At 66.2% G+C, this 56,355-nt stretch carries 53 protein-coding genes and 2 tRNA genes (1 of these 55 only partly in view); 36 read left to right on the top strand and 19 right to left on the bottom strand.

Features of this window, described 5'->3' with window-relative positions; genetic code table 11:
• Nucleotides 1-359, top strand: the 3' portion of a protein-coding gene (locus HDG33_RS13690) for an SAM-dependent methyltransferase (RefSeq protein WP_184027982.1). The gene continues 361 nt to the left of window position 1, outside the view; the window shows 359 of its 720 coding nt (coding positions 362-720); its start codon lies beyond the left edge, outside the window; it ends in the stop codon at nt 357-359.
• Nucleotides 360-470: 111 nt separating this feature from the next.
• Here the strand turns inward: HDG33_RS13690 and HDG33_RS13685 are convergent, their stop codons facing one another.
• The 4 genes from HDG33_RS13685 to HDG33_RS13670 are packed head-to-tail and all read right to left on the bottom strand — an operon-like array spanning nt 471 to nt 3,615.
• On the bottom strand, nt 471-1,472 hold the full coding sequence (locus HDG33_RS13685; RefSeq protein ID WP_184028749.1) for a S49 family peptidase: 1,002 nt from the start codon (nt 1,470-1,472) through the stop codon (nt 471-473).
• 28 nt (nt 1,473-1,500) lie between these two features.
• Entirely contained in the window at nt 1,501-1,917 is a 417-nt protein-coding gene (locus tag HDG33_RS13680) for a Rieske 2Fe-2S domain-containing protein (protein WP_184027979.1), read from the bottom strand.
• A complete protein-coding gene (locus HDG33_RS13675; protein WP_184027976.1) occupies nt 1,914-2,573 on the bottom strand; it encodes an HAD-IA family hydrolase in 660 nt (219 codons plus the stop codon). The genes HDG33_RS13680 and HDG33_RS13675 overlap by 4 nt, the downstream gene beginning before the upstream one ends.
• Complete coding sequence (locus HDG33_RS13670; RefSeq protein WP_184027972.1) at nt 2,566-3,615, bottom strand: RluA family pseudouridine synthase; 1,050 nt, start codon at nt 3,613-3,615, stop codon at nt 2,566-2,568. Before HDG33_RS13670 ends, HDG33_RS13675 begins: the two co-directional genes overlap by 8 nt.
• Before the next feature lie 725 nt (nt 3,616-4,340).
• Here HDG33_RS13670 and HDG33_RS13665 point away from each other — a divergent pair.
• From HDG33_RS13665 to HDG33_RS13640, 6 genes are all read left to right on the top strand, one after another.
• Entirely contained in the window at nt 4,341-7,586 is a 3,246-nt protein-coding gene (locus HDG33_RS13665) for an Rne/Rng family ribonuclease (RefSeq protein ID WP_184027959.1), read from the top strand.
• A gap of 191 nt (nt 7,587-7,777) precedes the next feature.
• Nucleotides 7,778-8,887, top strand: coding sequence for a GTP 3',8-cyclase MoaA (gene moaA, locus HDG33_RS13660; RefSeq protein WP_184027933.1), 1,110 nt, complete (start codon nt 7,778-7,780; stop codon nt 8,885-8,887).
• 11 nt (nt 8,888-8,898) lie between these two features.
• Nucleotides 8,899-9,525: a molybdenum cofactor guanylyltransferase MobA gene (gene mobA, locus HDG33_RS13655; protein ID WP_184027924.1), complete on the top strand. Its 627-nt coding sequence runs from the start codon at nt 8,899-8,901 to the stop codon at nt 9,523-9,525.
• 61 nt (nt 9,526-9,586) lie between these two features.
• The gene (gene glp / locus HDG33_RS13650; RefSeq protein ID WP_184027921.1) at nt 9,587-10,903 is read left to right on the top strand and encodes a gephyrin-like molybdotransferase Glp; all 1,317 of its coding nucleotides are present in this window, start codon (nt 9,587-9,589) and stop codon (nt 10,901-10,903) included.
• A gap of 100 nt (nt 10,904-11,003) precedes the next feature.
• Nucleotides 11,004-11,279, top strand: a complete 276-nt coding sequence (locus tag HDG33_RS13645; RefSeq protein WP_008923126.1) for a hypothetical protein — start codon at nt 11,004-11,006, stop codon at nt 11,277-11,279.
• A complete protein-coding gene (locus tag HDG33_RS13640; RefSeq protein WP_184027917.1) occupies nt 11,279-11,761 on the top strand; it encodes a GNAT family N-acetyltransferase in 483 nt (160 codons plus the stop codon). Before HDG33_RS13645 ends, HDG33_RS13640 begins: the two co-directional genes overlap by 1 nt.
• 18 nt (nt 11,762-11,779) lie before the next feature.
• Here the strand turns inward: HDG33_RS13640 and HDG33_RS13635 are convergent, their stop codons facing one another.
• The 5 genes from HDG33_RS13635 to pncB all read right to left on the bottom strand — a co-directional run bounded on the left by HDG33_RS13635 (nt 11,780) and on the right by pncB (nt 17,836).
• The gene (locus tag HDG33_RS13635; protein WP_184027914.1) at nt 11,780-13,228 is read right to left on the bottom strand and encodes a DNA recombination protein RmuC; all 1,449 of its coding nucleotides are present in this window, start codon (nt 13,226-13,228) and stop codon (nt 11,780-11,782) included.
• Complete coding sequence (locus HDG33_RS13630) at nt 13,225-14,214, bottom strand: D-glycerate dehydrogenase (protein WP_184027911.1); 990 nt, start codon at nt 14,212-14,214, stop codon at nt 13,225-13,227. The genes HDG33_RS13635 and HDG33_RS13630 overlap by 4 nt, the downstream gene beginning before the upstream one ends.
• A gap of 48 nt (nt 14,215-14,262) precedes the next feature.
• The gene (locus HDG33_RS13625; RefSeq protein WP_260330425.1) at nt 14,263-15,651 is read right to left on the bottom strand and encodes a sodium:proton antiporter; all 1,389 of its coding nucleotides are present in this window, start codon (nt 15,649-15,651) and stop codon (nt 14,263-14,265) included.
• Nucleotides 15,652-15,790: 139 nt separating this feature from the next.
• The gene (locus tag HDG33_RS13620; protein WP_018421304.1) at nt 15,791-16,453 is read right to left on the bottom strand and encodes a lactate utilization protein C; all 663 of its coding nucleotides are present in this window, start codon (nt 16,451-16,453) and stop codon (nt 15,791-15,793) included.
• A 186-nt stretch (nt 16,454-16,639) separates the two neighbouring features.
• Complete coding sequence (pncB, locus tag HDG33_RS13615) at nt 16,640-17,836, bottom strand: nicotinate phosphoribosyltransferase (RefSeq protein WP_184027904.1); 1,197 nt, start codon at nt 17,834-17,836, stop codon at nt 16,640-16,642.
• A 291-nt stretch (nt 17,837-18,127) separates the two neighbouring features.
• Between pncB and fdxA the strand changes: the two genes are divergently transcribed.
• The 8 genes from fdxA (at nt 18,128) to HDG33_RS13575 (ending at nt 22,746) form a co-directional block, all read left to right on the top strand.
• Complete coding sequence (fdxA, locus tag HDG33_RS13610) at nt 18,128-18,451, top strand: ferredoxin FdxA (protein ID WP_184027901.1); 324 nt, start codon at nt 18,128-18,130, stop codon at nt 18,449-18,451.
• 120 nt (nt 18,452-18,571) lie between these two features.
• Nucleotides 18,572-18,647 (top strand) — tRNA-Asn (locus HDG33_RS13605).
• 61 nt (nt 18,648-18,708) lie between these two features.
• Nucleotides 18,709-18,784, top strand: a tRNA-Asn gene (locus HDG33_RS13600).
• A gap of 159 nt (nt 18,785-18,943) precedes the next feature.
• Complete coding sequence (locus HDG33_RS13595; RefSeq protein WP_184027898.1) at nt 18,944-19,420, top strand: CreA family protein; 477 nt, start codon at nt 18,944-18,946, stop codon at nt 19,418-19,420.
• A gap of 121 nt (nt 19,421-19,541) precedes the next feature.
• Nucleotides 19,542-20,384: an AraC family transcriptional regulator gene (locus HDG33_RS13590; protein ID WP_184027895.1), complete on the top strand. Its 843-nt coding sequence runs from the start codon at nt 19,542-19,544 to the stop codon at nt 20,382-20,384.
• A gap of 178 nt (nt 20,385-20,562) precedes the next feature.
• A complete protein-coding gene (locus HDG33_RS13585) occupies nt 20,563-21,324 on the top strand; it encodes an AzlC family ABC transporter permease (RefSeq protein ID WP_184027890.1) in 762 nt (253 codons plus the stop codon).
• Nucleotides 21,321-21,644: an AzlD domain-containing protein gene (locus tag HDG33_RS13580; RefSeq protein WP_184027886.1), complete on the top strand. Its 324-nt coding sequence runs from the start codon at nt 21,321-21,323 to the stop codon at nt 21,642-21,644. Before HDG33_RS13585 ends, HDG33_RS13580 begins: the two co-directional genes overlap by 4 nt.
• Nucleotides 21,645-21,978: 334 nt before the next feature.
• Nucleotides 21,979-22,746 (top strand): DUF4088 family protein, encoded by a 768-nt coding sequence (locus HDG33_RS13575; RefSeq protein ID WP_184027882.1) that lies wholly within the window; start codon nt 21,979-21,981, stop codon nt 22,744-22,746.
• A gap of 89 nt (nt 22,747-22,835) precedes the next feature.
• On the opposite strand, the gene HDG33_RS13570 is transcribed toward HDG33_RS13575, so the two are convergent.
• From HDG33_RS13570 to HDG33_RS13560, 3 genes are all read right to left on the bottom strand, one after another.
• Nucleotides 22,836-25,031, bottom strand: a complete 2,196-nt coding sequence (locus tag HDG33_RS13570) for an ATP-dependent helicase (protein ID WP_184027879.1) — start codon at nt 25,029-25,031, stop codon at nt 22,836-22,838.
• A gap of 61 nt (nt 25,032-25,092) precedes the next feature.
• Nucleotides 25,093-25,326 (bottom strand): hypothetical protein, encoded by a 234-nt coding sequence (locus HDG33_RS13565; protein WP_409259011.1) that lies wholly within the window; start codon nt 25,324-25,326, stop codon nt 25,093-25,095.
• 10 nt (nt 25,327-25,336) lie between these two features.
• The gene (locus tag HDG33_RS13560) at nt 25,337-25,855 is read right to left on the bottom strand and encodes a hypothetical protein (RefSeq protein ID WP_184027875.1); all 519 of its coding nucleotides are present in this window, start codon (nt 25,853-25,855) and stop codon (nt 25,337-25,339) included.
• Between the two features lie 335 nt (nt 25,856-26,190).
• Between HDG33_RS13560 and HDG33_RS13555 the strand changes: the two genes are divergently transcribed.
• The 5 genes from HDG33_RS13555 (at nt 26,191) to fumC (ending at nt 32,695) form a co-directional block, all read left to right on the top strand.
• Nucleotides 26,191-26,409 carry an RNA-binding S4 domain-containing protein gene (locus tag HDG33_RS13555; RefSeq protein WP_013090085.1) on the top strand — a complete coding sequence of 73 codons (219 nt, stop codon included), beginning with the start codon at nt 26,191-26,193 and terminating at the stop codon, nt 26,407-26,409.
• Between the two features lie 306 nt (nt 26,410-26,715).
• Nucleotides 26,716-28,140 (top strand): MATE family efflux transporter, encoded by a 1,425-nt coding sequence (locus HDG33_RS13550; RefSeq protein ID WP_184027872.1) that lies wholly within the window; start codon nt 26,716-26,718, stop codon nt 28,138-28,140.
• Between the two features lie 327 nt (nt 28,141-28,467).
• Nucleotides 28,468-29,427: a bile acid:sodium symporter family protein gene (locus HDG33_RS13545; protein WP_184027869.1), complete on the top strand. Its 960-nt coding sequence runs from the start codon at nt 28,468-28,470 to the stop codon at nt 29,425-29,427.
• A 250-nt stretch (nt 29,428-29,677) separates the two neighbouring features.
• Nucleotides 29,678-31,279, top strand: a complete 1,602-nt coding sequence (locus tag HDG33_RS13540; RefSeq protein WP_184028746.1) for a phospholipase D family protein — start codon at nt 29,678-29,680, stop codon at nt 31,277-31,279.
• A 15-nt stretch (nt 31,280-31,294) separates the two neighbouring features.
• Nucleotides 31,295-32,695: a class II fumarate hydratase gene (gene fumC / locus HDG33_RS13535; RefSeq protein ID WP_184027864.1), complete on the top strand. Its 1,401-nt coding sequence runs from the start codon at nt 31,295-31,297 to the stop codon at nt 32,693-32,695.
• A gap of 7 nt (nt 32,696-32,702) precedes the next feature.
• Here fumC and HDG33_RS13530 read toward each other — a convergent pair whose 3' ends face one another.
• Both HDG33_RS13530 and HDG33_RS13525 read right to left on the bottom strand, forming a co-directional pair.
• The gene (locus tag HDG33_RS13530; protein WP_184027861.1) at nt 32,703-33,209 is read right to left on the bottom strand and encodes an acyl-CoA thioesterase; all 507 of its coding nucleotides are present in this window, start codon (nt 33,207-33,209) and stop codon (nt 32,703-32,705) included.
• 118 nt (nt 33,210-33,327) lie between these two features.
• A complete protein-coding gene (locus tag HDG33_RS13525) occupies nt 33,328-33,468 on the bottom strand; it encodes a hypothetical protein (RefSeq protein WP_167368602.1) in 141 nt (46 codons plus the stop codon).
• Nucleotides 33,469-33,678: 210 nt separating this feature from the next.
• Between HDG33_RS13525 and HDG33_RS13520 the strand changes: the two genes are divergently transcribed.
• Nucleotides 33,679-34,392, top strand: coding sequence for a helix-turn-helix transcriptional regulator (locus HDG33_RS13520; protein WP_184027858.1), 714 nt, complete (start codon nt 33,679-33,681; stop codon nt 34,390-34,392).
• A gap of 149 nt (nt 34,393-34,541) precedes the next feature.
• Complete coding sequence (locus tag HDG33_RS13515; RefSeq protein WP_184027855.1) at nt 34,542-37,085, top strand: DUF6600 domain-containing protein; 2,544 nt, start codon at nt 34,542-34,544, stop codon at nt 37,083-37,085.
• 112 nt (nt 37,086-37,197) lie between these two features.
• Here the strand turns inward: HDG33_RS13515 and HDG33_RS13510 are convergent, their stop codons facing one another.
• Together HDG33_RS13510 and HDG33_RS13505 are read right to left on the bottom strand one after the other, a co-directional pair.
• Nucleotides 37,198-38,169, bottom strand: coding sequence for a thymidylate synthase (locus tag HDG33_RS13510; RefSeq protein WP_090801238.1), 972 nt, complete (start codon nt 38,167-38,169; stop codon nt 37,198-37,200).
• 334 nt (nt 38,170-38,503) lie between these two features.
• Entirely contained in the window at nt 38,504-39,898 is a 1,395-nt protein-coding gene (locus tag HDG33_RS13505; protein WP_184027852.1) for a sigma-54 dependent transcriptional regulator, read from the bottom strand.
• A 538-nt stretch (nt 39,899-40,436) separates the two neighbouring features.
• Here HDG33_RS13505 and HDG33_RS13500 point away from each other — a divergent pair.
• The 9 genes from HDG33_RS13500 to HDG33_RS13460 all read left to right on the top strand — a co-directional run bounded on the left by HDG33_RS13500 (nt 40,437) and on the right by HDG33_RS13460 (nt 49,004).
• Complete coding sequence (locus HDG33_RS13500; RefSeq protein ID WP_184028743.1) at nt 40,437-40,913, top strand: hypothetical protein; 477 nt, start codon at nt 40,437-40,439, stop codon at nt 40,911-40,913.
• 119 nt (nt 40,914-41,032) lie between these two features.
• Nucleotides 41,033-41,584 (top strand): hypothetical protein, encoded by a 552-nt coding sequence (locus HDG33_RS13495; protein ID WP_184027849.1) that lies wholly within the window; start codon nt 41,033-41,035, stop codon nt 41,582-41,584.
• A complete protein-coding gene (locus HDG33_RS13490; RefSeq protein ID WP_184027845.1) occupies nt 41,581-42,249 on the top strand; it encodes a hypothetical protein in 669 nt (222 codons plus the stop codon). The genes HDG33_RS13495 and HDG33_RS13490 overlap by 4 nt, the downstream gene beginning before the upstream one ends.
• A gap of 25 nt (nt 42,250-42,274) precedes the next feature.
• Nucleotides 42,275-43,666: a hypothetical protein gene (locus HDG33_RS13485; RefSeq protein WP_184027842.1), complete on the top strand. Its 1,392-nt coding sequence runs from the start codon at nt 42,275-42,277 to the stop codon at nt 43,664-43,666.
• A gap of 105 nt (nt 43,667-43,771) precedes the next feature.
• Nucleotides 43,772-44,485, top strand: coding sequence for a C39 family peptidase (locus HDG33_RS13480; protein WP_184027839.1), 714 nt, complete (start codon nt 43,772-43,774; stop codon nt 44,483-44,485).
• A 7-nt stretch (nt 44,486-44,492) separates the two neighbouring features.
• Entirely contained in the window at nt 44,493-45,302 is an 810-nt protein-coding gene (locus tag HDG33_RS13475) for a peptidase C39 (protein ID WP_184027836.1), read from the top strand.
• A gap of 94 nt (nt 45,303-45,396) precedes the next feature.
• On the top strand, nt 45,397-46,848 hold the full coding sequence (locus tag HDG33_RS13470) for a hypothetical protein (RefSeq protein WP_184027832.1): 1,452 nt from the start codon (nt 45,397-45,399) through the stop codon (nt 46,846-46,848).
• 24 nt (nt 46,849-46,872) lie between these two features.
• Complete coding sequence (locus tag HDG33_RS13465) at nt 46,873-48,432, top strand: sigma-54 dependent transcriptional regulator (RefSeq protein WP_184027829.1); 1,560 nt, start codon at nt 46,873-46,875, stop codon at nt 48,430-48,432.
• Between the two features lie 71 nt (nt 48,433-48,503).
• Nucleotides 48,504-49,004, top strand: a complete 501-nt coding sequence (locus HDG33_RS13460; protein ID WP_176105414.1) for a dihydrofolate reductase — start codon at nt 48,504-48,506, stop codon at nt 49,002-49,004.
• 97 nt (nt 49,005-49,101) lie between these two features.
• Here HDG33_RS13460 and pmbA read toward each other — a convergent pair whose 3' ends face one another.
• Nucleotides 49,102-50,472: a metalloprotease PmbA gene (pmbA, locus tag HDG33_RS13455; RefSeq protein ID WP_184027826.1), complete on the bottom strand. Its 1,371-nt coding sequence runs from the start codon at nt 50,470-50,472 to the stop codon at nt 49,102-49,104.
• A gap of 149 nt (nt 50,473-50,621) precedes the next feature.
• Here pmbA and yjgA point away from each other — a divergent pair, with 149 nt between their 5' ends.
• Entirely contained in the window at nt 50,622-51,239 is a 618-nt protein-coding gene (yjgA, locus tag HDG33_RS13450) for a ribosome biogenesis factor YjgA (RefSeq protein WP_184027823.1), read from the top strand.
• A complete protein-coding gene (gene mog, locus HDG33_RS13445; RefSeq protein ID WP_184027820.1) occupies nt 51,220-51,861 on the top strand; it encodes a molybdopterin adenylyltransferase in 642 nt (213 codons plus the stop codon). Before yjgA ends, mog begins: the two co-directional genes overlap by 20 nt.
• 38 nt (nt 51,862-51,899) lie before the next feature.
• Here the strand turns inward: mog and orn are convergent, their stop codons facing one another.
• Nucleotides 51,900-52,511, bottom strand: coding sequence for an oligoribonuclease (orn, locus tag HDG33_RS13440; protein WP_090801266.1), 612 nt, complete (start codon nt 52,509-52,511; stop codon nt 51,900-51,902).
• A gap of 227 nt (nt 52,512-52,738) precedes the next feature.
• Here orn and HDG33_RS13435 point away from each other — a divergent pair, with 227 nt between their 5' ends.
• The 3 genes from HDG33_RS13435 to HDG33_RS13425 are packed head-to-tail and all read left to right on the top strand — an operon-like array spanning nt 52,739 to nt 55,315.
• The gene (locus tag HDG33_RS13435) at nt 52,739-53,998 is read left to right on the top strand and encodes a M48 family metallopeptidase (RefSeq protein ID WP_184027818.1); all 1,260 of its coding nucleotides are present in this window, start codon (nt 52,739-52,741) and stop codon (nt 53,996-53,998) included.
• Complete coding sequence (gene rsgA, locus HDG33_RS13430; protein ID WP_184027815.1) at nt 53,995-54,993, top strand: ribosome small subunit-dependent GTPase A; 999 nt, start codon at nt 53,995-53,997, stop codon at nt 54,991-54,993. Before HDG33_RS13435 ends, rsgA begins: the two co-directional genes overlap by 4 nt.
• Nucleotide 54,994: 1 nt before the next feature.
• Nucleotides 54,995-55,315 carry a DUF2007 domain-containing protein gene (locus tag HDG33_RS13425; protein WP_184027812.1) on the top strand — a complete coding sequence of 107 codons (321 nt, stop codon included), beginning with the start codon at nt 54,995-54,997 and terminating at the stop codon, nt 55,313-55,315.
• 72 nt (nt 55,316-55,387) lie between these two features.
• Here HDG33_RS13425 and HDG33_RS13420 read toward each other — a convergent pair whose 3' ends face one another.
• A complete protein-coding gene (locus HDG33_RS13420; RefSeq protein WP_090801273.1) occupies nt 55,388-56,326 on the bottom strand; it encodes a CobD/CbiB family protein in 939 nt (312 codons plus the stop codon).
• Between the last annotated feature and the right edge of the window lie 29 nt (nt 56,327-56,355).

Raw genomic sequence — 56,355 nt, 5'->3', positions numbered from 1 at the left:
TGGTCGGGCCGAGTTCGATTCTGCTCGCGCTGATGGCATCGGGGCTGAACGGCCAAAGCTTCGCGTTTCACGGCTACCTGCCCGTCGACGTCACCGAGCGCGCCAAACGTCTGCGCGATCTCGAGCAGCAGTCGCGCAAGAGCAAGCAAACGCAGATCTTCATCGAAACGCCGTACCGGAATCGCGCGCTGCTCGATACCTTGCTCGCGACCTGCGCGCCGTCGACGCTGGTCTGCGTGGCGGTCGATCTGACGCTGCCGAGCGAAGTGATCGCAAGCCGGAGCGTCGCCGACTGGAAAAAGAAGGCGGAGATCGACCTGCATAAGCGGCCGGCGATTTTTCTGATTCTGGCGGCCTGAACGTAGGCGCCGGCCAGGCAGTTGAGGGCGACCTGGGCCCGAAACTCACAACGCAAAGTCCGCGCGATCGGCCGAAACCGACCGCGCGGGCGTCTTTTTAAAACTGTGGATTCAACGCAGATTCATTTTCGCGCCGAGCGCCATCGCCCGAACCGCGCCGGCGCCGACGGCCGCACCGAATTTGCGGGCAACGCGATCCGTAATGCTCTCTTTCACCGTGTAATCGATGATATCCGGCGCCTTGAAGATCTCACGCGCGACGTAATCTGCATCGCCAAAACCGTCCGCGAGTCCAAGTTCGACGCTCTTCTGCCCCGTCCAGAATAGACCCGAGAACATGTCCGATGTCTCGTGCAGACGCTTGCCGCGCCCTTGACGCACCGCTTCGATGAACTGCGCGTGGATCTGATCGAGCATAACCTGCGCATGTTCGTCCATCTTCGGCGTTTCGGGCGAAAACGGATCAAAAAAGCCTTTGTTCTCACCCGATGTGTGCAGTCGGCGCTGAATCCCCAACTTGTCCATCAGGCCGGTGAAACCAAAGCTGTCCATCAGCACGCCGATCGAACCGACGATACTCGCCTTGTCGACATAGATCTTCTCCGCCGCCGCGGCCGCGTAGTAGCCGCCGGACGCGCACATGTCGCCGACCACGACATACAGCGGAATAGACGGATATTTGCCGCGCAATCGCCGAACTTCGCTGTTGATAATGCCCGCTTGCACTGGACTGCCGCCCGGGCTGTTGCAATAAAGAATCACGCCGGCTGTATCGGAATCCTCAAACGCGGAATCGAGTGCAGTGTTGATATCTTCGGCGTTCGCACTCGCATCCGTTGCGATCTCGCCATCAAGCGAAACCATTGCCGTATGACGGCCAGTCGTGGCGACCCGCTCGCCCGAGACGTTCAGCGCACCCCATACCGCCAGTGCGAGCACTGCGAGGAACAGGAAGCGGAAGAAAATCCGCCAACGTCGCGAGGCGCGTTGCTCGTTGATCGCGGCCAGCGCGATGCGCTCGAGCGCGGCCCTTTCCCAGCCGGGCTGGTCGGCGGGTGCACGGGAGCCGCCTCCCGAGGCAGGGTCCTTTTCGGGGGTCAAATTGTCGGACATGCGGGCAGTGGAAAAAAGGAAGAGGAAATCAGCGCGTGACCGGCAGCAAATCGCTGTCAGGCAGCCAGAATACCGCACGGCCCTCGAGCGTATCGCGTTCCTCGACCTGCACGGGACGCAATCTGCCCCCGCGACACGGACCACCGACGCATTTGCCAGTATCCGGCGCGTAAATCGCGCCATGTGTCGCGCACATCAAGTATAAGCCGGACGATTCGAAGAACTGTCCTTCCTGCCAGTCGAGCTCCATCGGCACATGAGCGCAACGGTTCAAATAGCCGTAGGCGCAGCCATCATAGCGGACGAAAAATACCACGGCATCCTGCCCGCCGAGCCGCGCGTCGTGCCGGATGCCGTCGCCACCGTCGACCAGCTCGTCGGCCGCGCAAATGCGCACTGCCTGCGCAGCCGCGGCAGTAGCGGTATCCACGCCGTCGGCGCTCATGCGTTCTCCCGCAGCCAACCGGACAGATCGCTGATGCTCGACGCCACGAACTTCGGCGACATCGCATTCAGCGAATTCGCCGGATGCGCGCCATAAGTCACGCCAATGCCCGCCACGCCAGCGTTGAGCGCCATTTGCAGATCGTGTGTCGTATCGCCGATCATGACCGTGCGCGCCGTATCCTGCCCCAATTCGCGGGTGAGCTCGTGCAGCATGGCCGGATGCGGTTTCGAGAAGGTTTCGTCAGCGCAGCGCGTGCCGTCGAACAGGCTCGTCAGGCGCGCCTGGTCAAGCGCGCGATTGAGCCCGACGCGGCTCTTGCCGGTCGCGACCGCGAGCAGATAGCCGACGTCGCGCAACTCCTGGAGCATCTCGCGCACGCCGGGGAACAGCTCGGTAGTCTGGTCTTTTACAAGAAAATGAAAGCGGTAACGCTCAGAAAGCCGCGGGTAGTCGGCCGGATCGAGCGTCGGCGCGGCAATCTGCAGCGCGTCGCGCAGGCCGAGCCCGATGACGTAGCTCGCGGCTTCGTCCGCGGGAACCGGCAGGCGGAGATCGCGGCACGCCGCCTGGATGCTGCGCGTGATATGCGCGGTGGAATCCATCAGCGTGCCATCCCAGTCAAACACGATCAGATCGAATTGCTCTCTAGCCATGCAAGGTCGTCTCCGGGTTGAACCCAGTGCGTAGTTCGTTGAGTTGTTCTATAAAGCCGCGGCAGTCGGCAGGCAGCGGTGCCTCCAGCTGCAGCGGCGCGCCCGTCGCAGGATGCGTGAGCTTGAGCCGGTAAGCGTGCAGAAACATCCGCTTGATGCCGGGCTTCGCGTTGGCGCGCGCAAGCGCCTTGTTCAGCGCGAAATCGCCATATTTGGCGTCACCGACGATCGGTAGTGCCAGATGCTGCAGATGCACGCGAATCTGGTGCGTACGCCCCGTCTTCAGTTCCGCCTCAAGCAGCGCATATTCCGGCCAGCGCTCGACCAGATTGAAGATCGTGTGCGAAGCGAGGCCATCGGCCTGCACGCGCACGCGGCGCTCGCCGTCGGCGGTCAGGTACTTGTGAAGTGGCTCCTTTACCGCGCGGCGGCGACCCCAGTCGCTCGCCCATTCGCCGTGCACGCACGCGTAGTAGCGCTTGTCCATCCGGTTATCGCGAATCTGCTCGTGCAGATTGACGAGCGCCGCGCGCTTCTTCGCGAGCATCAGGATGCCCGAGGTCTCTCGATCCAGTCGATGCACGAGTTCCAGGAATTTCGCCTGCGGCCGCGCCTCGCGCATCTGCTCGATCACACCGAACGCGACACCGCTGCCTCCGTGGACCGCAACGCCGGCCGGCTTGTCGATCACGAGCAGATGCTCGTCTTCGAACAGGATGTGAAAGCCCGGCGCGGGCACGGGCACGCGGGCTGCGGCCTGATTCGGCTGCGCGACGCGGATCGGCGGCACACGCACCAGATCGCCCAGTTCGAGCCGGTACTGCGCGTCGATCCGGCCCTTGTTCACGCGCACTTCGCCGCTGCGCAGGATGCGATAAATATGGCTTTTCGGCACGCCCTTGCAGACGCGCAGCAGGAAATTGTCGATGCGCTGGCCAGCCGAGCGGTCGTCGATTTCGATCAGCGAAACCTGGTCGCTTGAAACCGAGTCTTCGACCGCGCCTGCAACCGATCTCTGGGATGTTTTGCCTAACTCTTTCATTCTGAATATAATTTGCCCAGCAGTCCGCGACGGCCGGCGCAGTGTCCGGAATGCGGCGGATTGCGCGAGCGCAAGCGATAAACCGTTATTTTACTTGCGCCGGGGTCTGGTTGCTCACCCTGAAAATGAGATGCAACAAGTTGCACGCACGAAGTCAGCACCCGGCAGGGACGGCGCCCGCAGGCGCGTTCGGTCAAGGTCGGCTTCGACGGTAACGGAATTTTGGTAAAAAAGAATTTAGCTTTCAGCTTCGTGATCCGGGTGGTATGACGCCCAGCTGGACGAAGCTGCAAGTCGCGAAAATACGGCGTGCGCCCAAGGCGTCTTGTAGAAAGTACAAGACATGGCGACGTCAAAAGAAGGCGAGACACCCCCAGCAGGAAAAGACGCGCCGCCTGCGCGAACTTCCCGTTGCGGCATGACCGCGGACTTCGGCCCTTTGCTCGCGCGCCCATTTGGCGCGCCGGCTTCAGAGGGCGAAGACTTATGAAGGTCTGCTGGCTAAACGCGGCGTGTCAGGCCATGATTTGAAGCCGTGTTCGCATGTGCCCTGCGGCACCGTGCCCTTTTTTTATCGGGCTGGGCCCTCTCAGGCAATTCTCCCGCCATCTTTCCCGCTCCAGCGTGTTTGTGAAAACACAATAAGACGCGGCACGCCTACTCTCCCCGCTCTCGCGACTGACAACCGCGCAGCTGGGCCGGCGAGGCCGCTCTGGAGCCGTTCAATGAAACGAATGTTGTTCAACGCGACGCAGCAGGAAGAGCTGCGCGTCGCCATCGTCGATGGGCAAAAACTCATCGACATCGATATCGAAACCGCCGGTCGCGAACAGCGCAAAGGCAATATTTACAAGGGCATCATCACGCGCATCGAGCCGTCGCTCGAGGCCTGCTTCGTCAACTACGGCGAAGACCGTCACGGCTTCCTGCCGTTCAAGGAAGTCGCCCGCCAGTACTTCCGCGACGGCGTCGACATGCGTTCCGCACGCATCCAGGACGCACTGAAGGAAGGTCAGGAACTGATCGTCCAGGTCGAAAAGGAAGAACGCGGCAACAAGGGCGCAGCCCTGACCACGTTCATCTCGCTCGCCGGCCGCTATCTGGTGCTGATGCCGAACAACCCACGCGGCGGCGGCGTGTCGCGCCGGATCGAAGGCGACGACCGTCAGGAACTGCGCGAAACCATGGCGCAGCTGCAACTGCCGGAAGGCATGAGCATCATCGCGCGCACAGCCGGCATCGGCCGCAGCGCAGAAGAGCTGCAGTGGGACCTGAACTACCTGATGCAGCTGTGGCGCGCAATCGAAGCCGCGTCGCAAAGTGGCACGGCCGGCCAGCCGATGCTGATCTATCTCGAATCGAGCCTCGTGATCCGCGCGATTCGCGACTACTTCCAGCCCGATATCGGCGAAATCCTGATCGACACGACCGAAATCCATGACCAGGCCCGCGCCTTCATGGACATCGTGATGCCGGACAACGTCGGCAAGGTAAAGCGCTACCACGACGACGTGCCGCTCTTCTCGCGCTTCCAGATCGAGCACCAGATCGAAACCGCGTACTCGCGCACCGTGCCGCTGCCGTCGGGCGGCGCGATCGTCATCGACCACACCGAAGCGCTCGTCGCGATCGACGTGAACTCGGCGCGCGCCACCAAAGGCGCGGACATCGAGGAAACGGCCGCGCGCACGAACCTCGAAGCCGCCGACGAAGTCGCTCGCCAGCTGCGTCTGCGCGACCTGGGCGGCCTGATCGTGATCGACTTCATCGACATGGAATCGGCCAAGAGCCAGCGCGAAGTCGAACAGCGCCTGAAAGACGCGCTGAAGCACGACCGCGCCCGCGTCCAGATGGGCAAGATCTCGCGCTTCGGCCTCATGGAGCTGTCGCGTCAGCGTCTGCGTCCGGCGCTGTCGGAAGGCAGCCACGTCACGTGTCCGCGCTGTAACGGCACGGGCCACATCCGCGATACCGAATCGTCCGCGCTGCAAGTGCTGCGGATCATTCAGGAAGAAGCGATGAAGGAAAACACCGCGGCGATCCACTGCCAGGTGCCGGTCGAAGTGACCGCCTTCCTGTTGAACGAGAAGCGCGCCGAAATCAACAAGATCGAGTCGCGTTTCAAGGTCAACGTCGTGCTGATCCCGAACAAGCACCTCGACACGCCGCACTACAAGCTCGAGCGTCTGCGTCACGACGACGCGCGCCTCGACGAGCCGCGCGCATCGTGGAAGATGGCCGAAGAAGCGGCCCGCGAACTCGAATCGGAAACCGGCTACAGCAAGCGCGCTGAGGAAGTGAAGCCGAAGCAGGAAGCGGCGGTCAAGGGCATCACGCCCGAGAAGCCGGCTCCGAGCGCGCCGGCCCGCCCGGCGGCCATCCCCGCTCCGGTCGCGGTGACGCCGGCCAGTGGCGGCTTCATCGGCTGGCTGAAGAATCTGTTCGGCATGCAGCCGGCTGCTCCGGCGCCCGCCGCGCCGGCCACCACCGACAAGCAGGCTCGTCCGCAACGCGGCGAGCGCACCGAGCGCGGTGAGCGCACGGGCGAGCGCGGCGGGGATCGCAACCGCAATCGCCGTGGCGGCGCAGGCGGTCGCGACGCGGCAGCGCGTGGCGAAGGCGTGACCGGCGGCCGTCAGGCGCAAGGTCAGCAGCCGTCGCCGCGTCGCGAGGAACGCGAAGGCCGCGAGGCACGCGAGGGCCGCGAACCGCGCGCGCCGCGTGAGCAACGCGAACCGCGTGAGGCCCGTGAAGGCCGTGAACTGCGTGAGGCTCGCGAGCCGCGTGAAGCGCGCGAGCAGCGTGAACCGCGCGAGGCTCGCGAACGCGACACCCGCGGCGCCGAGCGCGCGGAAGCCGTCGAAGGCACGGCACGCGGTGAGCGTCGCGAGCGTGGCGAGCGCGCTGAACGCGTCGAGCGTGGCGAGCGTCGCAAGCCGCAGGCGGAAGCCGCCTCGGCGCTGACGCAAACCGACACGCAAGCTGCCGACGAACTGGCGCGCAACCGCGCCGCAGCGGGTGAAAACGGCGTGCCGGTCGATCAGGAAACAGTCGCACGTGACGGCGAAGAGCGTCGTCGTCGCCGCCGCGGCCGTCGTGGTGGTCGTCGCGAGCGTGAAGAGGACGTGGATGGCAATCTCGCGGCGGATGTCGCGGAAGCCGAAGGCGACAACGTTGCCGCCAGCGACGAAGCGCCGGTGCGCACCCAGCAGCCGGTCGAGCACACGCCTGCAGCCAGCGAAGCGAAGGAAGTGACCCCGGTCGAAGTGGTGGTCGCCGCTGTCGCAACGGAAAGCGCCGTCGTGGCCGAACTGCATGCGGCAGCCGAAACGCCGGCTCTCGCCGCGGAAAATGCCGCGAAGACCGAAAAGGTCGTGCCGGTCGAAGAGGCCCCGGCGGCGTCGATCGAACCCGTGGCGGCGGAGCCGGCTATCGAAGCGCCAGCGCAGGCAGAGCAAGCCGCGTCGGCCGCGAGCGAACCGGTTACGCCGGCCGCTTCGGTCGAACCCGCCGCGCATGCCGAGTCCCCGGCAGTCGAGCCGGCCCTGGAAGTGCAGCCGACCGTCCCGACCGAACCGCGAGCCGTCCCGGCTGCGCTCGACACCGCGGCTCCGGCCACGATCGTCGAGGCACCGGCAGCCGTGCCGGCACCGCAGGCCGAAATCGTCGAGCCGCAACCGGTCGTCGCAACGGAACCGGCCGTGGTCGAACCGGCGCCCGTCGCTGCGGCCCCGCAGCCGGCCCCCGTCCGCAGCGCAGCCCCCGCCGCCGCATCGGCCGACGCCTTGCAGCCGATCCTCGAGCAGGCTGGCCTGATCTGGGTGAACACCGACGCCGACAAGCTGCGTGCCGCGCAGGAAGCGGCGGCGCAGACGGTCAAGCCGCCGCGCGCGATCCGTGAGCGCAAGGCGCTGCCGCCAGACGACCACACGCCGATGCAACAGGTCGAAACGATCAAGCATCCGCAGTAAGCCGCGTCGTTGTTCGTGAAAAAGCCCGCCCTTTCCGGCGGGCTTTTTCTTTAGGCGGTCATTTGTCGCCGCGAGCCGCGCCGCGCCGCTCCCCGTATACCCCGACAACGTCCGTCGCGCATCTGCCGCCACCGGCATTTCCGATAGAATCAAATCATCCCCGTCCGTTAAAGCACCTGACGAAGCATTTCATGTCACGACGCATCATCCCTGTTGCCGATCTCAGCGCGGCGCCGGTCATCACCGGCCCAGTGCAGACACCTAGCGGCGTGCTGCACGATGCGCTCGCGCGTCCGCTGCACGATCTGCGCATCTCGGTGACGGACCGCTGCAACTTCCGCTGCGTGTATTGCATGCCGCGCGCAGTGTTCGACAAGGACTATGCTTTCCTGCCGCACAGCGCGTTGTTGAGTTTCGAGGAGATCGAGCGGCTCGCGCAGTTGTTCGTCGCGCATGGCGTCGAGAAAATTCGCCTGACCGGCGGCGAGCCGCTACTGCGCAAAAACCTCGAATTCCTGATCGAACGGCTCGCCCGGTTGACCACGCCTGCGGGCCGTCCGCTCGATCTCACGCTGACCACCAACGGCTCGCTGCTCGCGCGCAAGGCGCGCAGCCTGAAGGACGCCGGCCTCACCCGCGTGACCGTCAGCCTCGACGCGCTCGACGACGCACTGTTCCGCCGCATGAACGACGCCGACTTCGCGGCCGCCGACGTGCTCGATGGCATCGCCGCCGCGCACGCGGTCGGGCTCGCGCCGGTCAAAGTCAACATGGTCGTCAAACGCGGTACCAACGACGGCGAAATCGTCCCCATGGCGCGTCATTTCAAAGGCACGGGCGCGGTGCTGCGCTTCATCGAGTACATGGACGTCGGCACCTCGAACGGCTGGAACATGACCGAAGTGCTGCCTTCCGCCGAGGTCGTCACGCGCATCGCCGAGCATTTCCCGCTGGTGCCGCTCGAAGCGCACAGCGCCGCCGAAACTGCGCAACGCTGGGGTTATGTCGACGGCGGCGGCGAGATCGGCGTCATTTCGAGCGTCACCCGCGCGTTCTGCGGCAATTGCACGCGCGCGCGTTTGTCGACCGAGGGCAAGCTATACCTGTGCCTGTTCGCATCGACCGGACATGACCTGCGCGCGCTGTTGCGCGGCGGTGCGAGCGATGCCGGGATCGCCACCGCCATCGCCGAAATCTGGCAGGGCCGCGGCGACCGCTACTCGCAGCTGCGCGGCAGCCAGCCGGCCGATCAGGGCGAGCCGGCCATGCGTCGCGTCGAAATGTCCTACATCGGCGGCTGAGCGGCCGACGCATGTCCATCCCCCGCGAACAGATCACTGGCCTCGTGCTCGCGGGCGGGCGCGGCACGCGCATGGGTGGCATCGACAAGGGGTTGCAGCCGCTGCACGGCGAACCGCTCGCCGCTCACGTGCTGCGGCGCCTCGCGCCGCAGACCGGCCCGCTGATGATCAGCGCGAACCGCCATCCCGACACCTACGCGGCGCTCGGCGCGCCATATCGCGCAAGGCTCGTCGCCGACACCCTCCCCGACTTTCCCGGCCCGCTCGCCGGCATGCTCGCCGGACTGCGCGCCGCCGGCACGGCGTACCTGCTGAGCGCGCCCTGCGATTCGCCGTGGCTACCGGCCGACCTCGCCGCGCGCCTCGCGGATGCGCTCGACGCGAACCACGCCGACATCGCAACGGTCACCACTGTCGACACTGGTGGAGAAACCTCCCTGCACCCGGTATTCGCACTGATGCGCACCGCCGTCGCGGACGACCTGGCCGCGTTTCTGGCCTCCGGCGAGCGCAAGGTCCGCGCGTGGTACGCGCGCCACAAGACGGTCGAAGTCGTCTTTGCCGACGAGCGCGCGTTCTACAATGCCAACTCGTTACAAGAACTCGCCGACCTCGAACGCAATCGGGGCCCCGGCTGACATCCGCTCCGGCCGCACGGCAACAGCCGCGCCCGTCACCGGTCGCGACGCCCAGCCATTCATGACCACGCTCAACGACTTTTCCCGCTGCGTCGCGCAGTACGATCCTCATGCGCTACCCGTCCCCGCCGCTCAGGCGATCGTCCGGCAGTGGGCGACGCCGGTCGCGGCCGTCGAGCGCCTGGCGTTGCGCGATGCACTCGACCGCGTGCTAGCCGCCGACATCGTGTCGCCGATCGACGTGCCCGCGCACGACAACTCCGCGATGGACGGCTACGCGTTCAATCACGCGGCGCTCGCGGCCGCTATGCGAGGCGGCGCGGACAGCGTCGAGCTGACGGTCGCCGGCAAGGCGCTCGCCGGTCATCCGTTCGCGGGCCGCGTCGCGGCGAGCCAGTGCGTGCGCGTGATGACGGGCGCCTGCATGCCCGCCGGTTGCGACACCGTCGTGCCGCAGGAACAGGTGCAGCGCGACGGTGCGGATTCCACGTCGATCCGCTTCGCCGCCAGCGCGGCGGCGGCGGGTGCGAACCGCCGCCGCGCCGGCGAAGATCTCGCGCGCGGCCACGTCGCGCTGCATGCCGGCCGCATCGTGCGCGCGTCGGACCTCGGCCTGCTCGCGTCGCTCGGCATTGGCGAAGTCAGCGTGCGGCGGCGTTTGCGCGTCGCGTTCTTTTCGACCGGCGACGAACTGCGCTCGCTCGGCGAGCCGCTCGACGCGGGCTCGGTCTACGACAGCAACCGCTACACGCTGTTTGCGATGCTGCGGCACCTGAACATCGACGCGCTCGATCTCGGCGTCGTGCGTGACGAGCCGGCCGCGCTCGAAGCCGCGCTGCGCAGTGCCGCGGCCAACGCCGACGTGGTGCTGACTTCGGGCGGCGTGTCGGTGGGCGAAGCGGACTTCACGAAGCAGCTGCTACAGACCTTCGGCGACGTCGCCTTCTGGAGTCTCGCGATGCGCCCCGGCCGGCCGCTCGCGTTCGGCCGCCTGTGGTCCGGCGCACAGCCCGGGCTCGGCAAACCTGCGCTATTCTTCGGCCTGCCCGGCAATCCGGTCGCCGTGATGGTGACGTTCTATCAGATCGTGCGCGAAGCGCTGCTGCTGATGGCCGGCGCGACGCCGCGGCCGCTGCCGGTGATTCACGCGACGAGCCGCGTGGCGGTGGGCAAGCGCGCGGGCCGCACCGAATTCCAGCGCGGCATCGCCGAACAGGACGCGCACGGACACTGGCACGTGAGCCCGACCGGGTCGCAAAGCTCAGGCGTGCTGAGCTCGATGAGCGAAGCGAACTGCTTCATCGTGCTCGGCCACGACGAGGGCGACATCGACGTCGGCGATCGCGTGTCGATCATGCTGTTCGACGGTCTCATCTGACGTTCCAGGCGGCGCATCGATCGCACGACATCGGCACCACAGCAGCACTTCATCGACACGCCACCCACTATCACTACTACGACACACGGGTTTGACTTACATGAAAAAACAGATCTCGTTCATCGCACCAGGACAGACGGCCAAAGCGCTGATCCTCGTGTATCTGACGTTCTCGGTGCCGATCGTGCTGCTCGGCGTGGTGGTCGCGTTCGTGCGCTATGGCTCGGTCGAGCTGAGCACGGTGTTCAGCGCGCTGCTGCTGAACGCGATCCTCGGCTTCGTGCTGTTGTGGATCGCGTGCCACGCCTACAACTGGGTCGCGTCGCGCTTCGGTGGTATCGAAATCCATCTGGCCGACGCACCGGAAGAAGCGTAATGCCCGCGACGATCCGCGCCGCCAAGCCCGCGGATACCGGCGCGATCTTCGCGCTCACCTACGAACTCGCGCAGTTCGAGAACCTCACGCACATCTTCGTCGCGACGGAAGATAGCCTGCGCGACGCGCTGTTCGGCGCGCGGCCGTCGATCGAAGCGCTGGTTGCCGAAGACGCGGGGAGCATCGTGGGCTATGCACTGTTCTTCCACAATTTTTCGAGCTTCGCGGGCCGCCGCGGGCTCTATCTCGAAGACGTCTACGTGCAGCCCGCGCAGCGGGGCAGCGGGCTCGGCACCGCGCTTCTGCGACACGTCGCGGCGCTGGCGGTGGAGCGCCAATGCGCTCGCTTCGAGTGGACCGTGCTCGACTGGAATCAGCCGGCGATCAGCTTCTATCAGAAGATGGGGGCGACGGTGTTGCCGGACTGGCGCGTCGTGCGCGTGACGGGCGATGCGCTGGTGCGGCTGGCTGCAAGGGCGTGAATTCCAGCGCCTCGCCCCTCATTGCTCATCAGGCTCCGCATTCGACAGCGCATCGCCGAGCAACCCGCTCGCCTCGTCGCCCGGTAACGCCTCGACGTCGCGCAGCTTGCGGTTCATCATGCGCGTGCGCGTTTCCGCGGCCTCGATCGAACGCGTGACGGTTTCGAGCTGCGCCTTGGTCTTCGCGAGCACGTCGCCGAATTTGCCGAACTCAGTCTTCACCGCGCCGAGTACCTGCCACACCTCGCTCGAACGCTTTTCGATCGCGAGCGTGCGGAAACCCATCTGCAGACTATTGAGCAACGCGGTCAGCGTGGTCGGCCCCGCAATCGTCACGCGATAGTCCCGCTGCAACAGATCCGTGAGTCCCGGTCGGCGCAGCACTTCCGCGTACAGGCCTTCGGTCGGCAGGAACAGCAGCGCGAAGTCGGTCGTATGCGGCGGCGCCACGTACTTCTCCGCGATCGTGCGCGCCTCCGCGCGAATTCGCACTTCGAGCGCGCGCGATGCTTCCTCGACCGCGACCGGATCGGCGCGCTCCTGCGCTTCGATCAGCCGCTCGTAGTCCTCGCGCGGGAATTTGGCGTCGATCGGCAGCCATACCGGCGTATTCGCGCCGCCGGGCTCCGGCCGCCCCGGCAGACGAATCGCGAACTCCACGCGATCGGCGCTCTTCGGCACCGTCGCGACGTTCTTCGCGTATTGATCGACGGTCAGGAGTTGTTCGAGCAAGGCTTCGAGCTGCACTTCGCCCCACGTGCCGCGCGTCTTCACGTTGGTCAGCACGCGCTTCAGATCGCCGACGCCGGCCGCCAGCGTCTGCATTTCACCGAGGCCGCGATGCACCTGTTCGAGCCGGTCGGACACGAGCTTGAACGACTCGCCGAGACGCTGCTCAAGCGTTGCGTGCAGTTTTTCGTCCACGGTGCGGCGCATTTCCTCGAGCCGCGTCGCGTTGTTCGCCTCGATGTCCTTCAGACGCTGCTCGATCGTCGCGCGCACTTCGGCGAAGCGCCGGTCGTTCGCCTCGGTTAGTTGCCCGAGTTGCAGGCTCAGCGTGTCGCCGAACTGCTTCAGCGAGCGGCCCTGCTCGTCGCGCGCCTGCTGCGCCTGCGCCTGCAGGCTGTGACGCACGGCGTCGAGCTGTTGCGCGAAGCCGTCGATCTTGCCGCCCTGCACCGTCGTCATGCTGCTGAACTGCGCGGCGAGCGTCTGCTGAAAATGCGCGAAGCCGCTGCTTTGCTCGGTGCGCGACACGCGCGCGGTCTCGGCGATGTCGTTGCGCAATTGCCGCTCGAGCCGCTCGGCGGTATGCGCCTGCGCGTCGACGACGGCATCGACGCGTTCGTTCAGCATCTCGAACTGTTCGCGCTGCTCCGTGCGGTCGTGACCGCGTAGCAGCAAGGCGAGTGCGATCACGAGGGCAACCGCCAGCACCGCGACGACCGCCGCCAGAATCATTGTCATGAACGCGCCTTGCCGAGCACGTCGGGATTGATCGGATTCGGCGGCTGACCGGCGCGCGGTCCTGCGCCGAGGCCGGCGATCAGGTTGTCCGCGGCGAGATTCGCCATGGCGCGGCGCGTGGTTTCGGTCGCGCTCGCGATGTGCGGCGTCAGCACGACGTTCGGCACGTTCAGCAGCGCCGGATGCAGCTGCGGCTCGCCTTCGAACACATCCAGACCGGCCGCCGCGATGCGCCTGTCACGCAGCGCGTCGGCCAACGCCGCATCGTCGACGATGCCGCCGCGCGCGATGTTGGTGAGCGTCGCGCTCGGCTTCATCAGCGCCAGTTCGGCCGCGCCGATCGTGTGGTGGTTGCCTTTGTTGTACGGCAGCACCAGCACGACGTGGTCGGCGCGCCGCAGCAGATCCTCTTTCGACACGTACTCCGCGTTCAGATCGGCCTCGATTTGCGGCGCGACGCGCGAGCGATTGTGATAGATGACCCGCATGTTGAAGCCCTGCGCGCGCCGCGCGAGCGCCTGGCCGATGCGGCCCATGCCGATCACGCCGAGCGTCGAACCGTATAGGTCGCTGCCGAGGAAGCCATCGTAGCTCCACTTCTGCCAATGTCCGGCGCGCAGCCAGTGCTCCGACTCGGCGATGCGGCGCGCGGCGGCCATCATCAGTGCCCAGCCGAAATCGGCGGTCGATTCGTTCAGCACGTCCGGCGTGTTGGTGCCGAGTACGTTCGCCGCGTTGAACGCGGCCATGTCGAAGTTGTTGTAGCCGACCGCCATGTTCGACACGACGCGCAGACGCGGTGCCGCGGCGAGCACGCCCGCGTCGATCATCTCGCCGGCCGTCAGCGCGCCGTCCTTGTCCGCGAGACGGCGCTTCAGTTCGTCGGCGGGCAACACGTCGCCCTCGTTCCAGTCGACGTCGAAGTACTGCTTGAGCCGGTCGATCACGTCGGGAAAGATCGAACGGGCAACGAGGATTTTCTGCAATGCAAGTCTCCGTATCGCACGTCGAGGGATTGTCTCGGCGTTGCAGAGTCAGCGTTCAAAAAAGAGCCGGCCGGTCAGCGCGAACAACGGCACCAGCACCGCGCCGGACCAGCCCAGATACGCAAAAAAGCTCGGCATGCGCACGCCGCGCGATTGCGCGATCGCCTTCACCATGAAGTTCGGCGCGTTGCCGATGTAGGTGTTCGCGCCCATGAACACGGCGCCGGCCGAAATCGCCGCGAGCGTGGTCGCGCCGGTGGTCATCAAGGTCTGCGCATCGCCGCCGGCCAGGTTGAAGAACACGAGGTAGGTCGGCGCGTTGTCGAGAAACGAAGATAGCAGGCCGGTCGCCCAGAAGTACATGATGTCGCGCGGCTCGCCTGACGGATCATTGACCAGATGGACGATGCCCGCGAACGCGCCGGCTTCTCCCGCGCGCAGGATCATGATGACCGGCACGATCGTCACGAAGATGCCGCCGAACAGTTTGGCGACTTCCTCGATCGGCGCCCACTTGAAGTCGTTGCCCGCGCGGGCCGCGCGCGGTGTCCACGCGAGCGATAGCAGCGTGACCACGATCAGCGCGGCGTCGCGCACGATGTTTTGAAACGCGACGTGCGTGCCGAGCACGTCGAATGTGATTTGCGGGCGCCACAGTCCGCTCATCAACACGAGCGCGATCACCGCGGCGAGCAGCACGAAATTGATCTTGCCGTCGATGCCGAGCGGCGCGCCGTCGGGCGTCGGATCGAGGAAAGCCGAACGCACTTCCTCGCGCTGGTGAAAGTAGTACGAGTCGAGTGCATAGAAAACGGCAAGTAGCATGCCGCTCACGAACAGCATCGGGGGCGCGAGATGCGTAGTGGTCCAGAAAAAGCTCACGCCTTCGAGAAAACCGAGGAACAGCGGCGGGTCGCCGAGCGGCGACAGCGAGCCACCGACGTTCGCGACGAGGAAGATGAAGAACACGACCACGTGGGTCACGTGGCGGCGATTGTCGTTTGCGCGCAGCAACGGGCGGATCAGCAGCATCGCCGCGCCGGTCGTACCCATCACGCTCGCGAGCAAGGTGCCGAGCGCGAGAATCGCGGTGTTCAGCCGCGGTGTGCCATGCAGGTTGCCGCGCACGCAGATGCCGCCCGCGACGGTATAGAGCGCGGTCAGCAGGATGATGAACGGGATGTACTCGTCGAGCATGGCATGCGCGAGCGCGCCGAGCGCCGCGCTCGCGCCGAAGCTCACGGCAAACGGCACGATGAACGCGAGCGCCCACGCCGCGGCGATCTTGCCGAAGTGGTGATGCCAGAGGGCTGGCGCGATCAGCGGAACGATCGCGATCGACAGCAGCACACCCGCGAAGGGCAAGCCCCACAACGCCGACAAGCGCGCGCCGTCGAGCGTCTCAGCCTGCACGGACGGCGAGCACAGCGCAAGCATCGACGCAACGGCGAGCCACCGGCCCGCGCGGCCCGCCTGCGAATTCATGCCGATACAGGCCGCCCGACGGCTTGCAACCGCACGCACGACAGATAACGCGTGTGTTGCGTATGCGCTGGCACGCCGCCGCGCGACGCGTTCAAGCATCCTGCACGACGATCGCATGCACCCGGTAGGGGCCGTGCGCGCCCAGCACGATGGTCTGCTCGATGTCGCCGGTGCGCGATGGTCCCGACACGAAATTGACCGCGCGCGGCAGCTCGCCGCGTTCCTTGCGGATCAGGTCGAACGCCTCTTCATGACCCGCGACGATCCGCGAGCCCGGCACGATCGCGATGTGCGTCTCCGGCAGCAGCCCGGCCGACGCATACGTCTCGGGACCGGACAGCAACACGAGCGTGCCGGTCTCCGCGGTCGCGCAGAAACAGCCGGTGAGACCGACCACGTCATTGTCTTGCGGCTTGCGAAATTCGACGGCGAGGCCGGCTGCAGCCCACGGCAGATCGCGCAGCGTTTGCCACGCGATGGCCTGCAACGGCAAACCGTGTTGCGTCAGATAGCGATGCGCGGCGGCGGGTACATCGGCGAAGGTTTGAACGGTGTCGACAGTACTCGCCATTTTCTGCGCTTCCTCGATGAAGCGCGCGCGCAGATCGGTGGGCATGTCCGGGCGCGGACCGGCCGGATGACGCGCGAGATAGTCCGCCGCGGCTTCGCGCTCGGCGGCGCTCGGTTCGGGCTCGCGCCCTTGCGCGGCGCGGATGCGCGCCAGGATGTTGCGGCGGGCAATCGATGTGTCCATGGGCGAAATCCTCGTGTCGACGGCCGTGCGATATGGCGAGGATTATACCGGCCGCGCTCCGCGCGAACACCCTGGCCGAACGGCATATTGCCGCCAGTCGATAGCGCGGCGACACGGTTCGCCGTGCCCCCGAACGCGAGCAGATCATGATCAGGCGATGAACCGAAAAGCAGTCCGCAAAGCGCGCTACCTGGCCGCCTCTTCTTCCGGCTGCGCGATGCCGAACACCTGGCGCAGATACGCGAGATACGCCTTGTCCTCGCACATGTTCTTGCCCGGCGAGTCCGACAATTTCGCGACCGGCTGACCGTTGCAACGAACCATCTTGATCACGATCTGCAGCGGGTTGTAGCCGAGGTCGTTGGTCAGATTGGTGCCCACGCCGAACGCTAGCTTGCAGCGGCCGCGGAAGCGCTCGTATAGCTGCAGCACCTTCGGGATGTCGAGCGCGTCGGAGAACACGAGGACCTTGGTGCGCGGGTCGCAACGATTCGCCTCGTAGTGTTTGAGCAGGCGCTCGCCCCAGTCGAATGGGTCGCCGGAATCGTGGCGAGCACCGTCGAACAGCTTGCAGAAGTACATGTCGAAGTCGCGCAGGAACGCCTGCATGCCGTACACGTCGGAGAGCGCGATCCCGAGGTCGCCGCGATATTCCTTCGCCCACATCTCGAAGCCGAAGATCTGCGAGTCGCGCAGCCGCGGACCGAGCGCCTGGCAAGCCTGCAGGTACTCGTGCGCCATCGTGCCGAGCGGTGTCAGGCTGTGCTTCATCGCGTAGAAGACGTTGCTCGTGCCGGCGAACTGCTCGCCGAGACCGTCCTTCAGCGTGAGGATCACTTCCTCGTGCCACTGCTTCGAGAAGCGGCGGCGCGTGCCGTAATCGGCGATCTTGCAGTCGGCGAACTCCGGACGAGCGCCGAGCAGTTGAATCTTGTCGAGCAGACGGCCACGGCCTACGTGATAGTCGGGCGTTTGCTGGGTGTTGCGGAAATAGACTTCGTTGACGATCGCGAGCACCGGAATTTCGAAGAGGATCGTATGCAGCCACGGCCCCTTGATGTCGATGTCGATCTCGCCATTGCCCTTCGGCGACGGCGTGATCGAAATGTACTTCTCGTTCAGATGGAACAACGCGAGGAACTCGATGAAGTCGCCCTTGATGAAGCGCATGCGGCGCAGGTAGTCGAGTTCGTCGTCGGTGAAACGCAGTTCGCAGAGCTTGCGCACTTCGTCGCGAATCTCGTCGATGTACGGCACCAGATCGACGTTCGGCGTGCGGCAGCGGAAGCGGTACTCCACGTTGGCGGCGGGGAAGTGATGCAACACCACCTGCATCATCGTGAACTTGTACAGATCGGTATCGAGCAGCGAAGTAATAATCATGATGGTACGAACTGGACCGCTGAAAAAACGAAAAGGGCTCACTGCACCCTTGCAACGGACGCGCTGAGCCGAGCGGCGCGCCAACCTGATGCATGTTACCCGAATGCGTCCGCATCCAGCGTGCCACCGGGCCTTCGCCGCCATTGCGCGGCCGCTCGCGGCACCCCATAAACTAATCACAAAAACATATAAGACGCACGGCCCGATGCTTTATGCGCCCGTTGACGTTACGTTACAATAACTCTTTTGGCGTCCGCGCCCTCCCCGATTCCGCATGCAGGAGCTGCCTGAATGACTCACGTTGTGACCGAAAGCTGCATCAAGTGCCGCTATACCGACTGCGTCGATGTGTGCCCGGTGGACTGCTTTCGCGAAGGTCCCAACTTCCTCGCGATCGATCCCGATGAATGCATCGACTGCGCTGTGTGCGTGGCCGAGTGCCCGGTGAACGCCATCTATGCCGAAGAAGACGTGCCGGGCGACCAGCAGGACTTCATCGCGCTGAACGCCGACCTGGCGAAAGCGTGGCCGAGCATCACGAAGACCAAGGCACCGCTGCCGGAAGCCGAGGAATTCAAGGATGTGAAGGAAAAGCTCGCGCTGCTCACGCGCTGAGCGCGGCCGCCTGTCACCTGCCTTGGGGCCGTTCAGATTCAGTATCAGGATGAACGCCGAGGTATTGACAGACGTTTCAGCTGCCTCTACAATTTCGCTTCTCTGCTGTTGTTGTTCTGTTCCTCGATAGCTCAGTCGGTAGAGCGCCGGACTGTTAATCCGTAGGTCCCTGGTTCGAGCCCAGGTCGAGGAGCCAAGAATTGCAAAAGCCCGTTAATCAGACGGGTTTTTTTATGTAGATCAAGTTGTACTGCTGTTCCTCGATAGCTCAGTCGGTAGAGCGCCGGACTGTTAATCCGTAGGTCCCTGGTTCGAGCCCAGGTCGAGGAGCCAAAAAATTTGAAAGGCCCGCATCCATGCGGGCCTTTTTGTTTTTGTGCCACGATGGACAGCCTCACGCGCGCCGCGCGCCGTTATACGATGGCGACTTCACGGCGCACGTTTCGCCCCGCTCTGGCGCTGGCCCACTCCAGACACTCAACCGGCACGCTCATGAAATCCACCTCGCTACGCATCGCGCTCGCGGCCGCCGGCACCCTGCTGCTTTCTTCGGCGCGCGGCGAAGAAATCGCCAGCGTCAATACGAATTTTCACGTTACCGGCTCCGACCGCGTGGTCGTGGAGGCCTATGACGATCCCATCGTGCAAGGCGTCACCTGCTACGTGTCGCGGGCGCGGACGGGCGGCATCAAAGGCACGCTCGGCATCGCCGAAGATCCGACCGAGGCGTCGATCGCGTGCCGCCAGGTCGGGGAGTTGCATTTCACCGGCCCCGTCAAGCAGAAGGACGACGTGTTCTCGGTCAGCATGTCGCTGATCTTCAAGTCGCTGCACGTGGTGCGCGTGGTCGACACGAAGCGCAACGCACTGGTCTATCTGACCTACAGCGACCGCGTCGTCAGCGGCAGCGCGAAAAACAGCGTGAGCGCCGTGCCGATGCCCACTGGCACGACGATTCCGGTCAAGTAAGGGCAAGTCAGGACAAGTACCGGCAATTGACGGCACCAGCGGCACGCAGCGCGGCGCTGCACACCCGCCGCCGTCCCCGACAACGACGCGTTAAACTGACCGGTCCAGCCAGACTTTCGTCATGACCGCCACCCCTCGTTTCCGCGATTCCGCCCGCTACTGGCGCACGCCGCTACTGCCCGGCGCGGATCTGCTCACCGCCGAATATCACGATCACGAGTTCGCGCCGCACTGGCACGACGCCTACACGATCCCGGTGATCGTCGCGGGTGCGGAATGCTATCGGTATAGCGGCGAGCACCATGTCGCCGAAGCGGGCAGCGTGCCGGTCATCAACCCGGGCGAGTTGCATACGGGGTCGAAGGCGGTCGAGGCGGGCTGGCGGTATCGCGTGATGTATGCGCCGGTCGGGTTCCTCTGCGCGCTGGCCGACGAAGTCGCCGGCAAGCCGCAGGCCTTACCGTGGTTCGCGCCCGGCGTGATCCGCGATTCCGATCTCGCGACGCGGCTCGCGCACGCCCACCGTCTGCTCGAAGCCGGCGACGACGCGCTCGCCGCCGAAACCGCGATGCTCGACGCGCTGTCCACGTTGCTGGTCCGCTATGCGCGGACGCGCCCCGCCACCGCTTGCGTCGCCACCGACGACACTCGCGTCGCACTGATGCAGGAGCGTCTGACCGGCGACCTCGTCGAACCGGTGACGCTCGCCGAGGTCGCGAAGGCAGCGGGTCTGTCGCCGTTCCACGCGGCGCGGCTATTCACCCAATCGACCGGCCTGCCGCCCCACGCGTGGCGCAATCAGGTGCGCCTGCAGCGCGCGCTCGCGCCGTTGCGCGCCGGCGTCCCGGTGACCGACGTCGCCGCCGCGAGCGGCTTCACCGATCAGAGCCATTTCACGCGGCATTTCCGGCGCATGTTCGGCGTGCCGCCGGGCCAATGGCAAGGAACGCAGCGCGGTTCGTAACGCGATGCGGCACCGCCGGCGCCGGCACCGCGCGCCGTGAGCGTGCCGCCGCAATCCGTCAGCCCGTCATCAGCCATCCCCCCGCTACACCGTAGCACCCCATCCGCAACCCGCCGCAAGAACGTACAAGTCCGAACGCCGGTCAGCCGCTATGCTTCCGACATCGAGGAGGCTTAGATTGACCGATTCCACCCAAGGCCAGCCCACCCGGGGCGGCCATCTCAAAGAATTCGCCGCCGGCGCGCGCGACATCATCCCGATGATGGTCGGCGCCGCGCCGTTCGGCGTCATTTTCGGCACGCTCGTGACCTCCAGCCCGCTGCATCTGTGGCACGGCCAGTTGATGTCGCTCGTCGTTTTCGCGGGCTCCGCGCAGTTCATCGCGCTCGGCCTGATCGCCGGGCATGCGAGCTTCGCCGTGATCTGGGCGACCACGCTCGTCGTCAATCTGCGTCACATGCTGTATAGCGCGACGCTCGCACCGCACGTCGCGCATCTGCCGAAGCGCTGGCGTTGGGCGCTCGGCGCGCTGCTCACCGACGAAGTCTTCGCGGTCGCGTGGGAGCACTACCGGCATCGCGAGCCGGGCACGGTCGGCCCGTACTACTTCTTCGGCGCCGGCGTCGCGATGTATCTGAACTGGCAGCTATGGACCGTCGCCGGCCTGCTGTTCGGCTCGGCCTTCCCCGGCCTGCAGTCGCTCGGTCTCGACTTTGCGATGGTTGCGACGTTCATTGCGATCGTCGTGCCGCAACTGGTCGCGCTGCGCTATATCGCGGCGGCCGTCACCGCCGGCACGCTGGCGTTTTTCTGGCAGGCGTGGCCGTATAAGCTCGGCCTGCTCGCCGCGGTGTTCGCGGGAGTCGCGGTCGGCGTGCTGCTGTCGATGTCGCGCCTGAACCTGCGTGGCGCACGCCGTCCCGTGGAGGCCACGCGATGAACTACGTCGTTCTGATCGTCGGCATGGCCGCGATTACGTGGTTGATCCGCGCGGCCGTGTTCGTGCTCGGCGACCGGCTCGTGTTCCCGCCGCTTCTGCGCACCGCGCTTAGCTTCGTGCCGGTCACCGTGCTGACCGCGATCATCGTCCCGATGGCCGTGTCGCCGCACGGCAACAACGCCGAGCTGAGCTGGCGCAATCCGCAGCTGGTCGGCGCGCTCGCCGCGATCGTCGTTAGCGCGCTGACGCGCCGGCCGCTGCTGACGATCGCAGTCGGTCTAGGCGTGTTCTTCGCCTGGCAGTGCGTGGTGCTGAAGTAAGCGCGCCCTGTCTCTACGCTCATCGACTCATCAGCGGTCCGTCGACACCTCGCCGCGTCGCGGGCCGCGCACTCCCGTTCAAGCGACTCCCAAGCGGGCCAGTGCCCGAAGCTTCCCTCCAAAGCGTCCGCGCGTCGCCGGGCCGCCCTCAAGTTTCCCGCTACCCCGCCGATATGCAGTCGAGGTCCGCTCATCGGGAGTCGTCCCGCTGGTTACGCGGCAACAGGCTGGAATCAAGCGCGTCGGCAACCGGCGTCGCGTCGCCTCGGTGCGCAAGCGGCCGGGCGATCTTGCGACGGCGCGCCGCGCGCGGCCGCATTAAACGGGATAACACATGGGTCAAATCACCCTGAAGCTCAAGGACGAGACCGTCGCGTCGCTGCGCAAGGACTTCGAGGCCTTTTTACGGGTCTCGCTGAAGCTCGATCCGCAGTTCGCGACGCCGTCGTTCGAGGATTTCTTACGCGCCAAGCTGCTCGACAACATGGTGCCGCTCACCGAGCACGCGGTACAGCGGATGCTGCAAGGCGGCCAGTACGCGTGGGCCAAACGCACGCTCGACAAGGAATTCCCGGACGTCGTGTCGATCCTGATGCGGCAGGCGGGCGAGTTCGGCTTCGGTTTCGCGGCGCGCTCGGAATGGACGCCCGAGGAGCTCACCAAGCAATGCCGCGACTGGGCCGCCGCAATCGTCAAGGAAGCGGAAGGCGACGCGACGCTGGTCGACCCCCTCGCTTCGCAGATCAAGAGCACCGTGCAGGACATTCAGGCACTCGAGGAAGTGATGCAGACGCCGGCATGGCGGCTCGTCGAATCGCTGCGCCAGCGCGTCTACGAGGCGAAGATCGCGTGCGAGACGAGCGTGGGCAGCACCGCGCGCGAGAAGCTCGGCGAACTGCGTGGGCTGTTGCGGCTAGGCATCTCGCACGGCACGTTCCAGAAGCAGGAAGCGCAGCAGATCATGGAGTATCTGCGGCTCTTGAAGCCGGAGATTTTCGTAGAGGAGCCATACGACGTGTTCTCGCGGCTCGCGGCATGGCTGCGCAATTTCTTCGTGCCGCCGCCTCCGGTCGCGCAGCAACAGCAGCGGCAGTCGCGCTGAGCTTCCACTGACCCGCGCGGCGCACGTCCCTTTGTCGGATAAACGCGCCCCCTGCCCGCGCGTCGATCCCAACTCGCGGTGCTAACCGCTCAATCCCACAACTTCCTGAGCTTCGCCGCGATCTCGATCTTCGCCTGCGCGGCCGCGGCGAGCCCAGCCGCGCTCGGCGCGCTCGCCACCGCAATGCGCGGCCATGCATAGGCGTCGAACAGCGGCAGCATCGGCGTGGCGATGAAGCGCGTGCGCGACGCCCACACATGGCGGTCGCCCAGATGCGTCTGGTTGTGCACGTAAAAGCGCTGCGGCACGACGATGTGCAGGTCTTCCTTCGCGCGCGTCATCGCCACGTAGAGCAGGCGCCGCTCCTCGTCGATTTCCTCGTCGCTGCCGGTGCCGAGATCGGAAGGAATGCAGCCGTCGACGCCGTTCAGCACGAACACGTTGCGCCACTCCTGACCCTTCGCCGAATGGATCGTCGACAGGATCAGGTAGTCCTCGTCGATCAGCGGTACGCCGGATTCGTCGCTGGTCGCGTCGGGCGGATCGAGCGTCAACTCGGTCAGGAAGCGTTCACGCGACGGATACGTACCCGCGATGCTTTCCATCTGCAGCAGGTCCGCGTGACGGATCGCGGCGTCCTCGTGGTTGCGCTCCAGATGCGGCTCGTACCAGCGCCGCACCATCTCGAACTCGGCGGGCCACGGCGTTTGCCGGCCGTACACGCTCGACATCAGCTTGACGAACGGATGCCAGTCTTCCTGCGTGCGCGCGGGCGCCGCAAACGCGGCCAGCACACCGCCCGCGGTCGCGACCGGATCGCCGCCGTCCGCGCGCGCGACGATGTCGTCGAGCACCTTCGCCGCGGTGGCCGGGCCGACGCCCGGCAGCAGCTGCACGACGCGAAAGCCGGCGACGCGATCGCGCGGATTCTCGGCCCAGCGCAGCACTGCGAGCACGTCCTTCACATGCACCGAGTCGAGAAATTTGAGCCCGCCGAACTTGACGAATGGAATGTTGCGGCGCGTGAGCTCGATCTCGAGCGCGGCGCTGTGATGCGCGGCGCGAAACAGTACCGCCTGCGACTTCAGCTTCACGCCCTGCTCGCGCGCCTCGAGCACCTGCTCGACGACGTAGCGAGCTTGCGCGGCATCGTCGGCGACCGTGACGAGGCGCGGGCGCTGCGCCGACGCCTTGTCGGTCCACAGATTCTTGGTGTAGCGCTCGCTCGCGAGTTCGATCACCGCGTTCGACGCGGCGAGAATCGGCTCGGTCGAGCGATAGTTGCGCTCGAGCGTGACCTGCCTGGCGGGCGGCTCGAACTGCGTGGGAAAGTCGAGGATATTGCGCACCGTCGCGCCGCGAAACGAATAGATCGACTGCGCGTCGTCGCCGACCACGGTCAGGCCACGGCCGTCCGGCTTCATCGCGAGCAGGATCGACGCCTGCAGGCGGTTGGTGTCCTGGTATTCGTCGACCAGAACATGATCGAAACGCGCCGACAGATCGGCCGCGATGCTGGGCTCGGCGGCCATGTGCGACCAGTAGAGCAGCAGATCGTCGTAGTCGAGCACGCTCTGCTTCTGTTTGGCGTCGACGTATGCGGCGAACAGCCGGCGCAGATCGTCCTCCCACTCGCGACACCACGGAAACGCGCGGTCCAATACCTGGCCGAGCGATGCGCCGGTGTTGACGACACGCGAGTAGATCGCGAAGCAGGTGCCCTTCGCCGGAAACCGCCGCTCCTTCGCGGACAGTCCAAGCTCGTGGCGCACGAGATTCATCAGGTCGGCGGAGTCTTCGCGGTCGTTGATCGTGAACGCGGGCGCGAGGCCGATCAGATCCGCGTATTCGCGCAACAGCCGCGCGCCGACACTATGGAAGGTACCCGCCCACGTGAGCCCTTGCGCGAGCGCGGCGCGTGGGCCGACGGTAGCGGCCGCGGCGCCCGCGATGCGGGTCACGCGGCGGGTCATTTCGAGCGCCGCGCGGCGCGAGAAGGTCAACAGCAGGATGCGCTGCGGATCGGCACCCTTCACCACCAGATTGGCGACACGGTGCGCGAGCGTGTTGGTCTTGCCGGAGCCGGCGCCCGCGATCACGAGCAGCGCGCCGGGCAGCGCGTCCGGCGTGTCGGTCCCGTATTCGACGGCTTCGCGTTGGGCGTCGTTGAGCTTCGCTAGCCAGGCGGCGGTATCGAACGACGGAGCGGATTCGGCGACGGTGGACACTGATCGGTTTCGCGGGTTGGATGGATTTTCAGGATGCGACGCACACTGTATATCCATACAACCTCATGCGACAAGCGCCCCTTTTTTCGGGCGCCTATCCGCCGGTCTATGCCGCGAACTACTGTTTCTTTGCGTCCTTCACGTTGGCAGCAGCGCTGGCCTTGTCGGCGTCGGCCTGCGCGTCGGCTGTGGTCTTGTCCGCTTTCGCCTGGGCGAGCGCTGCTTTCTTGTCGGCCTTCACCTGTGCTTTCGCGGCTCTTTTGTCCGCATGCGTGGGGGCTGCCGCGGCCGGGTCGGTCAAGCGACCGACACCCGCGGCGCGCGCGCCTCGCAGACCCACGCGCCGCGGCATCCAGCAGGGCTTAGTGCTTGACGTCCGCGCCATCGCCCTGCGCGGCAGCCTGCCCTTCCATGTTCATCTTCATTTCGTTATTGGCGGTCTGTTTGTCCGCCTTCTGGTTCAGCTTCGCGCCGCGCACCTGCTCCTTGTACTGGTCCTTCGCGGCCTTCTGCTCCGCCTTCAATTCCGCTTTCGAGGACTTCCTGGCCGCGCGATACTCGGCGTTGGCCTTCGCGTCGGCGTCGCGCTTCTGCACGAGCGGGTCGGTGGAGCCCGAAGCCGTCAAACGGGCCGGCGGCGGCGCCTCGACGCCTTGCGCGGCGGGTGCGCCCGGGACTTGCTGCATGCCTTGCGTCGAAGGCGGCACCTGCATGCGCTGGGCGCCAGCCGCGGACGGCGGCGCCATGCCGGCGGCGCCCTGGCTCTGGATCTGCGCCTGAGCGCCGATGCCTGCTGCCGGTTGCGCGGTCTGCGCAACGGCGGCCGTCGCGGCAAAAGCAGTGAGGGCGGTACCGATCAGGAGCGAACGAATCTGGGTCATGGCTATCCTCTCTGGAGTTGTTGTGACACGGGCGGACTCTCTGGCGTCGTGATGACGGAACGTCGCGCGCGCCTCGTCCGGTCTGTGCGTCGCTGGATGGGCGGCCGGGGAGCGATCCCGGAAGCCAGCGGGCTTTGTTGCTGAACTGCACTCTAGGAGTGAAATCCGTCCGTTGCGACCAGCGTTACGGAACGTTTCACTTTCCGACAACTGAATAACATCTACTTTCATTTGCTTGCGCGAAGGGCTCGCTGGATGGCCGCGCCGCCGCTCCGGGTGCGCTTGCTTTATGATGCGAACCCCAACGCGACCCCGTGCCCAAAGGTGCAAACGCCATGCCCAACCTCAATTTCACGCTGACCGGCGAATACGTCGAACTCCACAATCTGCTGAAGATCACGGGCCTCGCGGATAGTGGCGGCTCCGCGAAAATGATGGTCGCCGACGGCGCCGTGATGGTCGATGGCCGGGTCGAGACGCGTAAGACCTGCAAGATCCGCGCGGGCCAGGTCGTGCTGCTCGGCGATACGCGGATCGCGGTCCACGAAGGCTGACGGCAGTCCGGAAAATCGCAGGACGGCACGCACCAGAAACGTGCGTCGTCCATCGACAGCGGCCGAGGGAGGCAATAAGCTGTCGGTTTCGACAGGTAAAGGACGGACCGCGCGACGGACCGCGCCACGGGCGAGGAGTCGGCTGATCGGCTCGGTGCCGCGTCGCGGTTTTTTCCCGTCCGCTGCCCGGCCGCTCCAACGCCGGTCGGAGCGCGCGGCGAGATGCAATGCGGCGCCGCTCGCGCCCGCCTTTCGCTGTTACCACCGCTGTTGCCACCGCTGCCACTTTTCGCCGTCAGGCATTCGATGACTCAACCCAGCTTCGCCCGCGCGGCCAGCCGGCCGCCGACCCTATCCCGCCACGCGGCCGACACCGCGCGGCTCGCCGCGCCGCTCGCGATCGCGCAACTGTCGCAAATGGCGATGAGCGTCACCGACACGATCCTGCTCGGCTCGCTCGGCCCCGATGCGCTCGCCGCCGGCGGCCTCGGCGCGAACCTCTTTTTTGTCGTCGTCACGCTGCTGCAGGGCGTGCTGACCTCGGTCAGCGTCAGCGTCGCGCACGCGCGCGGCGCGCAGGACGACGGCCGGGTGCCGCATATTTACTGGACCGGTTTCGTGCTGTCGGTGCTGCTGTCGGTGCCGGCGTTCATCCTGCTGTCGTTCGCGTCGAGGATCCTGCTCGCGGTCGGCGAACCGGGCCTGCTCGCGCACAACGTCGGCCGATACGCGGCGGTGTTGCGCTGGGGCGCACCCGCGAGCCTGATCGGCGTCGGCCTGATGCGCTCGTTTCTGCCGGCGATCGGCGCGGCACGGCGCCTGTTGTGGGTGTCGATCGCGAGCGTCGGCGTGAACGGCTTCCTGAACTACGGGCTCATCCACGGCGCGTACGGGCTGCCGCGGCTGGGTTTTCTCGGCTCGGCGGCCGCGACCACGATCACCGTGTGGCTGACCGCGCTCGTGCTGATGGCGCTGCTGCATCTGCGGCCGCGCTTCCGCCGTTTCGTCGTCGCGACGCGGCCGAAGCTGCCGTTGATGGGCGAATTGTTCGGCATCGGCTGGCCGGTCGCGATCACCTACGGCGTCGAGTCGACGCTGTTCCTCGCCACTGGCCTGATGGTCGGCCTGCTCGGCGAATCGCAACTGGCCGCGCATCAGATCGCGCTGAACGTCGCGTCGGTCGCGTTCATGGTGCCGCTGTCGATCGGCCAGGCGGCCAACGTGCGGGTCGGCTACTGGGCCGGCGCCGGTCAGCCGCTCGCCGCGCGCCACGCGGGCTTCGTCGCGCTCGCCCTCGGCGTCGGCTTCATGTCGATGTCGGGCCTCGTGCTGATCACCGCGCCGCACTGGATCGTCGGTCTGTATCTGCATCTGGACGACCCGGCCAATGCGCCGACCATCGCGCTCGCCAGTTCGCTGCTCGGCGTGGCGGCGATTTTCCAGATCGTCGACGGGATGCAGGCGGTGGGCTCCGGTTGTCTGCGCGGCCTGAAGGACACGCGCGTGCCGATGATCGCCGCCGCGTTCGGCTACTGGGTGATCGGTTTTCCGACCGGCTATCTGCTCGCGTTTCACGCCGGCCTCGGCGCGCGCGGCTTGTGGTGGGGGCTCGCCGCAGGTCTCGCGAGCGTCGCGCTACTGATGACGCTGCGTTTTCACAGGCTAAGCCGGCGGCAGGCGCCGACGGCGGCATCGGCCACGCCGCCCGCGCGCTCGGCTCGAGCGAAGTAGCGGCAAGCCCCACTCCTGAAGCACTCCCTGCAAAAGGTAAAATGGCCGCCGCGGCACGCGAGCGCCAACCCGCGCTCAAGCGCCACGAACCGCACGACGGCGCGCCTCACGAAGGCAGGCGCCGGACTGGCGCCGCTCGCGCGCTCACCATCGCCCGCGTCGCGTGCGGCTTCAATTGGCCGCCCGTTTTTGCCGCGCTTTCGCCACGGCGCTTGGCCGTAGCCGCTTCACCCGCTTTGGCGCAGCAAACGCCGCAACGCCAGCCGACACCCGGCCGCGCCGCAGCCCCGCTTTCCCGCGATACAACATAACCAAGGACCACCCGCCATGCTTGCCCGCGTCACCCGCCTGTTCCCGCTCTGGGCCGTGCTCGTCTCGGTCGCCGCGTACTTCTCGCCGGCCTCGTTTTCCGGCGTTGCGCCGCACGTCACCACGCTCCTCACGATCATCATGCTGGCGATGGGCGTCACGCTGTCGGCCGGCGATTTTCTGCGCGTGTTTTCGCGGCCCGCGCCGGTGATCGCCGGCATCGTGCTGCACTACCTCGTGATGCCGCTCGCCGCGTGGGTCATCGCCAGGGCGCTGCGCATGCCGCCCGACCTGACCGCCGGCATGGTGCTGGTCGGCAGCGTCGCCAGCGGCACCGCGTCGAACGTGATGATTTATCTCGCGCGCGGCGACGTCGCGCTGTCGGTGACGATCAGCGCGCTGTCGACGCTCGTCGGCGTGTTCGCGACCCCGCTGCTCACGCGCCTTTACGTCGACGCGTCGATCGTCGTCGACGTGCACGGCATGCTGATGAGCATCCTGCAGATAGTCGCGCTGCCGATCGTCGTCGGTCTCGTCGTCAATCATCTGTTCGGCAAGCTCGTGCGCAAGATCGAACCGATCCTGCCGCTCGTGTCGATGGTCGCGATCGTGCTGATCATCGGCGCGGTGGTGGGCGGCACGCAGAAGAGCATCGCGTCGGTGGGCCTCGTCGTGATGGTCGGCGTCATCCTGCACAACGGCATCGGCCTGCTCGGCGGCTACTGGGGCGGCCGTCTGCTCGGTTTCGACGAAGCCGTCTGCCGTACGCTCGCGATCGAAGTGGGCATGCAGAACTCCGGTCTCGCCGCGACGCTCGGCAAGCTCTACTTCACGCCGCTCGCCGCGCTGCCGGGTGCGCTGTTCTCGGTCTGGCACAACCTGTCGGGCTCGCTGCTCGCCGGAGTGTGGGCGGCTCGCCCGGCGAAAGGCTCGACCCATCCCGACGGCGAGCGCGCGCTGCACGGCGGGCGCGTCTGATAGAGCGGCGGCGCGCCGCGGTTCGCATCGGGTGATGGATCACCGAACCGCGGCGCCCTCCCGACCGACGCGCGGCACTCTGCTGCGTTTGCAGACGAACGACGAACACGCGCCCCAATTCCCTTAGAATGGTTTTCTCGACAGCGTGCGCAGGCCTTCGCTGTCGCCACGCGAAAAGCTTGCAAAACAAGGGGAAAACAGCGTGCAGGGCCAATTCGAACAACATCGGCGGGCCGCGCGCCGCCACTCGATAGTCAGCACGACGAGGCAATTTTTCCTGCTCTGTTGCGCGGCGGCATTGGTGACCGCCTGCGCGACGAAGCCGCCCGCCACCGCGTTCGACCGCCAACTCACGCACGCACTCCCCGCCACCGCGGATACGCCGCTGTGCGAAGCGCTCGCGCCGTTCGAGGCGAAGCATCCGGAGCAGTCGGGCTTTCGCGTGCTGGCGAACGGCACCGACGCGCTGCAGATGCGCATCGCGCTCGCGCGCGCGGCGACCAGAACCCTCGACATGCAGTACTACATTGCCAACGAGGACACCACCGGCAAGCTGCTGCTCGGCGCCGCGCTGTATGCGGCCGATCACGGCGTGCGCGTGCGCATGCTGGTCGACGATCTGAACTTCAAGGACATCGACCGCATCATGGCGGGGCTGAACTCGCACGACAACATCGAGATTCGCGTCTTCAATCCGTTCGGCAGCGCCCAGCAAGGCATGTTCGAGCGCACCACGAACGTATTCACGCAGATCGGCCACTTCACGCGCCGCATGCACAACAAGGCGATGATCGCGGACAACCAGCTCGCGATCGTCGGCGGGCGCAATCTTGGCGACGAGTACTTCAGCGCCAGCGAAACGCTGCAGTTCCGCGACATGGACGTGCTCGCGGCCGGCCCGATCGTCGCCGACGTCTCAGCGAGTTTCGACGACTACTGGAACAGCGACCTCGCCTATCCGCTGCGTGCGCTGAACAAGCAGAAATTCGACCAGAAAGAACTCGACCAGACGCGCGACGACCTGCGCCACCACTGGCGCACCCATGCCGATCCGTACAACGCGAAACCGCTGAACGCGACGCCGCTCGCCGCGCAGATTACGAGCGAGCAGCTCGGCCTCACGTGGGCGGGTGCGGAATTCAGGGCGGACCTGCCGGAGAAGATCGCACATCCGTCGCCGGACTACGTGAGCCCGCCGCTCGCGCGGCTGCGCGAACTGATGCGCGACGCGCAGCACGACTTCCTGATCGTGTCGCCCTACTTCGTGCCGCACGCGTCGGGCGTGCAGGCGGCCGGCGAGCTCACGCGCCGCGGCATCCGCATCGCAGTGCTGACCAACTCGCTCGCGGCTACCGACGCGGTCGCCGTGCAGGCCGGCTACAGTCCGTTCCGGGTGCCGCTGCTAAAGGCAGGCGTCGAACTGTACGAATTCAGGTCATTCCAGGACACGCCGAACGTGGGGCTGGTCGGCTCGCGTTCGCGCGCGAGTTTGCATGCGAAGACTTATGTGATCGACCACCAGATTCTCGTCATCGGCTCGATGAACCTCGACCCGCGCTCGGCCAATCTGAACACCGAGCTCGCACTCGTGATCCACAGCCCCGAACTCGCGAATCAGGTCGCCGGCATCTTCGAGCGTGCCATCCAGCCCGATCACAGCTACCACGTGACGCTCGCCGACGCGGCCCAGCTCGCCTATCTGCGCTCGATCGGCGCGCCCCTGTCGCCGCTCGTCTGGACCAACGTCGAGAACGGCCAGACACGCACCTACATTTTCGATCCGCAGGCCGGTTTTTACCGGAATGCGCTAACGGGTCTATTCTCGTTATTGCCTGTCAACTCGGAACTTTGAGAAGCGGAGTCAACCATGACTGAAGACGTACGGATGGAGCGCGACACGTTCGGCGAAATCGCGGTGCCGAACGCCCGCCTGTGGGGCGCGCAGACGCAGCGCTCGCTGCAGAACTTCAAGATTTCGACGGAAAAGCAGTCGCCCGAGCTGATCACCGCGCTCGCGGTGATCAAGCGCGCGGCCGCCGAGGTCAACCTCGGCCTCGGTGTGCTCGACGAGCAGAAGGCCCGCGCGATCATGCAGGCGGCCGACGAGATCATCGACGGCAAACATCCGGACGAATTTCCGCTGGCGGTCTGGCAGACCGGCTCGGGCACGCAGACCAACATGAACCTGAACGAGGTGATCGCCAACCGCGCGAGCGAACTGCTCGGCGGCGAGCGCGGCGAAGCGCGCAAGGTGCATCCGAACGATGACGTGAATCGCGGGCAGTCGTCGAACGACGTGTTTCCGACCGCGATGCACGTGGCTGCCGCGGATGCCATCGTCAAGCATCTGCTGCCCGCGCTGAAGACGTTGCGCGACACGCTCGACGGCAAGGCGAAAGCGTTCACCGACGTCGTCAAGATCGGCCGCACGCACCTGCAGGACGCGACGCCGCTCACGCTCGGCCAGGAATTCTCGGGCTATGTCGCGCAGCTCGAGCACGGCATCCGGCACGTCGAGTCGGCGTTGCCGCATCTGTACGAGCTTGCGCAGGGCGGCACCGCGGTCGGCACGGGACTGAACGCGCACCCGAAGTTCGCCGACGGCGTCGCCGCCGCGATCGGCAAGCTGACCGGTCTGCCGTTCGTGTCGGCGCGGAACAAGTTCGAGGTGATGGCAGCCGCCGACGCGCTGGTATTCGCGCACGGCGCGCTCAAGACGGTGGCCGCGAGCCTGAACAAGATCGCCAACGACATCCGCTGGCTCGCGAGCGGCCCACGCTGCGGTCTCGGCGAGCTGTCGATCCCCGAAAACGAGCCGGGCAGCTCGATCATGCCGGGCAAGGTCAATCCGACCCAGTCCGAAGCGTTGACGATGCTGTGCGCGCAGGTGTTCGGCAACGACGTCGCCGTGAACATCGGCGGCGCGAGCGGCAACTTCGAGCTCAACGTGTTCCGTCCGATGATCGCGCACAACGTGCTGCAGTCGGTGCGCCTGCTCGCCGACGGCGCGCACAGCTTCAACGACAACTGCGCGGCCGGCATCGAGCCGAATCACGAGCGCATCGATACCTTGCTCAACGAATCGCTGATGCTGGTGACGGCGCTCAATCCGCACATCGGCTACGACAAGGCCGCGCAGATCGCGAAGAAGGCGCACAAGGAAGGCACGACGCTGAAGGCGTCGGCGCTGGCGCTCGGCTATGTCACCGAGCAGCAGTTCGACGAGTGGGTGCGACCGAAGGATATGGTCGGACGCACCGCAGAATGATGCGCGCCTAGATCTTTCCCTGCGCGACTTCTTCCGGCTTCAGCTCGACGATCGCGTCGAGCGCTTCCTTCACGTCCATCGCGTACCTGGCGAGGCGTTTCTGCTCCTCGGTCTCTGGCACGAAGGCGGGCACCGGCACCGGATGGCCGTTCTCGTTGACGGCGACCATGACGACGAGACAGTCGGTGGTCTGCAGCAGTTCGCCGCCCTTCGGGTCGCCCGCGTGCACCGACACGTGGATGTGCATGCTGGTGCGGCCCGTCGCGACGACGCGCGCGCGCAGCTCGACCAGATTGCCGACGAGGATCGGCCGACGGAAACGGATATTGCCGACGCTGACCGTCACGCAATAGCGCCCAGACCATACCGCCGCGCATGCGTAGGCGGTTTCGTCGATCCACTTCATCAGCGCGCCGCCATGCACCTTGCCGCCGAAGTTGACCGAGGTCGGCTCGGCGAGAAAGCGGAAGGTGGTTTCCGAACGGTCCAGCGGTGCGGTGGGAACAGTGCTCATCTTGACTCCGGTCAATCGGATGCATTGAAAGGAGGCGATTATACGAGCGCAATATTGCGCGCGGCGCGGCGTCGATTGGGGACGCGGCGCGAAGCGCGCCGATGGGCCGAGGGTGGGCCTAGTTGTGGACGCTGATCCCTGTGTCGACGGTGCCGTACATGTTGATGCTGCCGCTGCCGGCCGACCCCGAGCCGGCTCCGCCCCCCGCGCAGGCGCTGGACAGCAGAACCGCCGCGGCGACGGCGAGAAGAGTTTTCATCACATCGATTTCCTGCAAGGACAGGCTTCGATTCTAGCCTGGTGGCTCGCGACGACGCGCAAACGCGGACCGAGCCGGACACGTCCGTCGCATTGATTGTTCACGCGAAGCTGAAACATCGAATACCCGATGGGCGTAGAGTAGGAATCGTGGCGGCGGGCTTTGCGATTGGACCGCGCTGCCCTGTGCCGCCCATTCAGGAGACGCGCCATGACCGCCCCCCTCTTAGACGACCAGAACCACTTCCCCGGCCTGAGCCGCATCGGCGCGCTACTCGCCGATCCCGGCCGCGCCGCGATGCTGTGGGCGCTAATGGACGGCAGCGCCCGCCCAGCCGGCGAACTGACGATGATCGCGGGGCTGTCGCCATCGGCGGCCAGCGCCCATCTCGGACGGCTCACCGACGGCGGGCTGCTCGCGCTCGAAGTGCGCGGCCGGCATCGCTATTTCCGTATCGCGTCGGCGGACATCGCCGCATCGATCGAAGCACTCGCCAACGTCGCGCAGGTCAGCGCGCCACAGCGCTGCGTGCCGCGTCCGGCACGCACCGTGCCACTAGAAATGCGCTATGCGCGCACCTGTTACGACCACATGGCAGGCGAGCTGTCGGTGCGCATGTTCGAGCGCATGCTCGAGCGCGGACTGCTGACGCAAGACGGCGCATCGCTCGAAGCGACCGCGCAGGGCGTCGCCCGCTTCGCCGACTGGGGCATCGACATGGCCGCGCAGAAGACCCGACGGCGGCGCTTCGCTTGCACCTGCCTCGACTGGAGCATGCGCCGACCGCATCTGGGCGGCGCGCTCGGCGCGGCGTTGCTCGATGCGTGGTCGGCGCAGGGCTGGGTCGAGCGGACCGAGCGGCCGCGCGTGCTGCGCGTCACGCCGGCCGGCCATCAACAATTCGATGCGTTTCTGGCCGGATAGACCATTCATCTGCCGGCGGCGCGACGCCGCGAGACCTTTTGTTACACGCCAGTGAATCCACCTTACAAATGAGCGACTCTTGAAACATAGGCGGCAAGTACAGTGACTTAACGGACCCGGCCCATTGCCACGTCCGTCGGAGATCAGTCATGACACACGCCAAGCAGCCCGTGCAGCATGCCGGGATCCGACGCCGGATGAGCGGCTATACGCTGATCGCGGCCGCCGTCGCGCTCGCGGCGCAGAGCGCCCTGGCGCAGCAAGCGACACCCGCGCCACAAGCCGCGGCGGCCGTCGGGCCGGGCGGCGATCCGTCGGGCGGCGATCCGTCGGGCGGCGATCCGCCGGGGCGCATCGCGCGTCTGAACTACACGGCCGGCGCCGTGACCACCGAGCCCGCCGGCGCGACCGACTGGTCGTACGCGCAGATCAACCGGCCGCTGACGACCGGCGACCAGCTATGGAACGACCAGAACGCACGCTCCGAGCTGCACATCGGCTCGACCGCGGTGCGCCTCGGCCAGAACACGAGCCTCGACGTGCTCAATCTCGACGACACGACCGCGCAACTGAAAGTCGCGCAAGGCACGCTATCGACGCGCGTGCGCGAGCTCGCGCCGGGCTCGTCGTATGAAATCGACACGCCGAACCTTGCGCTCGGCGTAAATGGTCCCGGCGACTACCGCGTCGACGTCGCGCCGGACGGCAGCAGCACGACCGTCACCGTGCGCAGCGGCAGCGCGATCGCGTACGGCGACGGCGGCCAGGTGCCGGTCGCGGCGGGTCAGCAGATCCGCTTTGCCGGCACCAGCCTGCAGCAGCTCGCCGACAACCGCGCGCCCGCTGTCGACGAGCTCGACCAGTGGGCCGCCAGCCGCGACGCCACCGAAGACCGCTCGCTGTCGGCGCGCTACGTGTCGCGCGACATCCCCGGCTACGAGGACCTCGATGCCAACGGCACATGGCGCGAGACGCCGCAGTACGGCGAAGTGTGGGTGCCGAACGCGGCGCCGGCCGGCTGGGCGCCGTATCACGACGGCCACTGGGTCTGGCAGGCGCCGTGGGGCTGGACCTGGGTCGACGACCAACCTTGGGGCTTCGCGCCGTACCACTACGGGCGCTGGGCCGAGGTCGACGGCACGTGGGCCTGGGTGCCAGGTCCGCTCGAAGCGGACGCGGCGCCGGTCTATGCGCCGGCACTCGTCGCATTCGTCGGCGACGACGACGGCGGTGTCGACTGGGGTGTGAACCTGGCGGTCGGCGGCGTCGTCGCGGCGGGCGTCGCGTGGTTTCCGCTCGGGCCGGGCGAGCGGTGGCATCCGCATTGGGGCGGTCACGACCGCTGGAGCGCTGGGTACTACAACCGCGTGAACCGCACGACGATCGTCAACGACTACCGCCGCAACGTGAACATCCACAACACATACGTGAACTATCGCGTGCCGGGCGGTGTGACAGCCGTGCCGGCGACAGCGTTCGTGCACGGTCAGCCAGTCCGACGCTTTTCGCAGAAGGTCGATCCGGCGCAGTGGCGCAACGCGCGGATCAACCCGGGCGCACCGGGGATCGCGCCGGTGCGCGAAAGCTTCGGGTCGGATCTGCGGCGCGCGAACTACCGGCCACCGGCGAGCGTCGTCGGCCGGCCGGTCGTCGCGACTCGCAATCCCGTCATGCCGGCCGCTTATCACGACGAGCTCGCGCAGCGCTTCGCGCAAAGCGGCGGTCGGGTGCCCGGCGGCGGCCAGCCGGTCGTGCGCACCGCGGTGCCGGCGCATATGACCGGCGCACCGAGCGCGCTGCCGATGGCGAACGTGCGGGTCGTGCAATCGCATGTGCCGGGACGTCCGCCGGGGATGGCGGCGGGTGCGCCTGGCGCGCCTGGCGCCCCCGGCGCAATGGGCGGTAACGGCCCGCATGGCGTCGAGCAGGCTGGCCAGCGGCCCGGCGAAGCCGGCGTCGTGGGGCCGCATGGCGAAGCGCCGCAAGCGCGTCAGGGCATGCCGCCGCAGACGGTCGGCAAGCCGCGTCCACCGCAGCCTGGCGAGAGTGGGCTCGCGGGCAATATGGGCCATCCGTCGAATGGTGTGCCGCGGCCGCCGCAAGCAGCCGGCGGGAATTCAGCCAACGCGGCGGCGTACGCACGGCAGCGCGGCGCGCCGCAGGAATGGGGCGCGGTCGGCAGGTCTCAGCCGGCATGGACGCAGCCGCGTACCCCGATGGCGCAGCAGGCACCGGGCATGGCGCAACCAGGCGGCCCGCAACAGCCGAGCTTCGCGCAACAGTCCGGTGTGCCCCATCCGCCGGACAACCCGGCCGCGCAGCAACAGGCGCGTGTGCCAAACTGGCATCCGCCTGTGACGCAACAGGCGCCGCGCGCCGTCCCGCCGCAGCAACCGCGTCCCGAACCACAAATGCAGCAGGCGCAACAGCGGCGTGTCGAACCGCGTCCGCAGCCGATGCCGCAAGCCCCTCGGCCCGAACCGCAGTTCCAGCAGGCGCAGCAGCCGCATTTCGAACCGCGTCCACAGCCGATGCCGCAAGCCCGGCCCGAGCCGCGTCCGCAGATGCAGCAGCCACGCCCCGAACCGCGGCCCCAGCAGGTGCAGCAGCCACGTCCGCAACCCCATCCGCAACCGCAACATGCCGAGCAGCACCAGGGCGGCGGCAATCGCGACGAGCATCACAAGAGCTGAGCAGGACGCCTGCCGTCCCGGCAACAATAAAGCCCCGCGATGCAAACCATCGCGGGGCTTCTGTTATTCGACGACGACGAGGGCGAGCGCTACCGCCCCGCTCCCGTCGACATCAGATCGCCATCGGCGCCGTCAGCGGCTCGTGATGCCGATAGCCGACCAGAGAGAAATCCGCAGGCTCGATCGTCTCGAGCCATTCCGGCTCGTACACGCCGGTCTTCGCGTAGTCGGGCACGCGATCGGAAATCGCGAGCCGCGGACTCTCGTACGGCTCGCGCTCGAGCTGCTGGTGCAGCATATCGAGCTGATTCTCGTAGATATGCGCATCGCCGATGAAATAGCTGAACCAGCGCGGCGTATAGCCCGTCAGCCGTCCGACCAGATGCAGCAGCGCCGCGCCCTCGGTCAGATTGAAGGGCGTGCCAAGCCCGACGTCGTTGCTGCGGATATACAGGCACAGCGAAATTTCGCGGCGCGTAACGTTCGGCAGAAACTGGTACAGCAGATGGCAAGCCGGTAGAGCGATCTGGTCGAGCACGGCTGGGTTCCAGGCATGGAACAGAATGCGTCGATCGGCGGGGTTCTGCATGATCGTGTCGAGACACTGGCGCAGCTGGTCGATCGCCTTGTAAAGCAGCACCTTCGAGCGGCCTTCTTCGTCGAACTGCGTGATCACGCGAAAACCGCGCGCCTGCGCGTCAGCGAGCTGCGCACTCGCGCTGGCGTCGAGCACCTTGTAGGCCGGCCACTTGCGCCATTGCACGCCGTAGACATCACCGAGATCATCCGGGCCCTCGCGATACGGATTGGCGAGCCACTGCGCGTTCTGATTCGCGTTCCCGTCCCACACCTTGCAGCCGAGCTCGCGGAAATCCGCGGCGCTGCGCGAAGCACGCAGAAACCCGACCAACTCGCCGATCGCCGACTTGAACGCGAGCTTCTTCGTCGTGACCGCTGGAAAGCCTTGTTGCAGATCGAAGCGCAGCATCGCGCCGGGCATGCTGATGGTGCGGATGCCGGTGCGGTTTTCCTGCCACGTGCCGGTGTCGAGAATCGTACGGACGAGGTCCAGGTATTGTTTCATGCAGTTTCCTTCGGCGCGGCGCGAACCCGATCAGGCGCGCACACGGAATTGAGCAAAACCCGATTCTAACAAGCGCGACCGCACGCCGCCGGGGCATGGCGCGCCGCATGGGGAATATCGAGGGAAATATCAGACGGAAAGGAAAACACCGCGGTACGCGATATACGGGCGGCAAACACGTGCATGCAAAAGTGCTTCGACACGACGCTTGCCGGCTGGCGTCGCTGCGCCCGGAAGGCACATTCAATCCGTCCGAACCGGCACAGCCCGAGACCCCCGGCGACGCGCCAGCCCTTCACATGCCACGTCGCCCGTCTCGCCGCTCGCCCGCCGCCTACAGATGCTGCACCGACGCCGGCAAATCGCCGTGCGGCGGCGCCATCGGCTCGGCTTCCATATGACGCATGCCGTGTGAGCACAGCAGCCGGTACAGCGTTACTCGCGAGATGCCAAGTTCCTGCGCCGCGTCTCCGAGCCGCCCGCGATGCCGCAGCAACGCAAGCTCGATCGCCTGACGCTCGGCCGCTTCGCGCGCCTGCGCGAGCGACACCGGCACGATCTCGACGTATTCGGCAAGTTCGAGGTCGCGCGCGGTGATCGCGCGTCCCTCCGACATCACGATCGCGCGCCGCACCCGATTGATCAGTTCGCGAACGTTGCCGGGCCAGCCGTAGTTATGCAGCGCGGCGATCGCGTCGGGCGCGAAGCCACGCAGGCGGCGGCTCGCATCCTTCTTGAAACGTTCGAGCATGTGCCGCGCGAGCAGTTCGATGTCCTTGCCGCGCGCGCGCAGCGGCGGCTCGTCGATCTGCAGCACGCAGAGGCGGTGATAGAGGTCGGAACGGAAGCGCCCTTCGATCATCGCCGCGGTCATGTCCACGTGCGTGGCCGAAATGATGCGCACGTCGACGTCGATCGCGCTATGGCCGCCGAGCCGCTCGACCTTGCGCTCCTGCAGGAAGCGCAACAGGCTCGCCTGGCTTTCGAGCGGTAGATCACCGATTTCGTCGAGAAACAGCGTGCCGCCGTTGGCCGCCTCAACCCGGCCGATCTTGCGCTGGTTCGCGCCGGTGAACGCACCGCGCTCGTAGCCGAACAGCTCCGATTGCAGAAGATGCGGCGGGATCGCACCGCAATTGATCGGCACGAACGGCGCGTTGCGCCGAGCCGAGCGTTCATGAATGGCGACTGCCGTCAGCTCCTTGCCGGTACCCGATTCGCCGGAGATGAACACGGGCGCGTCGGTCATCGCGACCTTGCGGATCGAGCGGAACAGCGCGAGCATCGCGTCGCACGAGCCGACCATCTCGCCCTCGGCGCTTTGCGAGCCGTCGTGCGACGCCGTTTCGCTCAGCGAGATCATGCCGTACGCATGACCGACCGAGTCGACAATACGGTCGCCCGAAGACGGCACCGTCACGTAATCGAAACAGTAGTCGCGCACGAGCCGGCGCAACGCGGCGTCCCGGAGTTGGCCAGGTGTAGTGGCAGCGACCCAGCCGACGTTCGGCATGGTCAAACAGGATTCAAAAGCGGCGATTTCGTGCGGCTGGAAATCACTGGACAGATCGAGCAGGCCGCCAGCAGCCGAGCCGGTGCGCACTGCCCGGCGCGCATCGCGCGCCGATCCCACGACTTCGACATGCCAGCCACGCTGCATAAAACGCGTATTCAGTTCCGCGCTCGGGTCACGCGAAACGTAAATCAGTTGCCGCGTTGCGGGTTCCATTATTCAGATCCTCTCGTCAACGAACGTTAAGGACGACGCATGCACCTGAAATTGCGGTTCAGACACGCTGACTCGTCCAGGATTCGCGAATCGCAAAACCCGAACGGCCATTCCATTCCGTGCGGACAGCTGATCCCCAAGAAAGCGGCGTGTGTGTTCGAGACGGCCCGATATGGGCCTTTTTTAAATCTGAAGCTGTTTTCGAGAGCTTACTATACGCGCGCCGCTTGGAAAACAATTATGCGAATTTAATCGATTGACCCGTTGCCCATCAAGGCTTAGCGGCCGATCGCGATTTATTCAGCCGACAAATAAAACATTAGTGGAAGCGCTTTTCGTGGCGTTCTCGCGACAGTATTTCGTACCTCGCGGATTAACGAATTACAGGTATTTTCTGCTGATCCGTTTCAGGGCTGCAACGTTTTTTCCCGATTTGGAACGCATTAGTCGTGTTTGCGCTGGTTGGCGCCAGACGTATCAATGGATTGCGAGCGATGGCACACGTTTCGCTAATTGGCGTGCACCAGGGAGACACTTCATGCGACTCGCATTCCGCATCGATCTGATAAGCCGCCGCGCACCATACTTCGCGATCTGCGCAGCTCTCGCGTTCAGCGCCCTGCCGGCGAGTGCCGGCACTCCGACAGCGCAAGCCGCCCCGGCACGATTCGCCACGCTGACGGATTCCAGCGATGCCGCCGACCCCGCCTCCGCCAGCCTGCAAGCCACCACGCCGGTTGCCGCTGAGGACGACAGCCAGATTGCCGCCAACCCGTCGACCCCGGCTGCCGATGCTGCATCCATGAACGATATTTCGCTCGACGACCAGATGCTGTCACGGCAACGCGGCGGCGCGGTCGGCATGTTGATGGTCGCCGCGACGCCCCGGTTGATGCAAAGCGGCGGCAACCAGGTGACGTTGTGGGACGAGATCGCGCCACCCTCGCCGCTGCCGGTGCCCGTCGATGCCGCGCGCGCCGCCCAGGGCAACGTCGCGACATACCAGCGCAAGTAAGCAGGACGAAGCCACGAACAGACGGCAAATAACCAGGCAATGCAGGACCGGTGGCCGCGCGAGCAGTGACGCGCCCCACGACGGCGGGACACAGGCAACAAGAGAGAAGGGACCGGGACATGAGTACGAACCAGCAGACGCCGCACGCCCTCGGGCTGCCGGCGGCGTCGTTCAGCAACGCTCCCGTCTTGCCGCGCGCCGCTTCGGCCGGCACCGCCCTTCTCGCCAGCGTCCTCGTCACCGCCTGCTTCACGAGCCATGCCTATGCCGAGCAGGTTGCCAATCCGGGCGACCTCGTCGTCGAGCGCAGCGTCACGCCGCGCGATGCGTTCGTTCCCGTGCCGCGCGACCAGGACCCGGTCGCCGTGCGCGCCACCACGTTCCCGGCCAACTCGTTCGATCCGACGATCGCGACGCTCGTCGGCGACACCGATCTGACGAACGCGCACGGCTCGAACGGCGTCGCCGCCGGCGGCGTACTCGGCGGCACCGGCATGCAGGCCGTCACGCAGATCCTCTCCGGCAAGGCGACCGGCAACACGATCCCGCTGAACTCGGGCGGCATCGGCGGACCGGCGACGGGCGTCGGAGGCACGATCAGCTCGTCGGTGACGGGCGCGCTCGCGCCGCTATCGAACGTGCTCGGCGGCACGCTCGGAGGTCTGAAATGAGCACACCCCTGCGCCCCTCGCTGCGCTCGCTGCAAATCGCTGCGGCACGCCCGGCCCTGCGCGTCTGCGCGTGCCTGTGCATGGGCGTCGCTGCGTTCGTCGCCGGCGCGGCTCACGCGCAGGCGCAAGCGGTGCCCATCGTCGGTGCCATCGCGACGATCGGCACCGGCGCGGGCATGGGCGCGACGGGCGCGCTCATGGTCAACGAAACGGCTGGCCTCGACAACGCGCAGGCCAACCAGATCACGGTGACGAACGGCGCCGCGGTCGGCAACGCGAACGCGAGCGTGCAAAGCGCGTCGGTGGCCGCGAACGTGCCGCGCGCGCAAGCGTCGATCGAAGCCAATGCGTTTTCGAACACATCCGGCGCGGTGCTGGTGAACCAGTCGGCCGGAGCAGGGAATCTGCAGCGCAACAGCACCCAGATCGGGACTGCGGCGCTCGGAGTCGAGACCGTCTCGGATGGGGAGCTATCCGCGACGGCCCCGAAAAACGGCAGTCCGGGGCAGTCGAACGCGATTCACGGCGTGCGCGAGGCAAGCATTTCCAGCGATGCCTTGCGCAACGCGAACGGAATCGTGCAAATCAACCAGGCAGCCGGCGCCGGTAATGCCACGGCAAACAGTTTTGTGCTCCGTCCCCCGGCGGGCACTTTTTTTAACTGACCACACTTAAGTATCGGAGCGAATCATGAAGCGCACTCTTATTGCCACGGCCGTTCTCGTTGCCGCGTCCGGCAGCGTGCTTGCCGCGCCGCAGAAGGCCTACCTGTTCAATACGACGGTCGTCGGCGAGATGGTCGGCGTCGAAGGTCTGGTCGGACTGTTTGGCTGCGTGCATGTCTCCAGCACGGCTAACGCGGTGATCAACAACAATCAGACCGTCAACGTGAATGCGACGCTCGATCCACAGGCGCAGACCTACACCAGCGGCAACGTGACCACGACCCTGAACAACAGCAGAACGTCGGTCAGGGGCGGCGGCTCGGCATTCGCGTTCACGACGCAAAACCATACGTCGTCGAGCTCGGGCTCGCAGGGCTTCGAAGCCTCCGGCGGCTATGCGTACGGCAGCCAGAGCGCGAGCGTGACGAGCGGCGGCTATGAAACCAGCCAGCAGGCAGCCGGCATCGCGGGCAGCTTCTCGCACACAAGTCAGAACTCGGGCGGCCATCTGTCGGCCGGCGGCTCGTTCGGCGGCAGCTACAGCTATCAGGACCACAACACGTTCTCGCACGGCAGCGGCTCGTTCAGCGCCCGCGGCGGCCTGCAGGCCGGTTATCGCGAATCGAGCTACGCGAACTCGTCGGGCGTCGCCGGCGGCTTCGAAGCGAGCGAAGCGTCCGGGCAAAGCCGTTCATGGGGCTTCAGGGCGAGCGAAGGCTCCGGCTATGCGATGGTCGGCGAGCAATCGTCGGGCTACTCGCGCAGCCGCTCGTCGTCGAGCGACTCGTATGGCGCCGCCTGGGGCATCGACGCAGGCATGTCGACGACCGACGTGACGACGCGCGGCTCGATCACGCAGCACATCAACAACGAAGCTGCCGCCACGCTGAATGCAACCACCGGCACCAACGCAGCCAGCAACGTGTCGGGCAACCTCGGCATCAACATCGCGGAAGGCATCGACAACGCGCAGAGCAACGACGTGTCGCTCGCCTCGGTCGACGTCGGCAACGTGTTCGGCAACGCGCAGGCCTTCAACGTGCAGTCCTCGGGCGGCAGCGCAACGATCCACAACTTCAATCTGAACGCGTCGGTCGGCAACGGGTCGCTGTCGGGTGTGACGGGCAACGTCGGTGTGAACATCGCTTCCGGTATCGGCAACGCGCAGGACAACGCGCTTGCCGGCGCCGTGACGACGACCTCGCCGGGCAAGGCGCTGACCACCGCGATGGATGCGACGGACGACAACTCGCAATCCGCGACGATGGCCGTCCACGGGCAATTCCAGGGCACCGCGAGTCTGGGTGCCGATACGCTGAAAGGCGCCTCCGGAAACATCGGCGTGAACATCGCCGGCGGCGCGGGCAACTTGCAGCACAACGGCCTCGCCATCGCGGCGCTGAACAGCGGCAAGTAAGCCGACGACGCGGCGAGCGCGGGCAGGCAGAAGAAGCACAAAGCAGTCGGAGGGGCGCGCCGGCAGCCATCGAAGCTGCCGGCGCGGATCGGGCAGGAGACCAGCATGACCGGGTTCAAGGGGTTCCCGGCGCTACCGTTCGCCGTAGCGCTGGCAGGGTGCGTGCTGTGCGCGGATCACGCCGCCGCACAGTCGAGCATCGACTCGTCCACGTTCGCCGGCGTGCCGTTGACGAAGACGGTCCGTTCGATGAAGGACCTGCGCTACAACCACATCGTCAATCAGCAATTCGATTACAGCTGCGGCGCGGCGGCGCTCGCCACCCTCCTCAAGTACGGCTACGGCATCGATATTCCGGAAACCGAACTGATTCGCCGGATGATGGTCTTTTCAACCCCCGAAGTCGTCGTCAAGAACGGCTTCTCGATGCTCGACATGAAGCACTTCGTCGAGACCATCGGACTGCGCGGCCGCGGCTTTCGCGTCAACGTCGAAGCGCTCCACCATCTTCAGATCCCCGTGATGGTCCTGATGAACATCGACGGCTACGAGCATTTCGTGATCGTCAAGCATGCGCAGGACGGCCGCGTGTTCATCGCGGATCCGGCGCTCGGCAATCGCATCGTGCTCGAAGAGGACTTCGCGAAGACCTGGAACGGTCTCGTGTTCGCGGTCCTCGGCAAACCCTTCAGGGAGGATTCACCACTGTTGCAGGACAACGAGTCGCTCGCGCTGAAGCTGCGCGCCGCTGCGCTGGCAGCCGGCACCGCCGCGACTCCCTTTTTCGAGTACGGCTTGAACAAGGCAGACATGTTCTGATCCCGCCATGAAGTCACACTTCACACAGCTTGGGTTCGTGCTCTGCGCCGTCGCCTGCGGCGCAGGCGGCCTCGCCCACGCTTCGGAGGGCGCCGCCTCGCCACCGGCTCCCGAACTTTCGATACCGCCCGAGCCAGCCGCCGCGCCCCTGCGGGTGCAACTCGTCGGCGACGACGTGCTCGCGACCCAGACCGGCAAATACGCCGGCGCGACGATGATCTCCGGCTTCGTGCTGAACGTCATTTCGCAATGGCAGTTGCCCAACGGCGCGAGCGCGCTCGCCCAGGGATCGCTGAGCGCGGTGCAGAACGGCGGCGGCCAGCTCACGAGCTCCGTCAGCACGTTCGCCAGCGTGAGCGGCGGCGCGCACGGCCATCCAGGCGATTCGGGCGCCAACCCGAATGCCCAGGCGCGCGGCGGCCAGAGCGTCGGCGTCAATGGCGTGTCGCAGGTCACCCAGGTCGCGGGCGATCGAAACAGCGGCACCAACTCCGCGCTAATCGACTTCAACAACAGCGCCGTGACGCTGACGGGCTCCGCCAACGCGCCGTCGGCATCGGCCAGCAATTCGACCGGCTCCGTGAAAGCCGGCATTTCGTTCGGCAGCAACGGCGTGAACGTGGCGCTGCAGACACCCGCTGGGCTCGCCACCCAGACCATCGCGCCGAGCAACGGGCAGATTGCCCAATTGCTGCAGATTGCAGGCAATAACCAGCAAGTCGCCAACGCCCTGCAACTGCATCTGCAAACGCAGCAGATGTCGCCTTCGATGCTTCGTCAGTTAGGCGTACTGCAGGCACTGCGAAACAGGAGATAGCGAAGCGGGCCGCCACCCGCCAGTTTGCAGCACAAGCAGTAAAGAAACGGCCGCGCAGTCAGCACCGCGCGGCCGGACCACCGGGGGAGCAAAAATGAAAAAAGTGTCATCGACCAGGGCACCGCGCATGGCTCTCGCGGCCATTCCGGCCGCCGTCATGCTGTGGGCTCTTTCTCAGTCGGCGAGCGCGCAGGCGCTCGCCGGTCAATCCGTGGAGGACCGTCTGAACACGCTGATGCGCGTCGTCGACCAGCAGCAGCGGCAGATCCATTCGCTCGAACGACAGGTCACCGAACTCGAAATGGCGCAGCGCGGACGCGGCGTGCCGGGCGCCGGCGCCCCCGCGGGCAGCGACACGGTGGCCGAGCAGCCCGGCGCCGACGGCCTGCCGGTGCCGCTGCCGCCGCTCGCGCAGATCGCGCCCGGCGCGCCCGCGCCGGCGGGCACCACCGGCACCGCGACCGGCGTGCCGGTCAATCCCCCGACGCCGGACGGCAGCAATGCAGGCAACGCCAGCGCCGGCGGCCTGCCCGCCGCCACCGACGGCAGCGGCGCGGTCGGCCGGACCCAGCGCGCGAACGAACCGGTGCGCACCCAGGCCGAGCAGGCGGTCGTGCAACGCGAGCATGCGCCGCTCTTCGACCACAAGCTGACGATGGACTTCGGTATCAGCGACACCTACTACGACCGTCGCCAGTTGCAGTTGTCGGGCTTCCTCGCGCTCGACGCGATTTTCCTCGGCAACATCAACCTCGGCCAGACCAAGTCGCACCAGGTGATGGCGGACCTCGACACGCGCTACGGCGTGTCCGACCGCATCAATGTCGACGTCGACGTGCCGTACGTGTATCGGCGCAGCACCTTCATCGTCGGCGGCGCGGGCGGCGCGGCGAGCACGCTGTCGGACGCGACGGTGTCGAGTCACGACATCGGCGACGTGAACTTCGGCATCTACTACCAGTTCGTCAGGGAAACCAATGCCTTGCCGGACGTGGTCGGCAGTCTGCGCGTGAAGGCGCCGACCGGCAGCTCGCCGTTCGGCGAAAAAGTCGTGCAGCTCGACGCGGACAACACCAACCTCGTCGCGCCGACCAGACTGCCGACCGGCACCGGCTTCTGGAACATCACGGCGGGTCTGTCGGTGCTGAAGACCTACGACCCGGTCGTGCTGTTCGGCAGCGTTTCCTATACCTACAACCTTGCGCGTTCGTTCGCGGACATCTCGTCGGTGCAGGGACAAACCGAACCGGCGACGGTCAAGCTCGGCGACATCGTGCAGTTCGGCGGAGGCGTCGCGCTCGCGTTCTCCGACAAGGATTCGGCCAGCGTGTCGTTCACGATGGCGCTCGAACCCGCGTCGCAGACCAAGTCGCCGGGCGGCAGCTATCAGAAGGTGCCGGGCAGCGAAACCACGGCCGCGGCGATGAATTTTGGCCTGAACCACGTCGTGAACAAGCATCTGACCATCAACGGCTCGGTATCGATCGGACTCACACCCGACGCGCCGAACTTCGTGGTCGGCATGCGCTTTCCGTACACCTTCTGACGTGCCAACGATACGAGGTCGAACGTGCGTGAATCACCTCATCTGAACAGTGTGGCTTCCGTCGCGGCAGCGGGATCGCATCTGTCGCTCGCGGTGCCGAAGCAGCGCGCCGCCGTGTCGTCCGCTGGGTCCGCGGCGGCGCCGGGCGTTCTCCCACCGGCAAGCAACGAAGCCGGCGGCCCGGCGAGCGCCGCGGTGCGCGGCGTCGAGCGACAGTTGCTGTACGTCGCGCGCACGCCCGACGAAACGCTGATCGCGCATCTGCAAAGCCGCGGCTGGCAGGTCGCGGCGGCGCGCTCGGCGCACGAACTCGGGCGGCTCGTGAAACCTGACATCGCATGCGCGGGGATCGTCGATCTGGCGAGCTTCGCGCCGCGCGACATCGGCGGGCTCGAGGCGAGCCTGCGTCAGCAGCAGATCGGCTGGATCGCGCTGGCGACCAACGAGCGGCTCGACGATCCGCTCGTGCGACGCCTCGTGCGCCACTACTGCTTCGACTTCGTGAAGCTGCCCGTCGTGCACGCGACGATCGACTATCTGGCCGGCCACGCGTTCGGCATGGTCGCGCTGTGCGACCCGGAACTTCCGCCGCCCGTCAGCGAAGCGGGCGACGAGGAGATGGTCGGCACCTGCGAGGCGATGCAACAGCTTTTTCGCACGATCCGCAAGGTCGCGAACACCGACGCGAGCGTGTTCATCGCGGGCGAGTCGGGCACTGGCAAGGAGCTGACCGCGCTCGCGATCCACGAGCGCTCGCCGCGCCGCAAGGCGCCTTTCACGCCGATCAACTGCGGCGCGATCCCGCATCATCTTCTTCAATCCGAACTGTTCGGCTACGAGCGCGGCGCCTTTACCGGCGCGAATCAGCGCAAGATCGGCCGCGTCGAGGCGGCAGACGGCGGCACGCTGTTTCTCGACGAGATCGGCGATCTGCCGCTCGAAAGCCAGGCGAGCCTGCTGCGCTTTCTGCAGGAAGGCAAGATCGAGCGGCTCGGCGGACGCGAATCGATTCCGGTCGACGTGCGCATCATCTCGGCGACCCACGTCGATCTCGACGGCGCGATGCGCGAGGGCCAGTTCCGTGCGGATCTGTTTCATCGCCTGTGCGTGCTGCGCGTCGATGAGCCGCCGCTGCGCGCGCGGGGGCGCGACATCGAGATTCTCGCGTACCACATGCTGCACAAGTTCAAGACCGACAACGCGCGCAAGATTCGCGGCTTCACGCCGTCGGCGATCGAGGCGCTCTACAACTACAACTGGCCCGGCAACGTGCGCGAGCTGATCAACCGCGTGCGCCGCGCGATCGTGATGGCCGAGAACAAGCTGATCTCGGCCGACGACCTCGACCTCGCGGGCTACACCGGGCAGGAAAGCATGACGCTCACGCAGGCGCGCGAGGCTGCCGAGAAGCGCGCGATCGAGGCCGCGCTGCTGCGCCATCGGCACCGGTTGAACGAGGCGGCGGTGGATCTGAACATTTCCCGCGTGACGCTGTATCGGCTGATGGGCGTGCACGGCTTGCGCGAACCGGGCAGCGCCGACGGCAAGGGAGCGCTCCCCGCGAACGGGCCGGCGCGGGCGTGAGCGGCGGGTACGCGTCGGTGTGGATCGACGGCTCGGGTAGAATCGCCCGGTTACCCTCCTCTTTCCATTCGATGACGACGCTCACCCTGATCGTCGCTCGCGCCAGCAACGGCGTGATCGGCCGAGACAACCAGTTACCCTGGCGACTGCCCGAAGACCTCAAATTCTTCAAGCGCACGACGATGGGCGCGCCCATCATCATGGGCCGCAAAACGCATGAATCGATCGGCCGGCCACTGCCGGGACGCCGCAACATAGTCGTCACGCGCGATGCCTCGCGGCGCTTTCAGGGCTGCGACACCGCGACCAATCTCGACGAAGCGCTCGCGCTCGCCGCGCAGGACCAGGCGCCGCAGGCGTTTCTGATCGGCGGCGCAGAGCTCTACGACGAAGGGCTGCGCCATGCGGACAAGCTGATCGTCACCGAAATCGCCGCCGACTTCGCCGGCGACGCGACCTTCCCCGCGATCGACCCGCAGGTGTGGGAAGAAATCGCGCGCGAAGCGCATCACTCGAATGCGCCCAACGACTTCGATTACGCATTCGTCACGTATCAGCGCAAGGACGTCTGACGGCGCGCGCCGCGCAAGCGATAAAAAACGCCACGCAACGTTCAGTTGCGTGGCGTTTTCGTTTGATACGGGGCTGCGTTGGAACGCGCCGTGCGGCTTACTGCCCCGCGATCGTCATCCGCTCGATCAGCACCGAGCCGGTCTGCTTGGTGCCGCGCGTGATCGTATCCGCGCCGATCGCGACGATATGGCGGAACATCTCCTGCAGCGTGCTCGCGACCGTGATTTCCTCGACCGGATACTGGATCTTGCCGTTCTCGACCCAGAAACCCGACGCGCCGCGCGAGTAGTCGCCGGTCACGTAATTGACGCCCTGCCCCATCAGTTCGGTCAGCAGCAGACCCGTGCCGAGCTTCTTCAGCATCGCCTCGAAGTCGTCCTCGGGGCGCGTGTTCGAACTGAGCAGCGACAGGTTGTGCGAGCCGCCCGCGTTGCCGGTCGTCTTCATGCCGAGCTTGCGCGCCGAGTAGGTGGACAGGAAGTAGCCCTCGACGACGCCGTCCTTCACGACCGGGCGCTGGCGCGTGCGCACGCCTTCCTCGTCGAACGGCGCGCTGCCCATCGCGCGCGCGACGTGCGGGTCTTCGACCACCTGCACGTGCGGCGCGAACACCGGCTTGCCGAGGCTGTCGACCAGAAACGAAGTCTTGCGATACAGCGCGCCGCCGCTCGTCGCCTGCACGAATGCGCCGAGCAGGCCCGCCGCGAGCGGCGCCTCGAACAGCACCGGCACCTTGCGCGTGTCGAGGCCGCGCGCGCCGATGCGCGCGAGCGCGCGCTGCGCCGCGTAACGACCGACCGCTTCGGGATCGGCGAGTTCGTCGGCGCTGCGCGTCGACGTGTACCAGTCGTCGCGCTGCATGTTGCGGCCGCTGCCGGCGATCGGCGCGCACGCGACGTAGTGGCGCGAATACGGATAGCCGGCGAGGAAGCCGCGCGAGGTCGCCAGCACGAACTGCGAGTGCTGTGCCGACACGCTCGCGCCTTCCGAGTTCTTGATCTGCGGATCGGTCGCGAACGCGGCGTCTTCGGCGCGGCGCGCGATTTCGACCGCTTCGTCGGCGGACAGATTCCACGGGTGGTACAGATCGAGGTCGCGCGGCGCGGTTTCGAGCAGCTCCGCTTCGGCGAGGCCCGCGCAATTGTCTTCGGCGGTGAAGCGCGCGATGTTGTAGGCGGCCGCGACCGTGTCCTTCAATGCCTGCGGCGAGAAGTCCGAGGTGCTCGCGTTACCGCGTTTGTTGCCGATGAACACCGTCACGCCGACCATCTTGTCGCGGTTGTGCTCGATCGTCTCGACTTCGCCGCGCCGTACCGAGACGGACAGGCCGTCGCCTTCGGAGATTTCGGTCGCGGCGTCGGTGCCGCCGAGCGCCTTCGCGTGACGAAGGATGTCCGAGGCGATTTCCTTCAGCTCATCCTGGGTATGCGGAAAAAAGCGCTGCTTGACGTCCATGTCTGCTGCCATTGTGGTTGCCGTCCTGTTGGGGCCGCGCGGCCCGGATATGCGCACCGTATTCGGCGCGGGCGCGCGGGTGCGGGATAAATACATCCCGCGATCATAGCAAGGTACGCGCCGCCGCGGGTCGGGCCGGCGCGGCAAGTTACAATACCGGCATGACACGCAAAACCCGCATTCAACCGATCGAATCCGTCGTCACGGAAGTCGACGAAAACGGCTACGATCGTCCGAGCAAGTCTCAGGTCAAGCGCGAAATGCAGGCGCTGCAGGATCTGGGCTTGGAACTCGTCGCGCTGCCGAAAGACGCGCTCAAGCGCATGCCGATGCCCGAAAAGCTCGACGAAGCCGTGCGCGAAGCGCGCCGCATCACCGACCACGAAGGCAAGCGCCGCCAGATCCAGTACGTCGGCCGCGTGATGCGCTCGCTGCTCGACACCGAAACCGCCGCGCTGCGCACCGCGCTCGACACCTTCAAGGGCATCAACAAGTCGGAGACGGCGAAGCTCCATTGGATCGAGCGCACCCGCGAAAAGCTGCTGGCCGACGACGCCGCGCTGACCGAGTTCATCCGCCAGCACCCGAGCGCCGACCCGCAGCAGGGCCGCACGCTGATCCGCAACGCGCGCAAGGAAGCGGAGCAGAGCAAGCCGCCGCGCTACTTCCGCGAGTTGTTCCAGTGGATCAAGAGCGCGGCCGGCACCGACGACGAAGCGCAAGACGCGCACGACCCCAACCTCGCCGCGGAAGACGACGATGACGACCGCGACGCCTGATCAACGTAAGCAACGTCAGCACCCCGACGAAATCTTGATCGGCCTCGTGTCGATCAGCGACCGCGCGTCGACGGGCGTGTACGAGGACAAGGGCATTCCGGCGCTGCAGGAGTGGCTCGGCGCGGCCTTGAGCTCGCCATGGCAGGTGGTCACGCGGCTGATCGCCGACGACGCGCCGACCATCTCGGCGACGCTGATCGAGCTGGTCGACGAAGTGGGCTGCGATCTGGTGCTGACGACCGGGGGCACCGGACCGTCGCGCCGCGACGTGACGCCCGAGGCGACGCTCGCTGTCGCGACCAGGGAGATGCCCGGCTTCGGCGAGCAGATGCGACAGATCAGCCTGAATTTCGTACCGACCGCGATCCTGTCGCGCCAGGTCGCGGTGATCCGCGAAACCGAACGACACGGCGCGCTGATCATCAACCTGCCCGGCCAGCCGAAATCGATCAGGGAAACGCTGGAAGGCCTGCGCGATGACGGCAAGGTCAAGGTGCCAGGGATTTTCGCGGCGGTGCCGTACTGCATCGACCTGATCGGCGGCCCTTACGTAGAAACGAACGTCGACGTGGTCAAGGCGTTCCGGCCGAAAAGCGCGCAACGCGCGCCGCGGCAAGACTGAGGTTCGAGGTTCGGGGCCTGCCCGTGCAAGCCCGCGCTTTACTGAGCGCTCGCGGCGGCGTCCGGCGCCGACGGCACGAGGAAATGCTCGCGGTAGTACTTCAGCTCGTCGATCGACTCGTGGATATCGGCCAGCGCCGTGTGCATCGCGCGCTTCTGGAAGCCCTTGTAGATGACCGGCTGCCAGCGCCGGCACAGCTCCTTCAGCGTGCTCACGTCGAGGTTGCGGTAGTGGAAGAAGCTCTCCAGATCCGGCATCCAGCGCGCCATGAAGCGGCGGTCCTGGCAGATCGAGTTGCCGCACATCGGCGACTTGCCGGGCGGCACGTACTGGCCGAGGAACTCGCGGATTTGCGCGGTCGCGTCGGCCTCGCTGACCGTCGACGCCTTCACGCGATCGATCAGCCCCGAGCGGCCATGCGTGTTCTGGTTCCACGCGTCCATCTTCGCGAGCGTTTCATCGCTCTGATGAATCGCGAGCACCGGACCTTCGACCATCCTGTCGAGCGTCGAATTCGTCACCACCACCGCGATCTCGATGATGCGGTCGGTGTCGGGCTCGAGCCCGGTCATTTCCATGTCCAGCCAGACGAGATTCATGTCGCTGCGCACGAGCGGCGGCTGTTCGGTGGATGCGAGGATGTCAGTCATGAAGGCAACCCTGAGGGCCGCGCGGCGGGCTTAGCTGGAAACCCGCGCGGCGCGGCATGTGTTCGTTTGAAATCGATTCGCGCGGTTCGAGCCGGGCCGGCCGCGCCAAAGCGCCGCCCTGAACTCCTACCCGGAGCTCTTGCGTTGAACCGTCGCGTTAAACCGTATCTCCGCCGCAAGGCGGGAAGAAACATATAATTCTCGCATAGATACCACGGAATCCCCGGATGCCTACCCTGTACTTCACCGCCCTGTTCGTCGTCGCCGTCGTTGCGATGGTCGGCACCAAACTCTGGCTCGCGTCGCGGCAGATCCGCTTCGTCGTCGCGCATCGCGAACGGGTGCCGAGCCAGTTCGCGAACACCATCGCGCTCACCGCGCATCAGCGCGCGGCCGACTACACGGTCGAGCGCACGCGGCTCGCGATGGTCGAGATCGTCGTCGCCGCGGCCGTGCTGATCTGGCTCACGCTGCTCGGCGGCGTGCAGATGCTCGATCTCGCGATCTCCGACTGGCTCGGCCGCGGCTACGTCGGTCAGATCGCGCTGGTTGCCGCTGTGATCGCGATCACGAGCGCGATCGACCTGCCGTTCGATTACTACCGGCAGTTCGTCGTCGAGCAACGCTTCGGCTTCAATCGCATGAGCAAAAGCCTGTTCTTTTTCGACCGCCTGAAGGGCGCGCTGCTCGGCATCGCGTTCGGCCTGCCGTTGTTGTTCGTCGTGCTGTGGCTGATGAACCGCGCGGGCAACCTGTGGTGGCTGTGGGCATGGGTCGTGTGGGTCGCGTTCCAGATGTTCGGCCTGCTGATTTTCCCGACCTTCATCGCGCCGCTCTTCAACAAGTTCGAGCCGCTGAAGGATGAAGCGCTCGTGACCCGCATCGAGGCGCTGATGAAGCGCTGCGGCTTCGCCGCGAAGGGCCTGTTCGTGATGGACGGCAGCCGCCGTTCGGCGCACGGCAACGCGTACTTCACCGGCTTCGGCGCGAGCAAGCGCATCGTGTTTTTCGACACGCTGCTCGCGCGCCTGTCGGGCCGCGAGATCGAGGCGGTGCTCGCGCACGAGCTCGGCCACTTCAAGCGTCGTCACGTGATGAAGCGCATGCTGGTCACGTTCGCGATCAGCCTCGCGATGCTCGCGCTGCTCGGCTGGCTGACGCAATGCGTGTGGTTCTACGAAGGGCTCGGCGTGCGGCCGTCGCTCGTCGGCGGCAATAGCGGACTCGCGCTCGTGCTGTTCTTCCTCGCGCTGCCCGTGTTCATGTTCTTCGTCACGCCGCTTGGCAGTCTCAGCTCGCGCAAGCACGAGTTCGAAGCCGACGCGTTCGCGGCGACGCAAACCGACGCGCACGATCTCGTCAACGCGCTCGTCAAGCTGTACGAGGACAACGCGTCGACGCTGACGCCCGATCCGATCTACACCGCGTTCTACTATTCGCATCCGCCGGCCTCGCAGCGGATCGACCGACTGCTGCAGCACGCATGAGCGGCCGCGCTCCGAAGAAGGCGTCGCGCGGCGCGTCGGCCACCGCATCCGGCATGCACGGCGGGCGCACGGGCGGCCTCGTGGTGGCCGCGCACGGCCGCCACTATCTGGTCGCTCCTGAAGACGGCGGCGCGTTGCTGCAATGTTTCCCACGCGGCAAGCGCAGCGAGGTCGCGGTCGGCGATCGCGTGATCTATGAGCCGACCTCGGCGAATCAAGGCGTGATCGTCGAGATCGGCGAGCGGCGCAATCTGCTGTATCGCTCGGATCAGTACAAGTCGAAGCTGTTCGCCGCGAACCTCGACCAGTTGCTGATCGTGCTCGCCACCGAGCCGCATTTCAGCGAGGATCTGCTCGGCCGCGCGCTCGTCGCCGCCGAGGCGAACGAATTGAAGCCGCTGATCGTGCTGAACAAGATCGACGTCACCGATGCTCTGGACGGCGCGCGCAAGCGGCTCGAGCCGTATCGCGCGCTCGGCTATCCGGTGCTCGAAGCGTCGATCCGGATGCAGCCCGAGGCGGCACGCGCCACGCTGACCGAACATCTGCATGGCCACGCGACGCTGCTGCTCGGCCAGTCCGGCATGGGCAAATCGACACTCGTGAACCTGCTGATTCCCGATGCCGAAGTCGCGACGCGCGAGATCTCGACCGCGCTGAACAGCGGGCGCCATACCACAACGTTCACGCGTCTTTATCCCCTGCCGCAGTCGGAGGGCACGACCGGCGTGAATGGCGTCAACGGCGCGGCCGGCGCGCTGATCGACTCGCCGGGCTTTCAGGAATTCGGCCTGCATCACCTGACCGAAGGCCGGCTCGAACGCGCGTTCCCCGAATTCCGGCCGCTACTGCCAAACTGCCGTTTCTATAACTGCCATCATTTGCACGAGCCTGGCTGCGCGATCCTCGAAGCCGTCGCCGACGGGCGTATCCGCCGCGAACGGCATGCGCTTTATGCGCAGCTCGTGCACGAGGCGAGCCAGATTATCCGCTGACATGAAACTGATGCGCGCGCCGAACCTGATCATCGGACAGCATTGGGTCAACGTGCTGGAGACCGCGGGCATCGCTTGCGAGCTGCACAACCGCTATCTGAACGGGGCGCTCGGCGAGATTCCGGCCGACCAGTGCGCGCCGGAGCTGTGGCTCGTCGATGAACGCGATGAGGCGATCGCGCGGCGGCTGATCGAAGCGGCCTCGCGAGGACCGGCGCCGGGCGCGCCTCCATGGCGTTGTCAGCAGTGCGGCGAGGTGCTCGAGGCGCAGTTCACCGTGTGCTGGCAATGCGGGACTGTGCGCGATCCGTTGAAGGGGTGAAGCGGAGTCGGGAATTGAAGAAGCCGGGCATTGCCCGGCTTTTTCTTGTGCTGCGCGCGTGGCCTGGCCGCTTCAGGCGAGCCACACCGCGATGGTCAGCATCAACAGCAGGATCATCCACAGTACGACTGCACGCCACACCAGCCCCACTGCCGATTGCAGCGTGCGCGGCGTGCAGTCGTCGCCGACCTGCATCGGACCGCCGTCGCCGGTGGCAAGCGCGTCGAGGCTCGACGGCTCCGCGAGTGGCCCGGCCAGGCGCGCGCCGAGCGCCCCGCTGCCCGCGGCGAGCAACACGCCGTCGTTCGTATCGGGCCACTGCCGCGCATGATTGCGCCACGCGTAAATCGCATCCTCGAAATTGCCGACGATCGCAAAGCCCAGCGACGTCAGCCGCGCCGGCACCCAGTCGATCACGAAGAACGCGCGCTGCGCGAAGCTCGAAAACGCGACGGTGCGGTCGTCGGCCGGCCGCGCCCATGCGCGCGCGAGATATTCCGCGCAACGGTACAGCACCGCGCCAGCGGGACCGACCGGAATCAGAAACCAGAAGAACACGCCGAACACATGGCGATGCGACGCGACCACCGCGTGGATCAGCGTGTGACGCACGATCTCGCTGACCGGCATGTCGACGGTCTCGAGCCCCGTCCATTCGTTGAGAATTTCGCGCGCGCGTGGCACGTCGTCGTTGTTCAACGCGAGATGGATGTCGGTGAAGTAATGGCTGAACTGCCGGAAGCCGAGCGTGAAGTACAGCACCACGACGTTCCACAGGAACGCGAGCATGAAGTGAATGTGATACAGCACGTAGTAGACGAGCGCGACCGCGAGCGTCCAGGGCACCACCACGACGAGCCAGGCGAGCAGACCGTGACGTTGCTTGCCAGCATCGAATCCGTGCGCCGCCGACTCCGCATGGTATTGAAGCAACGCGGACAACGGATTGTTCGGCGACAGCGCGCGTACCTGTTCAATGATCAGAGCCAGCAATACGGAGAAAAAAGTCATGCGATGCGCCGTGCTTTTTAAGTTTTTTA

Origin of the sequence: Paraburkholderia sp. Cpub6 (genome assembly GCF_014201065.1) — a bacterium.
Lineage (GTDB): Bacteria > Pseudomonadota > Gammaproteobacteria > Burkholderiales > Burkholderiaceae > Paraburkholderia > Paraburkholderia tuberum.
This window is presented reverse-complemented; position numbering and strand designations above follow the sequence as displayed.

Bases quoted from the DNA above. Each gene is read 5' to 3' on its own strand.
- HDG33_RS13480 (WP_184027839.1), top strand. From the start codon at position 43,772: ATGACCGGGTTCAAGGGGTTCCCGGCGCTACCGTTCGCCGTAGCGCTG.
- pncB (WP_184027904.1), bottom strand. From the start codon at position 17,836: ATGATTATTACTTCGCTGCTCGATACCGATCTGTACAAGTTCACGATG.
- HDG33_RS13570 (WP_184027879.1), bottom strand. From the start codon at position 25,031: ATGGATATACAGTGTGCGTCGCATCCTGAAAATCCATCCAACCCGCGA.
- HDG33_RS13580 (WP_184027886.1), top strand. From the start codon at position 21,321: ATGAACTACGTCGTTCTGATCGTCGGCATGGCCGCGATTACGTGGTTG.
- HDG33_RS13640 (WP_184027917.1), top strand. From the start codon at position 11,279: ATGCCCGCGACGATCCGCGCCGCCAAGCCCGCGGATACCGGCGCGATC.
- HDG33_RS13485 (WP_184027842.1), top strand. From the start codon at position 42,275: ATGAAGCGCACTCTTATTGCCACGGCCGTTCTCGTTGCCGCGTCCGGC.
- HDG33_RS13645 (WP_008923126.1), top strand. From the start codon at position 11,004: ATGAAAAAACAGATCTCGTTCATCGCACCAGGACAGACGGCCAAAGCG.
- HDG33_RS13625 (WP_260330425.1), bottom strand. From the start codon at position 15,651: ATGCTTGCGCTGTGCTCGCCGTCCGTGCAGGCTGAGACGCTCGACGGC.
- HDG33_RS13520 (WP_184027858.1), top strand. From the start codon at position 33,679: ATGACCGCCCCCCTCTTAGACGACCAGAACCACTTCCCCGGCCTGAGC.
- HDG33_RS13620 (WP_018421304.1), bottom strand. From the start codon at position 16,453: ATGGACACATCGATTGCCCGCCGCAACATCCTGGCGCGCATCCGCGCC.
- HDG33_RS13685 (WP_184028749.1), bottom strand. From the start codon at position 1,472: ATGTCCGACAATTTGACCCCCGAAAAGGACCCTGCCTCGGGAGGCGGC.
- HDG33_RS13680 (WP_184027979.1), bottom strand. From the start codon at position 1,917: ATGAGCGCCGACGGCGTGGATACCGCTACTGCCGCGGCTGCGCAGGCA.
- mobA (WP_184027924.1), top strand. From the start codon at position 8,899: ATGTCCATCCCCCGCGAACAGATCACTGGCCTCGTGCTCGCGGGCGGG.
- HDG33_RS13545 (WP_184027869.1), top strand. From the start codon at position 28,468: ATGCTTGCCCGCGTCACCCGCCTGTTCCCGCTCTGGGCCGTGCTCGTC.
- rsgA (WP_184027815.1), top strand. From the start codon at position 53,995: ATGAGCGGCCGCGCTCCGAAGAAGGCGTCGCGCGGCGCGTCGGCCACC.
- HDG33_RS13515 (WP_184027855.1), top strand. From the start codon at position 34,542: ATGACACACGCCAAGCAGCCCGTGCAGCATGCCGGGATCCGACGCCGG.
- fumC (WP_184027864.1), top strand. From the start codon at position 31,295: ATGACTGAAGACGTACGGATGGAGCGCGACACGTTCGGCGAAATCGCG.
- HDG33_RS13565 (WP_409259011.1), bottom strand. From the start codon at position 25,326: ATGCCGCGGCGCGTGGGTCTGCGAGGCGCGCGCGCCGCGGGTGTCGGT.
- fdxA (WP_184027901.1), top strand. From the start codon at position 18,128: ATGACTCACGTTGTGACCGAAAGCTGCATCAAGTGCCGCTATACCGAC.
- HDG33_RS13595 (WP_184027898.1), top strand. From the start codon at position 18,944: ATGAAATCCACCTCGCTACGCATCGCGCTCGCGGCCGCCGGCACCCTG.
- HDG33_RS13470 (WP_184027832.1), top strand. From the start codon at position 45,397: ATGAAAAAAGTGTCATCGACCAGGGCACCGCGCATGGCTCTCGCGGCC.
- glp (WP_184027921.1), top strand. From the start codon at position 9,587: ATGACCACGCTCAACGACTTTTCCCGCTGCGTCGCGCAGTACGATCCT.
- mog (WP_184027820.1), top strand. From the start codon at position 51,220: ATGACGACCGCGACGCCTGATCAACGTAAGCAACGTCAGCACCCCGAC.
- moaA (WP_184027933.1), top strand. From the start codon at position 7,778: ATGTCACGACGCATCATCCCTGTTGCCGATCTCAGCGCGGCGCCGGTC.
- HDG33_RS13420 (WP_090801273.1), bottom strand. From the start codon at position 56,326: ATGACTTTTTTCTCCGTATTGCTGGCTCTGATCATTGAACAGGTACGC.
- HDG33_RS13665 (WP_184027959.1), top strand. From the start codon at position 4,341: ATGAAACGAATGTTGTTCAACGCGACGCAGCAGGAAGAGCTGCGCGTC.
- HDG33_RS13510 (WP_090801238.1), bottom strand. From the start codon at position 38,169: ATGAAACAATACCTGGACCTCGTCCGTACGATTCTCGACACCGGCACG.
- HDG33_RS13490 (WP_184027845.1), top strand. From the start codon at position 41,581: ATGAGCACACCCCTGCGCCCCTCGCTGCGCTCGCTGCAAATCGCTGCG.
- HDG33_RS13675 (WP_184027976.1), bottom strand. From the start codon at position 2,573: ATGGCTAGAGAGCAATTCGATCTGATCGTGTTTGACTGGGATGGCACG.
- HDG33_RS13425 (WP_184027812.1), top strand. From the start codon at position 54,995: ATGAAACTGATGCGCGCGCCGAACCTGATCATCGGACAGCATTGGGTC.
- HDG33_RS13560 (WP_184027875.1), bottom strand. From the start codon at position 25,855: ATGACCCAGATTCGTTCGCTCCTGATCGGTACCGCCCTCACTGCTTTT.
- HDG33_RS13435 (WP_184027818.1), top strand. From the start codon at position 52,739: ATGCCTACCCTGTACTTCACCGCCCTGTTCGTCGTCGCCGTCGTTGCG.
- HDG33_RS13555 (WP_013090085.1), top strand. From the start codon at position 26,191: ATGCCCAACCTCAATTTCACGCTGACCGGCGAATACGTCGAACTCCAC.
- yjgA (WP_184027823.1), top strand. From the start codon at position 50,622: ATGACACGCAAAACCCGCATTCAACCGATCGAATCCGTCGTCACGGAA.
- HDG33_RS13505 (WP_184027852.1), bottom strand. From the start codon at position 39,898: ATGGAACCCGCAACGCGGCAACTGATTTACGTTTCGCGTGACCCGAGC.
- HDG33_RS13495 (WP_184027849.1), top strand. From the start codon at position 41,033: ATGAGTACGAACCAGCAGACGCCGCACGCCCTCGGGCTGCCGGCGGCG.
- HDG33_RS13500 (WP_184028743.1), top strand. From the start codon at position 40,437: ATGCGACTCGCATTCCGCATCGATCTGATAAGCCGCCGCGCACCATAC.
- pmbA (WP_184027826.1), bottom strand. From the start codon at position 50,472: ATGGCAGCAGACATGGACGTCAAGCAGCGCTTTTTTCCGCATACCCAG.
- HDG33_RS13475 (WP_184027836.1), top strand. From the start codon at position 44,493: ATGAAGTCACACTTCACACAGCTTGGGTTCGTGCTCTGCGCCGTCGCC.
- HDG33_RS13550 (WP_184027872.1), top strand. From the start codon at position 26,716: ATGACTCAACCCAGCTTCGCCCGCGCGGCCAGCCGGCCGCCGACCCTA.
- HDG33_RS13530 (WP_184027861.1), bottom strand. From the start codon at position 33,209: ATGAGCACTGTTCCCACCGCACCGCTGGACCGTTCGGAAACCACCTTC.
- HDG33_RS13670 (WP_184027972.1), bottom strand. From the start codon at position 3,615: ATGAAAGAGTTAGGCAAAACATCCCAGAGATCGGTTGCAGGCGCGGTC.
- HDG33_RS13575 (WP_184027882.1), top strand. From the start codon at position 21,979: ATGGGTCAAATCACCCTGAAGCTCAAGGACGAGACCGTCGCGTCGCTG.
- HDG33_RS13460 (WP_176105414.1), top strand. From the start codon at position 48,504: ATGACGACGCTCACCCTGATCGTCGCTCGCGCCAGCAACGGCGTGATC.
- HDG33_RS13635 (WP_184027914.1), bottom strand. From the start codon at position 13,228: ATGACAATGATTCTGGCGGCGGTCGTCGCGGTGCTGGCGGTTGCCCTC.
- orn (WP_090801266.1), bottom strand. From the start codon at position 52,511: ATGACTGACATCCTCGCATCCACCGAACAGCCGCCGCTCGTGCGCAGC.
- HDG33_RS13590 (WP_184027895.1), top strand. From the start codon at position 19,542: ATGACCGCCACCCCTCGTTTCCGCGATTCCGCCCGCTACTGGCGCACG.
- HDG33_RS13525 (WP_167368602.1), bottom strand. From the start codon at position 33,468: ATGAAAACTCTTCTCGCCGTCGCCGCGGCGGTTCTGCTGTCCAGCGCC.